Origin of the sequence: Pseudomonas sp. NPDC088322, assembly GCF_044740745.1 — a bacterium.
In the GTDB taxonomy this organism is placed as follows: Bacteria; Pseudomonadota; Gammaproteobacteria; order Pseudomonadales; family Pseudomonadaceae; genus Aquipseudomonas; species Aquipseudomonas shirazensis.
The window spans coordinates 1-55,785 of sequence record NZ_JBIURK010000010.1 but is presented as its reverse complement, the minus strand read 5'-3'; the positions used below and the strand labels follow the sequence as shown (position 1 = coordinate 55,785).

The following is a 55,785-nucleotide window of genomic DNA, read 5'->3' as shown; positions in this document are numbered from 1 at the left end:
GAGCCTGCTGTTGCTGCTATCACTGCGTCTATCCCGGGCCTTTGCGCCATTGCCGAAACTGCCGTTGAGCCTGCGCCGAGTCGCCGCGCTGGGGCTGCTGACCGTGATTGGCCAAGTCGCTCTGGGCGGTTGGGTCAGTGCCAACTATGCCGCCGTCGCCTGCATCGACCTGCCGACTTGCCATGGCCAGTGGTGGCCTGCGGCTGACTTCAGCAATGGCTTTCACCTGACTCAGCATGTCGGCCCCAATTACCTCGGTGGCCAGCTCGACAGTGATGCGCGCACGGCGATTCATATCAGCCATCGGCTGGGTGCACTACTGGTCACGGCCGTACTGTTGCTGCTCAGCCACAAGCTCTACCGCAACGGTTTACGCGCCCTGGCCGGGCTGGTCATGCTGGCGCTGGCGGTGCAGATCAGCCTTGGCATCAGCAATGTCCTGCTGCACCTGCCGCTGGCCGTCGCGGTGGCGCACAACGCCGGTGGTGCTGCGCTGTTGCTGTGCATGGTGTTGGTGAATTACCGCATTCGCGTGGTCGACAAGGTCCGCGTCGGCCATGGCTGGCGCTTGACCCGCGTGGCCGGGGCACATGTACCGATGAGGAGTGACGCATGGCGACGGTTCTGAGCACGCCGCGGCAGCAGGCCAGCTGGCGCGATTATGTCGAGCTGACCAAGCCCAAGGTGGTGCTGCTGATGCTGATCACCGCGCTGGTCGGGATGTTTCTCGCGACCCGTGCGGGCGTGCCGTGGACGGTGTTGCTGTTCGGCAACCTGGGTATCGGCCTGTGCGCTGGCGCTGCGGCTGCGGTCAACCATGTGGTCGACCGGCGGATTGATGGATTGATGGCGCGCACCCATAAGCGGCCTTTGGCCGATGGCAGGATCGCGCCCATGGCAGCGCTGGCCTTTGCCTTGCTTCTGGCGGTGCTCGGCATGAGCGTGCTGCTGGTGTTCACCAACGCCCTGACAGCCTGGCTGACCCTGGCTTCACTGCTCGGTTATGCGGTGCTCTACACCGGTTTTCTCAAGCGTGCGACACCGCAGAATATCGTTATCGGTGGCCTGGCCGGGGCCGCGCCGCCGTTGCTCGGTTGGGTTGCAGTGACCGGGCAGATCACCGCCGAGCCGTTGTTGCTGGTGCTGATCATCTTCGCCTGGACGCCGCCGCACTTCTGGGCGCTGGCCATCCACCGCAAGGAGGAATACGCCAAGGCAGCGATTCCGATGCTGCCGGTGACCCATGGTGAGGCCTACACCAAGCTGCATATCCTGCTGTATACCTGGGTGCTGCTGGCAGCAAGTCTGCTGCCGTTCGCCATCCACATGAGCGGCCTGCTGTATCTGGCCTGTGCGCTGCTGCTGGGGCTGGGTTTTGTCCGCTGGGCCTGGGTGCTGTACCGTGGCACCCGGCCGCACGCGGCGATCAAGACCTTCAAGTACTCTATCGGGTACCTGTTCGCCCTGTTCATCGCCCTGCTCGTTGACCACTATCTGTTGATGCTGAATCTATGACCCGAACCCAGAAAACCGTCTTCATTCTCGTTGCCGTGGTTGCCTTGATCCTCGGCCTGACCGTCAACAAGGTGCTCAACGGCCGCAGCGAGGCCAACCCAGCTGAACTGATCGATGCCGGCATCATCCTGCTGCCGCAGAGCCGCAGCGTGCCGGCGGTGAGCATGACCGACCAGCACGGCCAGCCGGTCGAACTCGATCAGCTCAAGGGCAAATGGTCGTTGCTGTTCTTCGGCTACACCTACTGCCCGGACATCTGCCCGACGACCCTGGCGCAGCTGCGCCAGGTCAAGAGCGAGCTGCCCAAGGAAGCCTTGGAGCGTTTGCAAGTGGTGCTGGTCAGCGTCGATCCGCACCGCGATACCGCCACTCAGCTGAAGCAGTACCTGGGCTACTTCGACAAGGATTTCGTCGGCCTGGCCGGCTCGATCGAGGACACCCAGAAGCTGGCCAATGCCCTGAGCATTCCGTTTATCCCTGCTGACACCAGCAAGCCCGGCTACACCGTCGATCACAGCGGCAACCTGGCTGTGGTCGGGCCCGATGGGCGCCAGCGCGGCTTTATCCGCGCACCGTTCAACAACCAGAAGCTGGCGGCGCAGCTGCCGGGGCTGGTCAAGCGCGACTGAGGCCAGAAAGCACTGCGGGGCAAGCCCGCCGCCTGCAGTGCACAAGCTGCAGGCGGCGGGCTTGCCCCGCAGGTGTTGCGGTCAGCTCGATCAGAACGCCGGCAGTACCGCGCCTTTGTACTTCTCGGTGATGAACGCTTTGACTTCAGGCGAATGCAGCGCTGCAACCAGCTTCTTCATCGCGTCCGAGTCCTTGTTGTCCGGGCGTGCCACCAGGATGTTGACGTAAGGCGAGTCGCTGCCTTCGATCACCAGGGCATCCTTGGACGGATCAAGCTTGGCTTCCAGCGCGTAGTTGGTATTGATCAGGGCCAGATCGACCTGAGTCAGCACACGCGGGATGGTGGCCGCTTCCAGCTCGCGGAACTTGAGGTTCTTGGTGTTGGTGGTGATGTCTTTCACAGTCGACAAGATGTTGCTCTTGTCCTTCAGGCTGATCACACCGGCCTTGTCCAGCAGCAACAACGCGCGGCCGCCGTTGGTAGCATCGTTGGGGATAACCACGGTAGCGCCGGCCGGCAGCTCGTCGAGCTTCTTCAGCTTGCTCGAGTAAGCGCCCAGTGGCTCCAGGTGCACGCCGGCAACGCTGACCAGGTTGGTGCCTTTGGCCTTGTTGAACTCATCCAGATACGGCTGGTGCTGGAAGAAGTTGGCATCCAGGCGCTTCTCGGCAACCTGTACGTTTGGCTGCACGTAGTCGGTGAAGACCTTGACCTTGAGGTCGACGCCTTCTTTAGCCACCACGGGTTTGACGAACTCGAGGATCTCGGCGTGCGGCACCGGGCTTGCAGCGACGGTGATGGTCTCGGCAGCGTGCGCCGAAAAAGCCGCCACAGCGGCAACAACAGCAAGCAGTTTTTTCATCAAACACTCCTTGTGAGGGCCGCGACGGCCCCCGAACGGGTCGGCCTGGCCGACCCCATTGGGGTTACTTACGGGAAAAATGCACGACCAGTTTGTCGCCGACGCTTTGCAGAACTTGAACCAGGATCAGCAACATAACCACGGTGACCACCATTACATCGGTCTGGAAGCGCTGATAACCAAAGCGGATCGCCAGGTCGCCGAGGCCACCAGCTCCGACCACACCGGCCATGGCGGTGTACGACACCAGGGTGATTGCGGTCACGGTAATCGCCGCGAAGATGCCCGGGCGCGCCTCGGGCAGCAGTGCGTTGGTGATGATCTGGCGGGTGGTCGCGCCCATCGACTGGGTCGCTTCGATGATGCCGCGGTCAACTTCACGCAGCGCCGTCTCGACCAGGCGGGCGAAGAACGGCGTGGCGCCGACCACCAGTGGCGGGATGGCCCCGGCGACGCCCAGCGAGGTGCCGGTGATCAGTACGGTGAATGGGATCATCACGATCAGCAGGATGATGAACGGCAGCGAGCGCAGGATGTTCACCACCAGCGACAGCAGCGCGTACAGGCCTTTCTGCTCGAACATCTGCCGCGGCCCGCACAGGAACAGCAGCACGCCCAGCGGCAGGCCCAGCAGCACGGTGAAGAACAGCGAGCCGAACAGCATGATCATGGTGTCGATGGTCGCCAGCCAGATTTCGGCCCAGTCGACATTGGCGAAGAAATTCAAAGCGTCCATCAACGCAGTACCTCCATATGCACATCAGCTGCGCTGAAACGGTCGAACGCGGCTTGCATGTCGCCGCCGGTAACGGCCAGGGTCAATTGCCCGTAAGGCACGTCCTTGATGCGGTCGATACGCCCGGCGAGGATGCTGTAGTCGACCCCGGTTTCCCGGGCGACAGTGCCGAGCAGCGGTGCGTAGGTGGCATCGCCCTGGAAGGTCAGGCGCACGATCCGGCCTGGCACGTGGGCAAAGTCGTCGCGCTGTTCGCCTTCGTCGACTTGCTCGTCCTCTTGGACAAAACGCTTGGTGGTCGGGTGCTGCGGGTGCAGGAACACCTCGGCAACACTGCCTTGCTCGACGATCAGGCCGGCGTCCATCACCGCCACGCGGTCGCAGACCCGACGGATCACGTCCATTTCATGGGTGATCAGGACGATGGTCAGCTTCAATTCGCGGTTGATCTCGGCCAGCAGTTGCAGAACCGAGGCCGTGGTCTGCGGGTCGAGGGCGCTGGTTGCTTCGTCGCACAGCAGAATCTTTGGCCGGGTCGACAACGCGCGGGCAATGCCGACGCGTTGCTTCTGCCCGCCGGAGAGCTGCGCGGGATACTTCTTGGCGTGATCGGACAAACCGACCCGCGCCAGCAGCTCGGTGACGCGCTGGTCGATTTCGCTGCGCGACAGCTCACCGGCCAAGGTCAGCGGCAGCGCCACGTTGTCGGCCACGGTCTTGGAGGCCAGCAGGTTGAAGTGCTGGAAGATCATCCCGACCTGCTGGCGGAAGCGCCGCAGCTGGTTGGCATCGAAGCCGGTAACGTCTTCACCATCGACGATGATCTTGCCACCGCTGGGCGCTTCGAGGCGGTTGATCAGGCGCAGCAAGGTGCTCTTGCCAGCGCCGGAGTGGCCGATCAGGCCGAACACCTGGCCATTTTCAATGGTCAGGCTGGTCGGGTTCAGGGCGGGGATGTCCCTACCGGCGACGCGGTAGGTCTTGTGCACATGTTGAAACTCGATCACTGAGCGAACCTTGTGGGGCGCAATGGAAATAGGGTCTGGCGGTAAGCCGGGGGGCGCATTTTAGCCTTTTCCCCTGGGTCTTCTTAGCATTTATTTCGTATTGGTCCAATCCAACCGGCATAACGCGACAGTCGGCAATGGAATTGAACGCATGCGCACGGCCATCAGTCACTAGCTAACGAGCCCGAATGGGCCGCCCTGAATACCGATGAGGAGAGCCGACATGTCGCGCAAGCACCCGGATACCCCGAAACAGAGTGAGATGGCCGGTACCGACACCCCGGACCGTGCCAACACCAACGCCAAACTGCAGAGTCTGGAAGCCTACCGTAGCGACGCTACCGGCGAGGCGCTGCGGACCAATCAGGGCGTCAAGATCGCTGACAACCAGAACACCCTCAAGGCGGGTGCGCGCGGGCCGTCGTTGCTCGAAGATTTCATCATGCGTGAAAAAATCACCCACTTTGACCATGAGCGCATCCCCGAGCGCATCGTCCATGCCCGTGGCACTGGCGCCCATGGTTACTTCCAGAGCTACGGCAAGCATGCCGAGCTGACCAAGGCCGGTTTCCTCCAGGACCCGGAGAAGATCACTCCGGTGTTCGTGCGCTTCTCCACCGTGCAGGGCCCCCGTGGCTCCGGTGACACGGTGCGCGACGTGCGCGGCTTCGCCGTGAAGTTCTACACCGACGAAGGCAACTTCGACCTGGTCGGCAACAACATGCCGGTGTTCTTCATTCAGGACGCGATCAAGTTCCCCGACTTCGTTCATGCGGTGAAACCTGAGCCACACAATGAAATGCCCACCGGCGGTTCGGCTCATGACACCTTCTGGGACTTCGTCTCGCTGGTGCCGGAGTCGGCGCACATGGTCATCTGGGCGATGTCCGACCGGGCTATCCCGCGCAGCCTGCGGATGATGGAAGGCTTTGGCGTGCATACCTTCCGCCTGATCAACGCCGAAGGCGTGGCCAGTTTCGTCAAGTTTCACTGGAAGCCGAAGCAAGGCGTGCACTCGGTGCTGTGGGACGAGGCGCAGAAGCTGGCCGGCAAGGACACCGATTTCCATCGTCGCGACCTTTCCGAAGCGATTGAAACCGGCGACTACCCTGAGTGGGAACTGGGCGTGCAGATCGTGCCTGAGGCCGACGAGCACAAGTTCGACTTCGACCTGCTCGACCCGACCAAGATCATCCCCGAAGAGCTGGTGCCGGTGACGCCGTTGGGCAAGATGGTGCTCAACCGCAACCCGGACAACTTCTTCGCCGAGGTCGAGCAGATCGCCTTCTGCCCTGGCCATATCGTGCCGGGTATCGACTTCACCAATGATCCGCTGCTGCAGGGCCGCCTGTTCTCCTACACCGACACGCAGATCAGCCGCCTCGGTGGCCCGAATTTCCATGAGATCCCGATCAACCGTCCGGTTGCGCACAACCACAACGGCCAGCGCGATGGCATGCACCGCATGGAAATCAACAAGGGCCGTGCCTCGTACGAGCCGAACAGCATCGATGGCGGCTGGCCGAAGGAAACCCCGGCAGCGGCTGAAGACGGTGGCTTCGACAGCTATCAGGAGCGGATCGATGCACGCAAGGTTCGCGAGCGCAGCGAGTCGTTCGGCGATCACTTCTCGCAGGCGCGCCTGTTCTTCCACAGCATGAGCCCGAACGAGCAGCAGCACATCATCAAGGCCTACAGCTTTGAGCTGGGCAAGGTCGAGCGGGAATACATCCGTGCCCGTCAGGTCAACGAGATCCTCGCCAATATCGACCTGAAGCTGGCGGCGGCAGTAGCGGCCAACCTGGGTCTGCCGGCGCCGAGCAAAGGCACCGTGCAGGTCAAGGGCTCGAGCCTGGCCGAGTCGCCAGCGCTGAGCCAGCTCAATCACCCGGGCAGCGTGGGTATCAAGGGTCGCAAGATTGCCCTGCTGCTGGCTGACGGTGTAGATGCGGCGGACGTCGATCGTCTGGTCAAGGCACTTGAGGCGCACAGCGCCAGGCCAATGCTGCTGGGCCCAACCTCGGCGCCAGTAAAAGCGGCCGATGGTTCCAGCCTGGCGGTGGATGCGTCGATGGAAGGCATGCCGTCGATCATGTTCGATGGTGTGCTGGTGCCGGCCGGCAAGGCCGCAATTGATGCGCTGGGGCAGAGCGGTTTGGCCAAGCACTTCCTGCTGGAAGCGTACAAGCACCTGAAGGCCATCGCCTTTGCCAAAGACGGCAAGGCGCTGGTCGGCAAACTCGGCCTGGCCGAAGACAAGGGCTTGTTGCTGGGCAATGATCAGAAGGCGATCGATGCCTTCGTCAAAGCGGTCGAAGCGCACCGCGTCTGGGAGCGCGAAGCTGCTGCAGAAGCCATTCCGGCTTGATCGATCACCCCGGCAGGCTCGCCTGCCGGGGTTTTATTTCAACGCTGATGCGGTACCAGCACGACCTGAGCGGGCAATGAGCGCTGGATTTCATGGCGCTGGTTGAGCTCATAGCCACTGTCGAGCTTGTGTACGCGCTTGCCCAGCAGCGTTTTCAGCCACGGCGCGTCGTCCTTGCGTGGCACCTGGAACACCACTTCACACTGATAACTGACCACGTCTGCGGCGATGTCATCCAGCTGCCGGCGCAGGGCGCGGCTGTCTGTGGTTTTCAGGGCGATCACGGTGCTCGGTGCGGTGGGGTCGATCACGCGCGCCTTGGGCTTGGCTTCAGCGGCCTTCAAGGCAGCTTCGGCACGGTCCAGCTCGGCTTTGCGCGCATGGGCAACGGCATCCCCGGCGGCCAGCGCCGGCGCTTGCGGCATCAATGCCCGAGCCCGCGCCAGCGCGGTCGCGGCGGCATTCACGTCACCCTTTTGCAGGACGATCTGGCTGCGCTGCAAGTAGGCTTCGGCGAGCTGGCGCTGGTGCTGCTCCACGCGCGGGTCTTGCGGCGCCTGGGCTTGCAGGGCGGTCAGCTGATCTTCAGCGGTGGCCAGTTCGTTGCTGGCGATGTTCTGCTGCAGCTCGGCCCATGGGTCGGCCTGGGCAGGCACGCTCGGCTGTTCGACCGGGGCGCTGGCACACGCGGCCAGGCCCAGCGACAACACGGCAACAAGCAGATAACGGGAGGCGAACGGCTTCATTCCTGCGACTCTCTATTTGCGCAAAAAGCGAGCAAGTCTACACCCAGGTGCGCACGCTCGAAAACAAGTCTTACAGACCCTTTACCCGCGCATTGGTTGCAAGATGCGCCAAAGTGCGACCCGTGTCTCAGCGTTTGGGCAGGGCCAGGCTCAGCAAGAATAGCACTGCCGCGCAGACCACGATCGATGGCCCGGCCGGCGTGTCCTTGAACCAGGACATTGCCAGCCCGCCACATACTGCCACCACACCGAGCAGGCTGGCACCCAGCGCCATCTGCTCGGGCGAGCGCGCATGGCGCTGGGCGGCGGCGGCCGGGATGATCAGCAGCGAGGTGATCAGCAGCACGCCGACGATCTTCATCGCCACCGCAATCACCACGGCGATGAGCAGCATCAGGGTAAGGCGCAGCGCCGCTACCGGCAGGCCTTCGACGGTTGCCAGCTCTTCATGTACGGTCACCGCCAGCAGTGGGCGCCAGAGCGCGGCGAGCAACAGCAGCACGGCTGCACTGCCGCCGATGATCCAGCCCAGGTCCGTTGGGCTGATCGCCAGCAAGTCGCCAAACAGATAGGCCATCAGGTCGATGCGCACGTCGTGCATGAAACTCAGCACCACCAGGCCCAGCGACAAGGTGCTTGGAGCAAGAATCCCCAGCAGCGTATCCGACGCCAGCGGCTGGCGCTGCTGCAGCGTCACCAGCAAGATCGCCAGCAGCAGGCAGCCGACGGTTACCGCCAACGCCGGGCTGACATCCAGCACGAAGCCCAAGGCAACGCCGAGCAAGGCCGCGTGCGACAACGTGTCGCCAAAATAGGCCATCCGCCGCCAGACCACGAACGAGCCCAGCGGACCTGCAACAACTGCCAGGGACAAACCGGCCAGCAGGGCGTAAAGAAGAAAATCAGCCATGCTTGCAGTGCTCTCCGTGAACATGGGCGCCAGGGGTGACAACTGCGCCGTGCAGGTCGTGGCTGTGGTCGTGGTGATGGTGATAGATGGCCAGGCTCGGGGCGTTCTGGCCGAACAGTTCGACAAAGGCCGGGTCGCCGCTGACCTGCTCGGGATGGCCGGAGCAGCACACATGGCGGTTCAGGCAGACCACCTGATCGGTGGTGCTCATGACCAGGTGCAGGTCGTGGGAGACCATCAGCACGCCGCAGCCGTAACGGTCGCGCAGGCGTGTGATCAAGCTGTACAGCTCGGACTGCCCCGCCACATCGACGCCTTGTACCGGTTCATCGAGCACCAGCAATTGCGGCTTGCGCAGCAGGGCTCGGGCCAGCAGCACGCGCTGCATCTCGCCGCCGGAAACAGTCTGTAGCGGGCTGTCGATGACCTGCTCGGCGCCGACTTCCTGCAATGCCGCCAAAGCTGCGCCGCGGTCTACCCCAGGCACCAAACGCAGGAAGCGCAGTACCGACAGTGGCAGCGTCGGGTCGACCTGGATCTTTTGCGGCATATAGCCGATACGCAGCTTGGGCTTGCGCCAGACGCTGCCACGATGCGGCTTGAGCAGGCCGAGCACGGCCCGCACCAGGGTGGTCTTGCCAGCACCGTTGGGGCCGATCAGCGTGACGATCTGGCCTGGCGCAACCGCCAGGTCGATGTTGTCCAGTACGGCTTCGCCAGCAAAGCTGACGCCGACTTGCTCAAGGCGGATCAGGGCGTCGCTCATGCCGCGCCTCGGCAGTTGCCGCACAGGCCGACCACTTCCACAGTCTGGGTTTCAACCTTGAAGCCGACCGCGTTGGCGCTGGCGATGATCGCGCCACTGATGCTGTCCTGCTCAAGCTCGATGGCGATATGGCACTCGCGGCAGATCAGGAACTGGCCCTGATGGGCGTGTTCCGGGTGGCTGCAGCCGATGAAGGCGTTGAGCGAGGCGATGCGGTGCACCAGGCCGTTCTCGAGGAGGAAGTCCAGCGCCCGATAAACGGTCGGCGGCGCCGCGCGGCGGCCATCCTGCTCGCTCAACACGGCAAGAATATCGTAGGCGCCCAGCGGCTTGTGGCTCTGCCACACCAGCTCCAGCACCCGCTTGCGCAGGGCAGTCAAACGCAGGCCCTGACGCACGCAGATGGCGTCGGCTTCAGCCAGCGCACTGTGCACGCAATGGGAGTGGTCGTGGGGACGGTGAGCCAGCAGGGTAATCGACATGGGCGGCGACGGTTCTTAATGGAGACGTTATTATGTTACCTGTTTCTGACACGTCGAGTATTCACCGTGCCCCGTTTCCTTGTGCTTTTTGTCGCTTTGCTCGCCTGCTCGGCCCATGCCGATGTGCGTGTGCTGACCAGTATCAAACCGCTGCAGCAGATCGCTGCGGCCGTTCAGGACGGTGTCGGCAGCCCTGAAGTGCTGCTGCCGCCGGGTGCCTCGCCGCACCACTATGCGCTGCGGCCGTCCGACGTACGGCGCGTGGCCGATGCCGACCTGCTCTACTGGATCGGCCCGGACATGGAGAGCTTCTTGCCGCGGGTGCTCGGCAGCCGCAGCAAGCAGACCGTGGCGGTGCAGTCGCTGAAAGGCATGCACCTGCGTCATTTTGGTGAGGACAGCCATTCCCATGATGAGGCCGGTCATGATGAAGCTGACCATGACGAGCATGATCATGACCACCGCCCGGGTAGCCTGGACGCGCACCTGTGGCTGTCGTCGGTCAATGCACGGGTAATTGCCGGGCAGATGGCGGCCGACCTGAGCAAGCTCGACCCGGCCAATGCGGCGCGGTATCAGAGCAACCTCAAGGCCTTCGATACGCGCCTGGATGCGCTTGATCAGCGGATCAAGACCCGTGTGGCGGGCGTTGCCGACAAGCCCTACTTCGTCTTCCACGAGGCGTTCGATTACTTCGAAGCGGCTTACGGGCTCAAGCACACCGGCGTGTTCAGCGTGGCTTCGGAAGTGCAGCCGGGTGCTCAACACGTGGCGGCAATGCGCAAGCGCTTGCAGGAAGTGGGCAAGACCTGCGTATTCAGCGAGCCGCCGCTGCGCCCACGGCTGGCTGAAACGCTGACCGCAGGGCTGCCGGTGCGGCTGGCCGAGCTGGATGCGCTGGGTGGCAGCGAGCCGGTGGACAGCAAAGGCTACGAGCGCTTGCTGGAAAACCTCGCGAACGGCCTGGCTGGCTGTCTGGAACAGCTCTGACGGCTCTTGAAGGAGCGTCCCGGCAAGGACGCTCCTGCAAGGCTCAGAGCGCGAACGGCAGCTTCAGGTCGATGTGCTGGCGCTGGGCCAGGCGCACTTCGAACTCGCGTGGGTCATGAATGGTGACGTCCATGCCGGCGAACTGCTCGGCGGCAATCAGCCGCGACAGCCAGAAGCGCACACAGGCTACCCGCAGCATCAGCGGCCACAGCTCGGCTTCGGCCGCGGTGAACGGGCGCAGCGCGGCATAGGCGCCGAGCAAGGCCTGCGCGCGCGGCAGGTTGATCCCCGCCGCTTCGTCCAGGCACCAGTCATTCACGGTAATTGCGATGTCATACAGCATCGGCCCTGAGCAGGCGTTGTAGAAGTCGATCAAGCCGGTGAGGTGGGTGCCTTCGAACATCACGTTGTCGCGGAACAGGTCGGCGTGCAGGTTGGCCCGTGGCAGCGCCAGGATCTGCGCCTTGTGCGCGGCAATGTCAGCCAGGGTCGGCTGCAGCAGGGCCTGCTGGTGCTTGCTCAGGTGCGACAACAGCTCGGCGCCCGACTCCAGCATCCAGTCCAGGCCACGGTCAGTCTTGCGCTCAAGGATCTGCTCGCGGGTCGCCAGGTGGATATGCGCCTGCAGTTCGCCAACCTGGGCGCAGTGCTGGTTGTTCGGCGCCATCACATGCTTGCCGTTCAGCCGTGGCTGCAGCAGCGCAGGCTTGCCGCACAGCTCCCGCAAGCCATGGCCATCGCGGTCGCGCAGGGCGTAGGGCACTGGCATGTCGGCCTGGTGCAGCACATCCAGCAGGTCGATGAAAAACGGCATGTCTTCGGCCGGGCCGCGCTCGATCAGGGTCAGGACAAACTCACCCTGCTCCATACTGACGAAGAAGTTGCTGTTCTCGGTACCGGCGGCGATGCCCTGGAAGTCGAGCAGACGGCCCAGCTGATACGGCGCCAGAAAGGTTTCCAGCTCGGGCCGGGACACAGGGGTGAAAACTGACATGATGAAAAGTTGCCCATGCGGGCACTTCCGCCGGGAAGTGCCAGGTTGATGTGACGGTACGCGTCAGATTACCACTCGAAGATCTTCCACGATGGAATCAGCATGTCCGGCTGGTCGGAGCGGATGAAATTGCCATCCGAGCCATCGGCGCGTACCAGAAAATAAGGCTTGCCGCCTTTCGGCGTGACTTTGATCGCATACAGGAAGCCGTTTTGCCGGTATTCCTGGATGGTTTTATCGCCTTCCGTGCGAATGGTCACATCGGGATCAGCCGATGGGGCGTCGTCCGCCGCCTGGGAGACGATCGGCATGGTTGCCAGAAGGCCGAGCAGTAACAGGCGATTGAGTGTCCGCATGATAACCTTGTCCCTTTGTCGTCATTGATCTGGCTATTCTAGCGCCGGACCCGTCGAAAAGGTTGATTCTGCTCATGAGCCTAGCTCCCCTCGTCCTGGTGGACGGTTCGTCCTACCTGTATCGCGCCTTCCACGCGCTGCCGCCGCTGACCACCTCCAAGGGTATGCCCACCGGTGCCGTCAAGGGCGTGCTGAACATGCTCAAGAGCCTGCGCCGGCAATATCCGGACAGCCTGTTCGCGGTGGTCTTCGATGCCAAGGGCGGGACCTTCCGCGACGCCCTGTTCGCCGACTACAAGGCCAACCGGCCGAGCATGCCGGACGACCTGCGGGTGCAGGTCGAGCCATTGCACGCCAGCGTCAAGGCACTCGGCTATCCGCTGCTGTGCGTGGAAGGGGTCGAAGCCGACGACGTCATCGGCACCCTGGCCCGCAGCAGTGCGGCGGCCGGGCGCCCGGTGATCATCTCCACCGGCGACAAGGACATGGCCCAGCTGGTCGACGGCCACATCACTCTGGTCAACACCATGACCGGCAGCGTCATGGACATTGCCGGTGTGCACGAGAAGTTCGGCGTCGGCCCTGAACACATCATCGACTTCCTGGCGCTGATGGGCGACAAGGTCGACAACATCCCCGGCGTGCCCGGCGTTGGCGAAAAAACTGCCGTCGGCCTGCTGACCGGCATCGGCGGTGGCTTGAAGGACGTCTACGCCAACCTCGACAAGGTCCCGGCGCTGCCGATTCGCGGCGCCAAGAGCCTGCCTGCCAAGCTCGAGGAGCACCGCGATGCGGCCTTCATGTCGTATGAGCTGGCTACCATCAAAATTGATGTGCCGCTGGATATCGAAGTCGATGCGCTGGTCTGCGCCGAGCCGGATCGCGACGCGCTGCTGGCGCTGTATGCCGAAATGGAATTCAAGAGCTGGATCGCCGATGTGCAGCGTGATGCGGCAAAGGTTGGCGAGGAGCTGGCGCCGGCGCCGGTAGAAGAAGCGCCGCAGGCCAAGGTCGAGCCGCAGTACGAGACCATCCTCGACCAAGCCCGCTTCGATGCCTGGCTGGAAAAACTGCGCCAGGCGCCGCTGTTTGCCTTCGACACCGAGACCACCGGGCTGGACGCGCAAAAGGCGCAGCTGGTTGGCGTGTCGTTCGCGGTCGAACCGCATGTGGCCGCCTATGTGCCGCTGACCCATGACTACGAAGGCGCACCGGCCCAGCTCGACCGTGACCAGGTATTGCTGGCGCTGAAGCCGCTGCTGGAAGACCCGCACAAAGGCAAGATTGGCCAGAACGCCAAGTACGACATCAATATTCTGGCCAACTGCGCAATTGGCGGTGATGAGGCCAATGGCATCGATATGCGGGGTGTCGCCTACGACACCATGCTCGAATCCTACGTGCTCAACTCCAACGCTACCCGCCATGACATGGACAGCCTGGCGCAGAAGTACCTCGACCACACCACCATCACCTTCGAGCAGATCGCCGGCAAAGGCGCCAAGCAGCTGACCTTCAACCAGATCCCACTGGACAAGGCCGGCCCTTACGCCGCCGAAGACGCCGACATTACCCTGCGCCTGCACCAGGCACTGCAGGCGCATCTGGCGAAGACCCCCAGCGTGCAGCCGGTGCTGATGGACATCGAGATGCCGCTGGTGCCGGTACTGGCGCGGATCGAGCGCCAGGGCGCGCTGGTCGATGCCAATCTGCTGGCCATCCAGAGCGGCGAGCTTGGCTTGAAAATGGCCGAGCTGGAGCGCGAGGCGTATGCCCTGGCCGGGGAAGAGTTCAACCTTGGCTCGCCCAAGCAACTCGGGGTGATCCTCTACGACAAGCTGGGCATGCCGATCCTGAGCAAGACCAGCAAAGGCCAGGCATCTACCGCCGAGGCAGTGCTGGCCGAGTTGGCCGAGCAGGACTATCCGCTGCCCAAGGTGCTGATGCAGTACCGCTCGCTGAGCAAGCTCAAAAGCACCTACACCGACAAGTTGCCGCACCAGATCAACCCGCGCACCGGCCGGATTCACACCTCGTATCAGCAGGCTGTGGCAGCCACTGGGCGCCTGTCGTCGAGTGATCCGAACCTGCAGAACATTCCGATCCGCACCGCCGAAGGCCGGCGTATTCGGCAGGCGTTCATCGCCAGCCCTGGCTACAAATTGCTCGCGGCCGACTACTCGCAGATCGAATTACGGATCATGGCCCACCTGGCCAAGGATGAGGGCCTGTTGCATGCCTTCCGCAACGACCTGGACGTGCACCGGGCGACTGCTGCAGAGGTATTTGGCGTTGATCTGGCTGCCGTCACCACCGACCAGCGCCGTAGCGCCAAGGCGATCAACTTCGGCCTGATCTATGGCATGAGCGCCTTTGGTCTGGCCAAGCAGCTTGGCGTCGACCGTAAACAGTCGCAGGACTATATTGACCGCTACTTCACCCGCTACCCAGGCGTGCTCGCCTACATGGAGCGCACCCGCGCCCAGGCTGCCGAGCAGGGCTATGTCGAAACCTTCTTCGGTCGTCGTCTGTACCTGCCGGATATCAACGCGAAGAATCAGGCCCTGCGCAAAGGCGCTGAGCGCACCGCGATCAACGCCCCGATGCAAGGCACTGCCGCCGACATCATCAAGCGCGCCATGGTCGCTGTGGATAACTGGCTGAGCAGCAGCGGGCTGGATGCGCGGGTGATCCTCCAGGTACACGATGAACTGGTGCTGGAAGTGCGTGAAGACCTGGTCGAGCAGATCAAGGCCGAGATCCGCCCGCACATGAGCGACGCGGCTCAGCTGGACGTGCCGTTGCTGGTCGAAGTCGGCGTTGGGGCGAACTGGGACGAGGCGCACTAAGACGTCTGGCACGGGGTCTGCGGCTATCCGTGGACCCACGTTGCTTAGGCGTTTTTGCAGGCTAGGCAGCCCCTGTTAGCGCAAATAATTGCAAGCGCTGAGGAACTAAACCAGTGAAGCGGGACTCAGATCTACTGAATGGCTGGTGAAGCCGTTCGATGCTCCTATGTTGTGTTAAGTGTTGGCAGAATATCTGGACCCCGCCCTAACGGTCCGGACTTGAACCCCGAACTTCCCCCTCCCCATACGAAGTCCGGGGTTTTTTTTGCCTGCGATTTGGCTGCAGCGGCAATTTGCCGCTTACAGCACCCTCGCGTCAGCGCTTACTCGACAGGCTTGTCTTCCAGTTCCATCCAGCCGGCCAGGACCACGTAGGCTTCTTCCAGGCCCTGGCGCTTGGGCGCCGAGAACAACTGGATGGACGCGGTATCGCCCCAGCCCTTGCGGATTTCTGCCTGGATTTTCAGCAGGGTGTTCTTCGCTGCGCCGTAGGTGAGCTTGTCGGCCTTGGTCAGCAGAATGTGCATGGGCATGCCGCTGGCCTTGGCCCAGTCCAGCATCATCTTGTCGAAATCGGTCATCGGATGGCGCACGTCCATCATCAAAATGATCCCGCGCAGGCACTCACGGCCGCCCAGATAGGCTTCCAGGTGGCGCTGCCAGTGCTGCTTGAGCGGGATCGGCACCTTGGCATACCCGTAGCCCGGCAAGTCGACCAAACGCCGTTCATCGTCCAGACTGAAGAAGTTCAACAGCTGCGTGCGGCCTGGGGTTTTCGAAGTCCGCGCCAGGCTGGCATGGGTCAGGGTGTTGAGGGCGCTGGATTTACCGGCGTTGGAACGGCCGGCGAAAGCCACCTCGTAACCCTGGTCTTCCGGGCATTGATCGACCTTGGCGGCGCTAAGGGCGAAGGTGGCTTTCTGGCAGAGGCCGAGGATGGGGTTCTTGACTTGCATGGGATATCCGATGTGGGTGTTGCCTGAGCCAGGCTCGGCAAGCAGTGTCGTTTCCGTTTGGATCGCGGAAGTATATAATGCCCCAGTTTTTGTGTGTGCATTCTCCCAGCGAAGGAGGCGCACATGGGGTGTCGAACAATAGCTCGCGCATTAGAACGCAGCGCGGCCCCCAACCCTGAAAGGTCGTTACGCAAGGCGCAATGGCTAATGGCTGTTGGTATGTTCCTACCGTTTTTCAGTGCACAGGCTACACAGGATCCCGAGGCGTTGTACAACCGCAGCTGTGCTGCCTGTCACGCCGGACAACTGCCACAGGCCCCGATGAAGGGTGACGTGGCGGCCTGGGAGCCAAGGCTGGCGCAGGGTATGGAGGTACTGGTGGCGCATGTTAACAAGGGTTTCAAGGCTATGCCGCCGCGTGGATTGTGCATGGACTGCAGTACCGAGGACTACCGTTTGGTCATCCTTTGGATGAGCGGCAGTCCCGATACATAACATTTCACCCTTAGCCGTGTTGGATTAGCTGATGAACAAACTATTCGTGAGTCTGCTGTTGACCATGGGGGTTGCAGGTGCGGCAAGTGCTGCGGACCCTATCAAAGGCGACGCCGCCGCCGGTCAGGCGAAAACCGCCGTCTGTGGTGCCTGCCACAACCCCGACGGCAACAGCCTGGCGCCTAATTTCCCGAAACTCGCTGGCCAGGGCGAACGCTATCTGGAAAAGCAACTGCACGACATCAAGACCGGCAAGCGCGTGGTGCTGGAAATGACCGGCATGCTCGAACCGTTCAATGACCAGGATCTGGCCGACATCGCCAGTTACTTCGCCAGCCAGAAAGGCAGCGTCGGCGCAGCCGATCCGAAGCTGGTCGAGCGCGGGCGTGCCTTGTTCAATGGTGGCGACCTGAGCAAGGGCATGCCTGCCTGTACCGGCTGCCATTCGCCCGATGGCGCAGGCATTGCCTTGGCAGGCTTCCCACATCTGAGTGGCCAACACGCTCAATACATCAGCAAGCAGCTGACCGACTTCCGTGAAGGCAATCGCACCAACGATGGTGATGCGATGACCATGCGCAGCATCGCCAGCAAGCTGAGCAACAAGGATGTTGAGGCGTTGGCGAGCTATATTCAGGGGCTGCACTGAGGGGGTTAACCTTCAGTTAATGATTGATTGGTAAATGATGAAGGGTGGCTGGGTTGGTGCCAGTCGGTCGAGGCTCGGCTGACGCATTGCGCCCCGGCTGCCCTTTTTTTCGTCTGTTGCCGTTACACTATCGAACTCGCACCCTTCCCGGCCGGTCTTAGTTGAGGTCGCGTCGAGGTGACCACTGAATGCTCAGGAGTAATGCATGCGTAAACTGATTCTCAGCGCTGCGCTGGTCGCCGCCAGCGTTTTCGGTATCACCGCCGTTCAGGCAGCCGATACGGCTACCGCGGGTAAAGAATATATCGAGCTGAGCAACCCGGTTGCAGTCTCCCAGCCAGGCAAGATCGAAGTCGTCGAGCTGTTCTGGTATGGCTGCCCGCACTGCTACCACTTCGAACCGGTGATCAATCCGTGGGCTGAAAAGCTGCCTGCCGATGTCAATTTCAAACGCATTCCCGCCATGTTCGGCGGCCCATGGGATGCTCACGGCCAGATGTTCCTGACCCTCGAAGCCATGGGCGTCGAGCACAAGGTTCACGCCGCAGTGTTCGATGCGATCCAGAATCAGCGCAAGCAGTTGACCAAGCCTGAAGACATGGCTGAGTTCCTCGCCACTCAGGGCGTCGATAAAGACAAGTTCCTTGCCACCTTCAACTCCTTCGCCATCAAAGGCCAGGTCAAACAGGCCAAAGAACTGGCGAAGAAGTACGAAATCACTGGTGTTCCAAGCATGATCGTCAACGGCAAATACCGCTTTGACCTCGGCACCGCCGGCGGCCCGGAAGGCGTACTCAACGTCGCCGATCAGCTGATCGCCAAGGAGCGCGCCGCTAAGTAAGCGGCGAACCCATGGCTCGCGTGCGAACCACCCGAGGCGTTGGCCTGCATCAACCGCAGGTCAACGAGCATCACCTGCAGGCACCCGGCCTCCCGGAAGATGGTCGCCTGCGCCTGCTCAGTTTCAATATCCAGGTTGGTATCAGTACCGAGCGCTACCGCCATTACCTGACCCGCAGTTGGCAGCACCTGCTGCCGCACACCGGTCGGGCCGGCAATCTGCAGAAGATCGGTGCGCTGATCAGCGACTTCGATCTGGTGGCCTTGCAGGAAGTCGATGGTGGCAGCATGCGCTCGGGCTACATCAACCAGGTCGAGCACCTGGCACAGTTGGGCGCGTTCCCATACTGGTATCAGCAGCTCAATCGCAATCTGGGGCGTTTTGCCCAGCACAGCAATGGCGTCCTCAGCCGGCTCAAACCGACTCATCTGGAAGATCACCCGCTGCCCGGCCCCGCCGGTCGCGGTGCAATCCTGGTGCGCTTCGGCGAGGGTGAAGATGCGCTGATCGTGGTCATGATGCATCTGGCGCTCGGTGCCAAGACCCGTGCGATGCAGCTCAGCTACATCCGCGAGCTGATTGGCGGCTATCGTCACCAGGTGTTGATGGGAGACATGAACACCCACGCCAACGATCTGTTGGAAACCTCGCCACTGCGCGACCTTGGGCTGATTGCGCCGCAGGTCGAAGCGACCTTCCCGAGTTGGCGCCCGCAGCGCTGCCTTGATCATATTCTGCTCAGCCCGAGCCTGACGCTGGAGCGTGTCGAGGTATTGGCCCAGCCAATTTCCGATCACCTCCCAGTTGCGGTCGAGATTCGATTGCCTGACGCATTGACTGTGGATACCCTGCCCGTCTTGAGCTAATTGCCATCACCGCGCAGTGGATCCGGGCATGACAGACGACGCAGAGCGTTGGAAAGAAAAATACCTTAAAAGCATCGAACAGCAGGAAAAGCTCGAGCGTCGCTGGGACGCGCGGCTCGACCTGCTGCGTCGTGGCCTGGTGCGCAGCACCCTGGCGGCTGAGGGTAGCGACAAGGCGGTGGACCAGTGCATGAAGGAAATGCGCGAGGTCATCCGCAGCGACAACATGGACGCTGGCCTTGCCAACCTGATCCCGCGCCTGGAAAAAACCGTGCTTGACTCCGAGCAGCGGCGCGAAACCCGCATGAATCAGGTCAGCGACGCGCTGACAGCACTGGTTACCCAGTTGCAGAGTTTGCCGCTGCCTGGCGAAGTCGCCCGGCCGCTGAAAAAACTGGCGAAAAAACTCGACGGCGGCGTTGGCCAGTCTCGCGAACTGCCGCCATTGCTAGGCGAACTCAGTGGCCTGCAGGGCAAAGCGCTGAGTTCGCTGCAAAACCAGGACGATGAGCATCGCCCGGGTTTTCTGCAACGATTGTTCGGCAAAAGCGACAGCGAGTCGCGCGCGGATACGCCGGAGCCGAGCAGCCCCGCGCCGAACGTGCCCGTTGCTGAAGCGCAGGCTCTGCCAGTCCTCGCCAGTGAGCCCCAGCCGCCCGTCGTGCCGGCCGAAGTACAGGCTCCAGCAGCTCCTGAGCCGGTCATCCCCGTCCGCGCAGCCGATGTCCTCCCTACAGTCGTTGGGCAAGGTGTTCAGCCAGCACTCACTGAGCCCGTGCAGGTACAACCTGTAGAGCCCGAGTCGTCAGGGCCTGCGCTGGTAGGGCCACTGACATCGGTGGCCGAGAGTGACGAACAGCCCGGCGAACCGCAGCAGCAAGCATTGGCTGAGGTCGAGCCCGACGAACTGGGGCCGAGCGAGGCGCCAGAGGTGGATGCTGAGCCAGTCGACGACGACGGCCCCTACGCTTTGCCCGACGCCGTCGAGCCGCCCTACAGCCAGGTTGCCCTGCATATCGAACAGACCTTGATCGGGTTGCTCGACGACCTCAGCCTGCCCGAACGGCACAAGGCGCAGGCGCTGGAAATGCGCGAGCGGGTTGCACGTGGCTTGAACTGGTACGAGTTGATCCCGGTGCTGGATGACTTGGCCGTATTGATGCTGGCCATTACCGACAGCGGTCAGCACGAGTTCGAAGCGTACCTTCAGCAGCTGAACGAGCGCCTGGAGACCTTCCAGAGCCACTTGCACGAAGCCAGTGCCGGGCATGCCGACAACACCAGTGCTGCCCGCGAACTCGACAGCCAACTGCGGGAGCAGGTTGATGGCCTGCAAAGCAGCGTTCAGGGCGCAGCTGACCTCAACAGCCTCAAACATGTCCTCGACAATCGCCTAGAAGGCCTGCTGGTCACCATCGACGACCATCAGCAGGAACGTGACCGCCGCGAACAGGAGTTGGCTGGGCGCCTGCACGGCTTGGCCGAGCGTGTGGCGAACATGGAGCAGGAGGCGCTGGGCTACCGCGAGCACCTTGAAGAGCAACGCCAGAAGGCCCTGATCGACCCGTTGACCGGGCTGCCCAACCGCGCCGCCTGGTCCGAGCAGGTCGAGCGCGAAGTACTCGACTGGCAGGAAAATGGCGGTCACCTGCTGATGGCGATCCTCGATCTCGACCATTTCAAGCGGATCAACGATGGCTACGGCCACCTGGCCGGGGACAAGGTCTTGAAGATCGTCGCCGACCAGTTGCGCAAGCGCATGCGCGGGCGCGACTTCATTGCCCGGTTTGGCGGCGAGGAATTTGTCGTGTTGCTGCCGCAGACCTCGCCGGCAGCCGGCTTGCAGGTGGCTGAAACCCTGCGCGCGGCCATCGAAGCCTGCCCGTTCCACTTCAAGGGCGAGCGGGTAGTGATCACTACCTCCATTGGTATCAGCGCCTTTCGCACGGGCGAGCGCGGCGACCAGGTGCTCAAGCGTGCCGACACCGCGTTGTACCAGGCCAAGGATCTGGGGCGCAATCGGGTGGAGCAGGGCTAAGCGGTTTCCTACAAACAGTGGGCAGGGAGCACGTTATACTGTAGCAACTTCGTAGCTGCTGATATGTGTTCCCTGCCGATGAAAACTCTCTTTACCGCCCTGCTCATTCTGGCCCTGGCCGGCTGTAGCTCGGGGCTGCGCATTGATCGCAGCCACACCTCTGTGAACCAGGATGAGCGCATCCAGTTTGTCGTGCTGCATTACACCAACGCTTCACTGGAGCGCTCGCTCGCGCTGCTTACCAAAGGTGAAGTCAGCAGCCACTACCTGATTGGCGACGGCCCGGCCACGGTGTATCAGTTGGTCGACGAAAGCCGCCGCGCCTGGCATGCCGGCGACAGTCAGTGGGATGGGCGTACCTGGCTCAACTCGACCTCGATCGGTATCGAAATCGTCAATCCCGGTTTCGATGACACGCCCAACGGCCGCGTCTGGTATCCCTACAGTGAGGCGCAGGTACAGTCGCTGATTGCCCTGCTCCAAGACATCGTCAAACGCAATAACATCAAACCTCGCTACATCATTGGCCACAGTGACATCGCACCGCTGCGCAAGCTCGACCCGGGCCCGCTGTTCCCATGGAAGCGCCTGGCGGATGCAGGCCTCGGCATCTGGCCTGATGCCAACGCAGTCGCGCGTCAGCAGGGCTTCTTTGCGGTCAATCCGCCCAGCATCAACTGGTATCAGCAGCAGCTGGCGCGGTTTGGCTACGCGATCGAGCAGACCGGCGAGCTGGATGTAGCTACCCGGCACGTGCTGGCGGCGTTCCAGATGCGTTTCCGCCCGCAGCGCTTTGACGGGCAACCTGACGCGCAAACCGCGGCCATGCTGCAAGTACTCAATCAGATGCGCTGAGGCTGCTGCACCGACTGCCTGAGTGTGTTGGCCGAGCTATGCGTGGGTGGCAGTCGTGAGTAATACGCCAGACGGCCATGCTGATTAGCCGATCCGTTGCTATACCTTTGGTAATCAACTGGATGAGTGCGATGCCGACCTTTCTCGATGGGTTGCGCCAAATTTTCCACCGTCCCTGGCTGCTGGCCGCATTCGCGGCCCTGGCCAGCGCCGTCCTGTTGATTGCCGGCAGCGTTGGCGTTGCCCTGCAACAGATGAAAGAAAGCGAAAGCGCGCAGATGAACGCCCAGGGCGAGCGGTTTCTCGAGCGTCTGGAGCAGGTATTTGGGCAACTGCGCGAGGGCGTCGATCAGCTGCAGGCGCTGCCCTTGCGCGGCTGCGACGGGCGCATGCTGGCGGCGTTGCAGCAGGTCAGCCTGAGCTCGCGCTTCATCTACGAAACCGCTTACCTGGACGGCAACGAGCTCTGCTCCAGCCGTGGCAAGGAAAGCGCCATGCAGCCGCTGCGCCCACCGGATATCCGCGGGCCCACCTACAGCTACTGGCTCAACACCACTACTGAACCTGATGAAAACCTGGCCGCGTTGATGCTTGGCCGGGGCAAGTTTCTGGTGTCGACCTCGCGCGGGCATCTGACCGATGTGGTCGATCTGCCACCGGGAGGCAGCCTGTTGGTAGTGCTCGATCATGGCAGCCGGGCTATCCCCGTGCTGGGCCCGGCCCAGCCGTGGCCACCGCTGGCCGAATGGCCGCCGCCTTCGGGCCAGTCATTGTTCGAGCAGAGCGACCGGCTGATCTACAGCATGCCGACCAAGTCGCCGGACTATCAACTGGTGCTGATCGCCCCGCGTGTGGGCCTGCCCCTGAAGATGAACGGCCTGCTCTGGCTGTTGTTTCCGGGCAGTTTGTTGTTGGCTTGCTGCATCGGCTGGCTGGTGCTGCAGCTGATTCGGCAGCGCCGTTCGATGAGCTCCGAGCTGCAGAACGCACTACGCCGGGGTGAACTGCAGGTGCTTTATCAGCCTATCTTCGAGCTGGACAGCCGGCGCTGCGTTGGTGCCGAAGCGTTGGTGCGCTGGCGCCGCCCGGATGGCAGCCTGACCAGCCCCGATCTGTTCATTCCGTTGGCCGAGAACACCGGGCAGATCCGCGAAATCACCGACTTTGTGTTGCAGCGAGTGCTGGAGCAACTGGGCCAGTTGCTGCGCGCCAACCGCCAGCTGTACATCTCGGTCAACCTTGCCGCGTGCGATGTGATGGTGCCGCGGATCGGGCCGGTGGCCGCGCGTTTACTGGCCTTGCACCGGGTCCCGGCCAGCCAGATCGCCTTTGAGGTCACCGAGCGCGGGCTGATCGACGTGGTGGTGGCGCGCGACAACCTGCAAGCCTTGCGCGCGGTTGGCCATCAGGTGCTGATCGATGACTTTGGCACCGGCTATTGCAGCCTCGCCTACCTGCAGACCTTGCCGGTGGATTGCTTGAAGATAGACAAGGCGTTCATCGACGCGCTTGGCCATGATGCCGCCAGCAGTGGCGTGGCACCGCACATCATCCGCATGGCCCACGACCTGCACCTGCGGGTGATCGCCGAGGGCATCGAGTGCGAGGATCAGGCGCTGCTGCTCAATAGCGAAGGGGTCAACTATGGCCAGGGTTGGCTGTTTGCCCATCCACTCAGCGCCCGCCAGTTCGCCGAGCTGATTACTCGTGGGCGGCGAGTCCGCTCACGGCGCATCGATGATGAGCCGTGAGCGGGTTCAGACTGGCAGGGCCATGTAGAACTGGGTGCCCTCGCCTGGCCTTGAAATGACTCCCATGCGCCCACCGTGCAGCTGGACGATTTCCTTGCACAGGGCCAGCCCGAGGCCTGCCCCGCCCTTTTTGCGCCCAACCTGAACGAAGGGTTCGAAGATCCGCCCTTGCTGGCCGTAGGCAATACCCTCACCGTTGTCTTCGACGCTGATGATCACCCGCTCGCCGTGGCGCCGCGCATGCAGGCGAATCCGGCCACCATCAGGCGTATGGCGCACGGCATTGTGCAGGAGGTTGTCCAGCACCCGATCAAGCTGGGCAACGTCGGCCTGGATACGTGGCAATGGCTGTTCGAGCTCGATCACCAGCTCGACCTGCTTGTCCGCTGTCAGCTCGGCGATGCGCGCCTGCGCCCGCTCAAGCATCTCTTCGACACCGCAGTGGGCCAGCTCGAGCTTCTGCAAACCACTCTGATAGCGGGAGAAGTTGAGCAGATCATTGATCAACTGGGTCAGGCGCTGCATTTCTTCGCCGATGGTGTCGAGCAGGTCGTTTTCGCGGGCCTGTGGCGGGAACGAGATCCGCTCGCGCAGTAGGCCAAAGGCCATGTGCATGCCGGTGACCGGGGTACGCAACTCATGCGAGGCGCGCAGCACGAACTCGCTGCGCACGCGCTCGAACGCACGTTGCTCGGTGACGTCATGCAGCACCATCACCGCACCCAGAATCGGCCCTTGCGGATGGCTGACCGGGGTCAGGCTGTACGACAGCAGGCGCGTTTCGTCTTCGACTTCAATGCTCAAGTCTTCCGGTGGCCGGTCCAGGCTGCCGCCGCGCAATACCTGGCGCAGCTGCTGTTCAAGCTCGGGACGTTGCAGCGCCTCGACCAGGCTGGTGCCATGGCGGCTGGTTTCCCAACCCAGCTGCCGCTGGGCAACCGGGTTGAGATGCTCGAGGTGGCCTTGCTGGTCAATGATCAGCAACCCGTCGTCGATGCTGTCGAGCACAGCTTGCAGGCGCTGCTGACCAGCGAGGACTTCGTCGATATTGGTCGCCTGATGCTTGCGCAGGGCGTCTGCCATCAGCCCGAAGCGGCGGGTCAGCTGGTTCAGTTCGGTAGCCTGGGACAGCGGCAGGGTGACATTGAAGTTGCCTTGGCCGACTTCATCTGCGGCTTTGGCCAGGGCTTCGATCGGCAGGCCGAAGCGGCGCGCGATGTTGTGCGCAGTGACAAAGCCGAGGATCAGCACAGTCAAGCCCATCAGCCCGAGCAGGCCACTGATCAGCAGCGCGCGGTCACGGCTGGCCTCTTCACTGCGGGATATCTGCTCCAGTGACTGCTTGTAGGAGTCGATCAGGTCGGTGCGGACCTGATTGAAAGCAGCGCCGAGGGGCTTGTCGGTGGCCATGCTGCGGGCAGGATTGGGGGTTTGCCGGTAGGCCTGGAGGAAGGCCTGGTAATTGCTGCTGGCCTTGCTGAAACCGGTTTTCTCGCCGCCTTCCTGCAAGCCCTGGCTGAGCAAGGTCTGGAACTGGGTCTGCAGGTTGTTGAGGCTGTCGGCGTCGCTGTCCTCGTCCAGAATCAGAATCAACTGTTCGCCGAGGTTCTGCCGCAGCTTGAGGCCCAACTCCAGCGTATGGGTGGTGTCACGCACCAGCGCTTGCTGAGTCGAGGCCATCTGCAAAACGCTGACCAGGCCCAGCAGCAGGCCCAGCAGCGCCACCGTGACCAGCGCTGAAATGCTTAAAAAGAGCCTCGCACGCAGCTTCATGGGCCACTTCACAGGTTGAATTGCTTGCGTTTGCGGTACAGCGTCGAGGCGTCGATCCCAAGCGTCTTGGCAGCCTGATCAAGGGTATCGCTGGAGGCCAGCACCGCGCCGATATGGGCCCGTTCCAGCTCGTCCAGGCTCAGCGCAGCACCAATTCGCGGTGCATTGCTGGTGGTTTGCTCGGCCATGCCGAGGTGGCTGACTTCAACCCGCTCCTGCGGGCAGATGATGCTGGCGCGCTCGATCACGTTACGCAGCTCGCGAATGTTGCCTGGCCAACGGTAGTTGAGCAGGGCCGCGCGGGCCTCGTCGCTGAACCCACGTGCCGGCCGCGCATATTCCTTGACGAAGCGGGCGAGGAAACGGTCAGCCAGGGTCAGGATATCGTCGCTGCGCTCGCGCAGTGGCGGCAGGTGCAGGGTGATGACATTGAGGCGGTACAGCAGGTCCTCACGGAAGCGCCCTTCGCGGACCATGTCATCCAGATTGAGGTTGGTTGCGGCCAGAATGCGCACATCGGCACGGCGGGTAACCGGATCGCCGACGCGCTCATATTCCTTATCCTGAATAAAACGCAGCAGTTTGGGCTGCAGAGCCAGCGGGAAGTCGCCGATCTCGTCGAGGAACAGGGTCCCGCCATCCGCCTGGTTGACCCGCCCCAAGGTGCTTTCGCTGGCACCGGTGAAGGCGCCGCGGGTATGCCCGAACAGCTCGCTTTCCATCAGCTCGGCATTCAACGATGGGCAGTTGATGGTCACGCAGGCCTTGCGCGCACGCTTGCTCCAGCCGTGAATGGCCCGGGCCAGTTCGCCTTTACCAGTGCCGGATTCGCCGAGGATAAGGATGTTGGCGTCGGTGGTCGCCACCTGCCGCGCGGTTTCCAGCACGGCCATCATTGCCGGGCTGTGCGAATCGAGGCCGTCCTTGGGCTTGCGTACTTCGCCTTCGAGGGCTTCCAGACGCGCCGACAGCTGGCGTACTTCAAGCTGCTTGGCAGTGGCCAGGCGCAGTTGGTCCGGGCTGCACGGCTTGACCAAGTAGTCAGCAGCGCCAGCCTGGATCGCATCTACTGCGGTATCGACCGCCGAATGGGCAGTGACGATCACTACGCGCATCCACGGTGCCTGCACGCGCATCTGCGCCAGCACATCGAGCCCGTTGTCTTCGCCCAAGCGAAGATCGAGGAAACACAAATCGAATACCTGACGCTGCAGCAGCGCCTCGGCCTGGGCCGCACTGTTGGCCGTGGCCACGCTGTAGCCTTCGTCTTCAAGGCAGTAGCGGAAGGTTCGCAGGATAGCGGACTCATCATCTACCAGCAGAATGCGGCCTTGATTGTCCTGGGTAGACTCCATTTTCCTACGCTCCATTAGGATTTATCTGAGTTAGTGTCGGAAAGATCGGGCAAGTTGCATGGTCAATTCTGAAGGATTCCGTCCTTTGCATGCTAGCCGTTGGTCGCGTATTCGGTTAACCAATTGAATATAAAGGTTTTTATCAGTGATTTTTGCCTGGCACGGTGGTTGCGAAGATATTTGGATTTGTTTCAAAAGGAGCACTCAGCATGGCATTTTCCCCACGAAGCGCCGTTTTGGCGCTGTCCATCGCCGCTTTCGCCTCTCCGGTGTTTGCTGATCCGTTGCAAGACGCCCGCCTGCAAGGCGCGCTGCAAACCGCACTGTCGCTCAACCGTCTGCTCAATCCGTTTCGTATCGAGGTAGCGGTGCAGGAGCAGCAGGCGCGCCTCACCGGTGAGGTCGAAAGCGCCGTGGAGCGGCAGCTGGCCGAGGACGTAGCGCTGGCTACCCGCGGCATCGAGCAGGTGGATAACCAGTTGCAGGTCAACCCCGGTCTGGTCGAGCAGTCCTTGGACCTGCGCGCTTACGCCCAGCGGCTGGAGGATGCGACCCTGACGGCTATCGTCCGTGCGCGTTTGTCCTGGGCGCAGGTAACCAGCAAGGCGCCAATTGAAGTAGACAGTCGCGATGGTGTGGTCACCTTGCGTGGTCGCGTCGACCGGGTCGAAGCCAAGGAAGTGGCAGGCGTGCTGGCACGCACCACCGACGGTATCCACCTGGTCAACAACCTGATCAGCCTCGACACAGCGGCGATGGCCAAGGCGCGGGAAACGCCCGTGGCCGCAGTGCAGGGCGAGCAACCCTCGGACAGCTGGATCATCGACAAGATTCAGAGCAGCTACGGCTACAGCCGTAACCTGGATGGCCTCAACCTGAAGGTCAGCAGTGAGCAAGGCATGGTTCGCTTGGCGGGTGAGGTGGTCAGCCGGGAGCAGAAAACCATCGCTGTCGAGGTCGCGCGGCAAATCCTTGGTGTGCGCGGGGTTGACGCTGATTTGCTCAAGGTAGCGACCAAGGTCGAGGGCTGAGTCGTGCAATACGCACGACGCTAACGGCCCCATCGTGCAGGATACGTCCTACAGACACTGCCTACATGTTTTTAAGTACTTGAAATATATACGTTTTTTAACATTGGCAAGACTGGCATGCAGGCTGCAATTACTTGTTCATAGCGTTTAACAAGAACATTGCAGGAGACATCGACATGAGTCGCCAACCAGTCAACCAGTCGCAGACCACCGCAGTGCCAGTACGTCAGTTTCTGTTCGTGGCACTTGCCCTGTTGGTAACCCTGGCCGCCGGCCAGTTTTACTACAGCCTGCAGACTGCACGACTGGCCGATCAGGTGGCAGCGCAGACAGCGCTGTTGAGCCAGATTCAGGCGACCCGTGCCAACAACCTGGTACGTGCGGCAGATCCACAGCCGTCGCCAAAGGCCTCGTCCCCCGCCACTGTGCAAAACGTAGTACCGCAGGATCGCTGGGTGTTCTGAGGCGCCTGCATACAATTTCAAGGGAAAAAGGAGATTCATCATGCTTAGTTGGGCTATCACATTCCTGATCATCGCCATTGTCGCTGCCGTGCTGGGCTTCGGTGGTATCGCTGGCGCCGCTACCGGTATTGCCAAGATCCTGTTCATCGTTTTCCTGGTGCTGTTCATTGCTTCGTTCTTCTTCGGGCGCGGCAGGCGCTAAGCCATGAAGCGGATGATCAGCAAAGCCCTGGCTACTGCCCTGCTGTTGGGCAGTAGCGCGGCGGCGATGGCGGCCAATGATGGCCAGGTCCACGCCAACCAATTGTTGGCGACAGACCCCGAGTATGTTGAAACCTGGCAGGACACCCTGAAAGGGGAGGAGCGATTGCCCGAGTGGGTGATCAACCTCAGCGGCAGTTCGCAGGAGCAGATGTCGGCGGTGACAGAGGATGGCGACAAGTATCTTGTCGGTCCGCTGTGCGAATCGGCTGACAACTGCACCTACAAGCGCCTGATCGTGGCGTTTAGCTGGGACAAGGACGATGCCTACGGGATGCTCGTGGAAGTACCCGAAGGATTGCCCAAGGACAAGTCGCCAACCCGCCACGCGCAATACCGCTGGCTGGGCAAGCCGGATGACGGCATGAAGGCGATGTTGCAGGAGCAACTCAAGCGTGATCCGAAGTGGTACTGACTAAAGTTCACGCAACTGTAATGCAATAGAAGCCGAACCTTTCTAAGGTTCAGGCTTCTATGATGCGCCGACTCGAAGAGGGTTGGCACATGACCATGGGGCCGGGCTGTTCTGACTGTTGCAGGGTCGGAGTGGCCTAGGGGTACAGGGAGTGCCTCCATCGATTGGGCCGGGTCAGGAAAAGATGGCATCGGAAGTCTCAGGTCTGGCAGTGCCGAATGCACCGTGCCAGGCCTGGCTTCCGAAGCGTCTATGGATGTGCTCCGAGCGGCTGTCGCCAAATTGTGCTGAAGACACATTTTGTCGTGACCGTACATCGAATTATTTTCCTTCGTAACCTCTCCCCTCCTACACCCTGTTCATCCCATTCGGATTGTCGAACAGAAGTTGTGCATGACCATGCCATATCTGCCAAATTGGCCGTTTCATGGCGCTTTGGTCTTGTTCGGAAAGCCGAACGTTATAAATCAATGACTTGCAGCTGCGTCGTTTTGCCTCGGGCTATTATGCCGATCCGGCATAGGGTAGTCGTTTCCGGCATTAGACTGGCCCCGCCTGCGTAGCAATAGTTGCCGCCTTTTTCGCTAGCCAGAGCGCCGAACCGCTCGCTTGCGCTGACCTTCGATGGAGTCGTCGTACGGAACAATCTCGCTGCCAAGCATGCTTCTAATGGCTCTGGTACGCGCGTTTCCGCTCGATGCCCCTGACCACTAGAAGAAAAGGTAACGACATGAAGAAGGCAAAACTAAGCCTCGCCTGGCAAATCCTCATAGGGCTTGTACTGGGCGTTGCAATCGGCGCGCTGCTGAACCATTTCAGTGCAGAAAAGGCATGGTGGATCACCAATGTCCTGCAGCCTGCCGGTGATATCTTCATTCGCCTGATCAAGATGATCGTCGTCCCGATCGTGATTTCGTCGCTGATCGTGGGCATCGCCGGGGTTGGCGACGCGAAGAAGCTGGGCAGCATCGGCCTGAAGACCATTCTCTACTTCGAGGTGGTGACGACCATTGCCATCGTCGTCGGCCTCGGCCTGGCCAACCTGTTCCACCCTGGTGTCGGCATCGACATGAGCACTCTGGGTACGGTGGACATCTCCAAGTACCAGGCCACTGCGGCCGAGGTGCAGCATGAGCATGCGTTCATCGAGACCCTGCTCAACCTGATCCCTTCGAACATCTTTGCAGCGGTTGCCCGCGGCGAAATGCTGCCGATCATCTTCTTCTCGGTGATGTTCGGTCTGGGCCTGTCGAGCCTGCAGGCTGACCTGCGTGATCCGCTGGTACGCACCTTCCAGGCCGTATCGGAAACCATGTTCAAGGTCACCCACATGATCATGAACTACGCCCCGATCGGCGTGTTCGCCCTGATCGCCGTGACCGTCGCCAACTTCGGCTTCTCGTCGCTGCTGCCGCTGGCCAAGCTGGTGGTGCTGGTGTACTTCGCCATCGCCTTCTTCGCCTTCATGGTGCTGGGCCTGGTCGCGCGGATGTTCGGCTTCTCGATCATCAAGATCATGCGCATCATGAAAGACGAGATGATCCTCGCCTACTCCACCTCCAGCTCCGAGACCGTGCTGCCACGTGTGATCGAGAAGATGGAGAAGTACGGCGCGCCGAAGTCGATCTGCAGCTTCGTGGTTCCGACCGGCTACTCGTTCAACCTCGACGGCTCGACCCTGTACCAGAGCATCGCGGCAATCTTCATTGCCCAGCTGTATGGCATCGACCTGTCGTGGAGCCAGCAGCTGCTGCTGGTACTGACCTTGATGGTCACTTCCAAAGGTATCGCCGGTGTGCCGGGCGTGTCGTTCGTGGTCCTGCTGGCGACCCTGGGCAGTGTTGGCATCCCGCTGGAAGGCCTGGCATTCATCGCCGGTGTCGACCGCATCATGGACATGGCGCGGACCGCCCTGAACGTGATTGGCAACGCCCTGGCCGCGCTGGTCATCGCTCGTTGGGAAGGTATGTACGACTCGGCCAAGGGTGAGGCGTATTACAACTCGCTGCCGCATATGGCCGGTAACAAGGCTGCTGGCGCTGTGGGCGAGGCTGCCAAGCAGTAAGATTTGCGGTGGTTGGGGCCGCAAAGCGGCCCCTGCCCCAGACAACGCAGACCCACAAGAGCCCCGCATGCCGGGGTTTTTTGTTGCCTGCAGAAAGTACCCAGCCGCTTGCGTTATCATGCGTGGCATTTTTCGGGGGAACACGCGGATGCTAAACGGCCTTTGGCTCAGCTTTTTCCTGGTCGCGGCCATCTCCGCCATGGCGCAGTGGCTGGTCGGCGGCAACGCCGGGATCTTCGCCGCGATGGTCGAGAGCATCTTTGCCATGGCCAAGCTGTCGGTCGAAGTCATGGTCCTGTTGTTCGGTACCCTGACCCTGTGGCTGGGCTTTCTCAAGATTGCCGAACAGGCCGGCATCGTCGAGTGGCTGGCGAAGATGCTCGGCCCGCTGTTCGCCCGGCTGATGCCGGAGGTGCCCCGCGGCCACCCTGCGCTGGGCTTGATCACCATGAACTTCGCCGCCAATGGCCTGGGCCTGGACAACGCGGCGACGCCGATCGGCCTGAAGGCGATGCGCGCACTGCAGGAGCTCAACCCGAGCAGCACCACGGCGAGCAATGCGCAGATCCTGTTTCTGGTGCTCAACGCCTCGTCGCTGACCCTGCTGCCGGTGACCATCTTCATGTTCCGCGCCCAGCAAGGCGCACCTGACCCGACCATGGTGTTCCTGCCGATCCTGCTGGCCACCAGCGTCTCGACCCTGGTCGGGCTGCTGTCGGTCGCGGTGATGCAGCGGCTGCGCTTGTGGGATCCGGTGGTGCTCGCCTATCTAATCCCTGGCGCGCTGCTGCTGGGCGGCTTCATGGCGTTTCTGGGCACGCTGTCGGCGACTGCGCTGGCAGGCCTGTCGTCGATCCTGGGCAACCTGACCCTGTTCGGCATCATCATGTCGTTCCTGGTGGTTGGCGCCCTGCGCCGGGTCAAGGTGTACGAAACCTTCATCGAAGGCGCCAAGGAAGGCTTTGACGTCGCCAAGAGCCTGCTGCCGTATCTGGTCGCCATGCTCTGCGCGGTGGGCGTGCTGCGCGCTTCAGGGGCGCTGGAGTTGGCATTGGACGGGATTCGCCACCTGGTCGAGTGGGTGGGCCTGGACACGCGCTTCGTCGATGGCCTGCCCACTGCGCTGGTCAAGCCGTTCTCTGGCAGCGCCGCGCGGGCCATGATGATCGAAACCATGCAAAGCCAGGGCGTCGACAGCTTCCCGGCGTTGGTTGCGGCAACCATCCAGGGCAGCACCGAGACCACCTTCTATGTGCTGGCGGTGTACTTCGGCGCGGTCGGCATCCAGCGCGTGCGCCATGCAGTGGGCTGCGCGCTGCTGGCCGAGCTGTCCGGGGTGATCGCGGCGATCTGCGTCTGCTACTGGTTCTTCGCCTGAGCCTGAGCGACCTGAGCCAGTGTCCAGTCGACCAGCTGGCTCATCAGTTGGTCGCTGGCGGCACCAAAGCCGGTGACCACCGCAGGCACCTGAGTAGCACTTAGCGGCTGGCGCACTTCAAAGCGCCGGCTGGCGACGATGCGCTGGCTGCGGCCCTGCACCAGGCGCGCATCGTAGCTGATCACCACCTCTACCCTGCCCTCGCGGTATTCGCTGTTGAACGCCAGCAACTCGCCGGCCAGCTCGTAATCGGCTTGCAGATTGCTGTCGTCAGCGCTCAGGCGCTGTACCCGGCCATCACGCTGGAAGCCATCGAGCAGCCGATTGCGTACCAGCAACGGCACCGGGTCGCTCCAGCGGGCGCCTTTGTAGCCACTGATCACGTCGCCCTGGGCGATCACCGCAATGCGTTGCCCGGCGAGCGCCTCGCTGGCCAGTGGCTTGTTCACCCGCAGTGACCAGGTCAGCGGCGCGTTGCTGCTGGTGGGCTGCTTGACCGGCAGGCGGTAGATATCCACCGGCGGGCTTTGCGGCAGGATCGAGCAGGCGCTGGCCAGGCTCAGCGTGGCCAGCAGGGCGATCAGGCGCAGCGGGGTCATGGCTGGAACTCCTTGTCATTGTCGCGGCCCAGCAGATAGCCGCTTGGGTCGGCTTCGAGGCGGCGCGAGATGCCCTTGAGGGCGTTGAGGGTTTCGCGCAGTTCGCGGATCGCCGGGGTCAGCTGGTTCAAGCCCTGGGCGCCATCGTCGATGGCCTCGCGGTTATTCTTGAGCAGGTCATTGATGGTTGCGGTGCTCTCGGCCAGGGCGTTCATGGCCTGCTCGGCGCTGCCGAAGGCTTGCTTGCCCTGGGTGCCGAGCAAGCCGTTGGCGTTGCGCATCAGCGCCTGGGTCTCGGCCAGGGTGGCGTTGGCCTGTTTGCCGACTGCAGCCAGCTGGGCGATGGCGTCGCTGATACTGCCTTTTTGGCTGGCGAAAGCGCCGGTGGTCTGCTCAAGGTTGGCCAAGGTGTTGCTGAGGCGGCTGACGTTGTCGTCGGAGAGCAACTGATTGGCGTTGTGCAACAACAGGTTGATGTTGCCGACGACGTCGCTGCTGTCGTTGAGCAGGCGCGAGATCGGCGATGGCGAGGCAACGATCACCGGCAATTGGCCGTCCTTGCCTTTCAGTTCTGGGCTTTGTGGGGTGCCGCCGCTGAGCTGGATGAAGGCGTTGCCGGTAACCCCGGCCAGGGTCAGCTTGGCCTGGGTGTCCTGCTTTACCGGCGTGTCGGCGCTGAGGCGGATGCGTGCCAGCACCCGACGTGGGTCTTGCGGGTCCAGGCGCAGGGTGGTGACGTCACCGACCTTGATGCCGTTGTACTGCACCGGGCTGCCGCGCGACAGACCGGAGACCGCCTCGTTGAATACCACCTGATAGTCCTTGAAGGTCGAGTCGACGCTGGACTTGGTCAGCCACAAGCCGAACAACAAGGCGCCAGCCACGACCAGAACGGTGACCAGACCGATCAACACATGATGAGCTCGGGTTTCCATGCTTCAGCGCTCCTGCCCGACACGGCTGGCAGCTTGAGCCGCTGCGCGCCCGCGTGGGCCGTGAAAGTAATCGTGGATCCAGGGATCGTCGGTAAGCTCGACCTCGGCCAAGGGGCCGGCTACCAGCACCTTTTTCTGCGACAGCACGGCGATGCGGTCGGTAATGGTGTACAGCGTATCCAGGTCATGGGTGATCAGGAACACGCTCAAACCCAACGCATCACGCAGGGTCAGGATCAACTGGTCGAAGGCCGCCGCACCGATCGGGTCGAGCCCGGCGGTGGGTTCATCCAGAAACAGGATGTCCGGGTCCAGCGCCAATGCCCGCGCCAGCGCCGCGCGCTTGATCATCCCGCCTGACAGCGATGCGGGATACTTGTCGGCGGCGGAAATCGGCAGCCCTGCCAGGGCCAGCTTGACCCCGGCCAGATGCTCGGCATCAGTGCGCGACAGACCGGCGTGTTCGATCAGTGGCAGGGCAACGTTTTCGGTAATGGTCAGCGACGAGAACAACGCGCCCTTCTGGAACAGTACGCCAAAGCGCCGCTCGACCTGCGAGCGCTGTTCGTTGTCGAGGGTGGCCAGGTCCTGGCCGAACACCTTGACCTGACCCTCGTCGGGCTGGCGCAGGCCAACGATGCTGCGCAGCAGCACCGACTTGCCGCTGCCCGAGCCGCCGACTACCGCGAGGATCTCGCCTTTGTACAGATCGAGGTCGAGATTCTCGTGCACGCTCTGGGTGCCAAAGCGGTTGCACAGCCCGCGCGCCTGGATTACTGCCTGGGTTGCTGCACTCACCAGCCCATCTCCATGAAGAACAGCGCTGCGACGGCATCCAGCACGATCACCACGAAGATCGACTGGACCACCGCCGAGGTGGTGTGGGCGCCTACCGACTCGGCACTGCCGCTGACCTTGAAGCCTTCCAGGCAACCGATCGCGGCAATCAGAAAAGCAAAGAACGGCGCCTTGGCTAGGCCTACCAGCAGGTGCTGCACACCGATATCGGTCTGCAGCAGGGAAAGGAACATGGCTGGCGAGATATCCAGCGACAGCGCACAGACCACGCCGCCTCCGACGATGCCGCAGATCATCGCCACAAAGGTCAGCAGCGGCAGCGTGATCAGCAATGCCAGTACTCGCGGCACTACCAGTAGTTCGATCGGGTTGAGGCCGAGGGTGCGGATGGCGTCGATCTCTTCGTTGGCCTTCATCGAGCCGATCTGCGCAGTAAAGGCGCTGGCAGTGCGCCCGGCCATGAGAATGGCAGTCAGCAGCACGCCAAACTCACGCAGAAACGAGAACGCCACCAGGTCGACGGTGAAGATGGTCGCACCAAATGCGGCGAGCACCGTGGCGCCGAGAAAGGCCACCACTGCGCCGACCAGAAAGGTCAGCAAAGCGATGATCGGCGCGGCATTGAGGCCAGTCTGCTCGATATGGGCAACGACCGGTGTGAGCCGCCAGCGGTGTGGCTGCAGCGCACGCAACAGCAGGGTCTGGATGATCAGGCCAATGAAGCCGAGCAGTTGCAGGGTGTCGCCCCACAGCTTGTTGACCGAGCAGCCGATGCGCTCGAGCAGCATCAGCAGCACCGGCCGTTCGGCTTGCTTGAGCGGGATGCAGTAGTCCTGCACCGAGTGGTAGACCGTCTTCAGCAGGGCCCGGTTGGCCGCGCCGAGGTCATCGGTGCAGCGCGACAGCCGCTCGCTGCCGAGCAGTTCGGCCAGCAGCGAGGCGCCGGCAGTGTCGAGGCGGCCGAGCTGGCTGAGGTCGGCGCGGGTGTCACTGCTGTATTGACTGCGCAGGCGCTCGCTGTCGCGCTTGAGCTGGGCGTAGTGGGCCAGGGTCCAGTCACCGCTGATACGCAGGCACGGCGGTTGGCTGCTGGTGTCCAGAGTGGCGCTCGGTGTAGTCATGGGCTCCATGCTTCTGACAGTGCGCGAGGAAGGCACCGATCATAGCGTAGTGCGGGCGCTGCCGGGCAATGGCGATCTGCTCAGCTGGCTGGGGCCGCAGCAGCGTCGACCACTTTGAAGCGCAGCACGCCGATAACCTGGCCGTCCTCGGTCAGCACGCGGACTTGCCAGCGGCCCACCGGGTTGGGCGGGAAGTTCTGCTTGTGGGTCCAGGCGCGGTAGCCTTCCTTGCGCCCGCCATGAATATCCAGGGCGATCCGGTCGACCTCTTTACCGTTCAACTGCCAGACGTGATAGATCCGCTCGTTGAGCCCGCGCGGTGCGTTGATCGCGGTGTATGCATACAGCCCCGCGCCGCGAATCTGGTTGACCGGGATCTCATCCAGCGAATCACCCGGCTGGCGGTTGATCACTTCGGTGCTCACCGCCACTTCGGTCAGCCACAGCGTGGCGGGCGGCACCCAGGAGCGCAGCAGCCAGCCGCCGGCACCCACCGACAGCGTCACCAGTACCAGCGCGACGCCGCGGCGCCAGTTGGTGATCGGGAAGCTGCTGGCCAGGCTTGGGAACGACAGCGCCATGGCCGCGATCAGCGCCAGCTTGAAGCTCTGCGCGGTGGTCAGGTGAAGGATGATCGGCAGCGCCGTCAGCAGCGCGGCAAACAGGGTCAAGGTATGCAAGGCCATGAACAGCCAACGCCGCGGCGCCAGCCAGCGGTAGTAAAGCGGGTCGACGATCGAGATCACCCCAGCGGCGCCGAGCAGGCCGGTAAAGATCAACTGGCCGCTGTTCCAGGTGGTGGTGATGAAAAAGAATGGCAGGACGAAGAACAGGCTCTCCTGGTGGATCATCTGCGTGGCGTAGCGCAGTAGCGGCTGCGGGATCTCCCGCTTGAAGGTGCGGGCGAACAAACCAGTCAGGGTGTTCTCCAGCATCAGCCATATCCAGCTGACCAACAGCAGGATCGCCACCCAACTCGCCAGCCCGGCCTGGCGGTCGACCAGGATGAAGCTGCCGATCCCGGACAGGAAGCCGCCCAGCGCGATAACGCCTGGGTAGCGTTTGAGCAGTTCGATGATGCGCTGGACGATATGCGGGATGGGCGGCATGAACGGGCTACAGAAAGAGTATGGGGGCCACCATCGCGGCGGCCCCGCGATGGCTCTGCACAGGATACCGCTGAATCAGCGCTGGCGTGTAGCGCCGCTGGGCTTGGTCGGTGTGTGACGGCGACGGCGCAGCAGGCCCAGGGCGAGAATCACACCGAGCAGCAAAGCCACCAGGCCGTACAGTTCGTCATAGCCAAGCAGCGGCTGCTCGATGCGCACGTACCCCGGCTCCTTGAGCAACTCCTGCAAGGCGGCGTCGGCCTGTTTCAGGCTGACCTGGCGTAATGCGCGGATCGGGTCGCTGAAGCGGCCGTCGGTGTAGTTGTTCAAAGCGCCCCAGTAATAGTCGGCCAAGGCGCTGTTGCCCTGGCTGTTCCAGCTCTCGCGGGCGATGGCGGCTTCCTTGATGCGGGCAAAGGTATCCGCGTCGAGGCCGTTTTTGCGCAGGTGCTCGAACAGCTCCTGCAACACCTTGATCGCTGCGTTGAGGTCTTCGCGCTCGAGGTCGGCGTTGAGGCTGAGCATGCCGCTGTCGCCGAAGCTTTCACGCTGCACCGAAGGCCCGTAGGACAGGCCGTGGCGCAGGCGTAGCTGGTCGTAGACTGCCCACTCCAGGTAACGCGAAACCAGGTCGAGGGTCTGCTCGTGGCCGCTGTCCAGCACCGGCTCGATGAACAGCCAGTGCAGTTTGACGCTGTCGCCCAGCCAGCCGCGGGTCAGATCGCGGCGCTGCTCGGCCTGTTGGCTGATGCTGTCGAGGTTACGCCGCTCGCCGGGCTCGGTCGCCGGCAGCTCGCCGTAGCTGCGTTCGAGATAGGCCGGCAGCAAGCGGTCAAGGCCGCCGACCACGATCAGGGTCATGTTGTTGGCTGCGTACCAGTGGTCGCGCAGAGCCTGCACTTGCTCAAGAGTCATGTCGTCGAGGTTGGAGCGCGCCGGGCATTTCAGCCCCAGCTCGACTGCCAATTGGTCACTGGCGCGATGGCCGATGTCCTGGCGGTCGAGCCAACGTTGCAGGTGGCCGTAGTGGCCGCCGTCTTCACGCTCGATGATCTGCTTGGCAGTGGCCAGGGCCTTGGCATCGATTTTGGTATCGCGAACGGCCGCCAGCAGCAGGTCGAGCACTTTGCGCTGGTTGCGCGCCGGGGCCTCGATCACGAAGGTGGTGTCGGCGCTGCTGGTGTAGGCATTCCATTCGCCGCCCAGTGCCTGCATGCGTTCTTCCAGGCCGCCCTCGCCGGTTTCATCGATGCCGCTGAACAGCAGGTGCTCGAGCAGGTGCGGCAGCTCACGCTGGTCGCACTCGAAGTCATCGAGGCCGACCCCGACAATCAGGCGGATCGCGACATGGTCGCGCTCGTAGCCGGATTTGAGGATGACCTGCAGGCCGTTGGGCAACAGGTAGCCTTCGACCTTGGAGCGGTCGAGGGCCAGGGTCGGCAGGCTGCAGATCAGCAGGCAAATCAACATCAGGCTACGCATAGGCGAGCAGGGGTCTCCAGGTGGTGCAGGTCAGGGCTGGCGGGCTTCGTCTGGCACGCTGTCGAGCATCAGCCCGCCGGTGTCCGAGCCGCCCAGTACCACATAGGCACTGCTGCAGAACAAAGAGTTCAACCGCTTCATGTCGGCGATCAGCTCCAGATGCAGTGAACTGGTCTCGATACTCTGCACCACTTTGCGTTGCAAACGGCTTACATGGGCGTGGGCCAGGCGCCGTTCCTGGGCGCGGAAGCGGCGTTTCTCACGGAGCAGCAACTGCGCGCTTTCCGGGTCGGCGCTGAGAAACACCGACAGGCCCAGGCGCAGGTTGGCCAGCAGTTGTTCCTGCAGGCCGGTCAGCTCTTCCAGGCCGACCTGGGAGAACTCGCGGCGCTGTGAGGTCTTTTGCTGCTGGACCTTGCGCAGCATGCGCTCGACCAGGTCGCTGGCCATCTTCAGGTTGACCGAGATCTCGATGATCTCGGCCCAGCGCCGGTTGTCCTGGGCGCTGAGGTCCTCGCGGTCCATCTGCGCCAGGTACAGCTTGATCGCGCTGTACAGGGCGTCGACGTCTTCGGTGTAGGCGCGGACCTGCTGCGGCAATGCGGTCTGAGTGCCGCGCAAGGCGGCGAGCATGGCCTCGAGCAGGCTCTCGACGATGTCGCCCAGGCGCAGGGTTTCGCGGGCGGCGTTGGCCAGCGCCAGGCTTGGCGTTTGCAGCGCGGACGGGTCGAGATGGCGCGGGCGGATCTGGCCGTTGCTGCTTTCGCGCTCCGGCAGGAGGAAGTTGCACAGCCGCGCCATCGGCGTCACGGTCGGCAGCATGAGCACGCAGCGCAGCGTGTTGTAGAGCAGGTGGAAGCCGATCACCAGTTCCTGCGGGCTGAGCTTGAGGGTGTCCATCCAGTCGACCAGCGGGTGCAGCACCGGGATCATCAGCAGCAGGCCGATCAGTTTGTACAGCAGGCTACCCAGTGCCACCCGGCGGCCTGCCGAGTTCTGCATGCTGGTGGTCAGAAAGGCCAGCAAGCCACTGCCGATGTTGGCGCCGATCACCAGGCCGATGGCCACCGGCAGGCTGATCAGGTCCGAGCCGGCCAGGGTTGCGGTGAGCAGAACAGCCGCCAGGCTCGAGTAGGAAATCATCGCGAACAGGGCGCCGACCAGGGCGTCGAGAAGGATATCCCCGGTCAGCGAGGCGAACAGCACCTTGACCCCTTGTGCCTGGGTGATCGGCGTGGCCGCCTGCACGATCAGTTGCAGGGCCAGGATGATCAGGCCAAGGCCAATCGCTACCCTGCCCATCTGGCCGAGGCGAGTCTGCTTGCGCGAGAGGAAGAAGATCACCCCAATGAACAGCAGCAGGGGCGACAGCCACGACAGGTCGAAGGTCAGCACCCTGGCCATCAGCGCGGTGCCGACGTCGGCCCCGAGCATGATTGCCAGCGCCGGGGTCATCGCCATCAGGCCTTGGCCGACGAACGAGGTCACCAGCATGGCAGTGGCGTTGCTGCTCTGGACCATGGCCGTGACGACGATGCCGGCGAGAAACGCCAGCGGGCGTTTGCTCATGTTCTGGCTGATCACCCGGCGCAGGTTTGAGCCATACACCCGCAGGATCCCGGTACGCACGATGTGCGTGCCCCACACCAGCAGCGCGACCGCCGAGAGCAGATTGAGCAGAGTCAGCATAGGCAAGGCCCCCGTTGCAATTGCCCCAAGACGGGGCCAAAAAATGAAGCCGTGAGCCTGGCCCGGGGCTGGGTGGTTTTCCCAGTGCTCACTCAAGCTTTAGTCGTTTTGTGCGTCTGCTGCCAGCTTGGCATGGCTGAAACCTATTTGAAACATTTCACTGGTGCAGGAGCGCCGGGGCGCCGCCCACAAAAAAGGCCCCGAAGGGCCTTTATCTGCAACTGCCAGGCTTACTGACCAGGCACGTCCTTACGCAGCTTCACCGCATCAGGCTCGGCGCCTTCCTTGCGTGCACGGGCAGTACGCATACGGATGTTGATGGCTTCTACCGCCAGCGAGAACGCCATGGCGAAGTAGACATAGCCCTTCGGCACATGCACATCGAAAGATTCGGCGATCAGCACGGTACCGACGACGATCAGGAACGAAAGCGCGAGCATCTTCAGCGACGGGTGCTTGTCGATGAAGTTACTGATAGCACCAGCGCAGAGCATCATCACCAGCACCGCCACGACGATCGCGGCGATCATCACCGGTACGTGCGAGACCATGCCGACTGCAGTGATCACCGAGTCCAGCGAGAACACGATGTCGATGATGGCGATCTGGATGATGGTGTAGAGGAACTTGCCCCCGGCGCCTTTCGGGCCGTCGCTGCTCTCGTCTTCACCTTCCAGGCCGTGATAGATCTCTTGCGAGCTCTTCCACAGCAGGAACAGGCCACCGAAGAACAGAATCAGGTCGCGCCCGGAGATGCCCTGGCCGAACACTTCGAACAGGTCGGCGGTAAGGCGCATTACCCAGGTGATCGACAGCAACAGCAGGATCCGCGTGACCATGGCCAGGGCCAGGCCGAAGATCCGGGTACGCGGCTGCATGTGCTTGGGCATGCGGCTGACCAGAATCGAGATCATGATGATGTTGTCGATACCGAGGACGATCTCAAGTGCCGTCAGGGTCAAAAAGGCGACCCAGATTTCTGGGCTGGTCAGCCATTCCATATGTATTCCTTCAAACGTAAAAAGGCGCTGCGCCCGATAGGGACGCAGCGCGATGGGGCTTATGAATTAGAGACTGCTGAACAGCGGGAAAGTCCCCAGCAGCAGTGCGCCGAGCATTATGCACATGCACACCAGCACTGCCCACTTGAGCGTGAAGCGCTGATGATCGCCGAACTCGATGCCGGCCAGCGCGACCAGCAGGTAGGTCGAGGGTACCAGCGGGCTGAGCAGATGCACCGGCTGGCCGACGATCGACGCGCGGGCCATTTCCACCGGGGTGATGCCGTAGTGGCTGGCCGCTTCGGCCAGCACCGGCAGCACACCGTAGTAGAAGGCATCGTTGGACATGAAGAAGGTGAACGGCATGCTGACAAGGGCGGTGATCACAGCCAGGTACGGGCCGAGTGCGTCCGGGATGACTGCCAGCAGGCTTTTCGACATGGCGTCGACCATGCCGGTGCCGGACAGGATGCCGGTGAAGATACCCGCGGCGAAAATCAGCCCGGTCACTGCCAGCACGCTGCCGGCGTGGGCCGCAATGCGGTCCTTCTGCTGTTGCAGGCATGGGTAGTTGACGATCATGGCGATGCTGAAGGCAACCATGAACAGCACCGGCAGTGGCAGCAGGCCAGCGATCAGCGCGACCATCAGGGCCAAGGTGAGGGCACCGTTGAACCAGATCAGCTTCGGCCGGCGTGCTTCAGGGAACTGCGACACACTGATAGCGCTGTGGTCGATGTCGTCGGTCGGCAGGTGCAGTTCACCCAGGCGAGCCCGCTCACGCTTGCCGTACATGTAGGCGATGACCAGGATCGCCACCACGCCGAAGGCCATGGCCGGGATCATCGGTACGAAGATGTCGGACGGGTCTACATGCAGGGCACTAGCAGCGCGAGCGGTCGGCCCGCCCCATGGCGTCATGTTCATGACCCCGCCCGCGAGGATGATCAGGCCGGCCATGATCCGCGGGCTCATGCCCAGGCGGCTGTACAGCGGCAGCATGGCGGCGCAGCAGATCATGTAGGTGGTTGCACCGTCGCCGTCGAGCGAGACCACCAGGGCCAGCACTGCGGTGCCGACCGAGACTTTCAGCGGGTCACCCTTGACCGCCTTGAGGATCAGCCGCACAGCCGGGTCGAACAGACCGGAGTCGATCATCAGGGCGAAGTAGAGAATGGCGAACATCAGCATCACGCCGGTTGGCGCGAGCTTGGTGATGCCTTGCAGCATCATCGGGCCGATTTCGGAGGAGAAGCCACCGAACAGGGCGAACAGGATCGGTACCAGGATCAGCGCGATCAAGGCCGAGAGGCGCTTGGTCATGATCAGGTACATGAAGGTGATGACCATGGCAAAGCCGAGGAAGGTCAGCATGGCAGTACTCCAGGCGTGGCGCGACGAATGAAAAAAAATGCTTCGGGCGGATCAGCGCGTGGGGCGCTGTGCTTGGAATAGCTGGAGGGGTACTGCGAAGAGGCGGACACAGGAAGACATCAGAATCACCATTGTTGTTGTTGATTGGGCCGGGTGCGGACTGGTCCGGGTACCCTGGCTGACCGGTCTTGTGCCGGTAGTGGGGGCTATCCTATGAGCGCAAGCTTTCAGCCAGCTTTCGCTGGCGCCAAGGTGACGAGAGGTAATCATGTCTGAGTTTGTCGAGGGCGGCTGCCATTGCGGCGCCATCAGGTATCGCCTGGCGGGCGATCTGAACGATGTTGCGCATTGCCATTGCTCGATCTGCAGGCGCGTCAGCGGTGGCCTGGTGGTGACCTGGATCACCCTGCCCAGGCGCGACTTTCGCTGGCTCAAGGGGCGGCCGCGGCTGTATGTGGCGCCTGCCAGTTGCAGTCGGTTTTTTTGTGGCGACTGTGGCGCGCATGTGGCCCTGAGCACTGAGCACAGCCCGCAGAGTATCGATGTGACCGTGGCAACCCTGGATCAGCCAGAGCGAGTCCAGGCCAATCGGCATATCTGGACCAGCAGCCGGGTAGCCTGGCTGCATCTGGATGAACAGTTGCCGGAAGAAGCCGAAGAAGCGCTGTAAGCCGCCGTTGCTGGTAACGGCGGCTTCTGTTCAGGGCAGTTGCAAGCCGCCAGCTGCTTTGTGCAGGGCGCGCAGGTGCTCACCGATCTGCTTGACGTTGGCTTCCACCGCTTTGATCTCCTTGCCGCGCGCCGGATCGAGCAAGGCGCGAACTTCGGTATCGAGGTCGGTGCTCAGGCGCAACAACTGCGCCTGCCGCTCACGACTAACCTGCTCCAGCTGTTTGCGCTCGTCGGGTTGCGGCAAGCCGTAGCCATCGGTGCCCAGCAGCTCTGCCGGGCGGCTGAGGAAGCCGCTATTGGCCAGCATCTGCTGCAAGGTGGCGTTGGCCTTGTCGACCGTGCCGTCCTTCAGCGCGGTGGAATTCAGGTAGCGCTGCTTGACCTCGTCCTGGGCCAGCAGCAACTGCCGGCGCAGCGCCGCTTGTTCGAGCAGCAGCAATGCCGCGCTGGTGCGCAGATCGGCCCGCTGGAACCATGGCTGGCGCTGTTCGGCATCTTGCGCCAGCCAGTCTTCAACTTCGACCTGCTTGACCGGCAACTGCTTTCTGAGCACGTCGAACATGGCCTGGTAGCGGTCGCGGTAGGAGTCGAAGCGATAGCCCAGGCGCAGTGCCTCGCGGCGGTCCTCAAGCACGCTGGTATCGGCCAGGCCGCGGCCTTTGAGCACCTCGAGCAAGCCGTTAGGCATGATGTTGTCGAGGTCTTTCAGGCGCGGGTTGGCGCTGCCGCTGCGCAGCAATTTGAGTCCTTCGACTGCGCAGTTGTTGGACAGGAACCAGTAGTTGCCGTCATAGCTCCAGTGCATCTCTGCCGCCTGACGCACGACGTTTTCGACTTCAGCGCGGCTGAGTTTGAGCGGCACCGAGGCAAGGCTGCGCAGTTCGGTCTTGGTGTACTCGTCGATCACCTGGTTCAGCGGCAGAACGAACAGCCGTGACGGATAAGCGCCGACCAGGCCAGACCAGCTGGACAGCTGCACATCGTTGACGAAGGCGCGGTACGACAGCACCAGGCTCTGGTCCAGATCCAGCCGGCAATCCGGGCCACGTGGCCGGCCCGGTGCGCAGATCACCAGGCGCAGCATGCTGTGGCCCCAGCGGCTGACCAGGTTCTGGTTGGCCTCGGCCAGCAGGTAGTCGATTTCGTAGACCCGCTCGGGGTCGATTTCACCCAGCGGCTGGCGGGCGAAGTCATTGCCGGCATTGATGAATGGCAGGGTTTTCGCGCATTCGTTCTGTTGCGGCGCCCAGGCAAAGTGCTCACGCAGATACTGATTGAGGGCCGGCCGGCGGCAGCCGTAGCTTGGGTCGAGGAGGAAGTACTCCATGTTGACCGCCACGTATTCCTTCGGGCTGCTCAGCTCATAACTGTCGGGGCTGCGCACCAATTGGTTGTTGTGCTGTTCGCGCTCGCCGCGGCGGCCGACATACTGCGGCCAGCCGGCCAGGTCGAGCAGGCGTGGGTCATCGCTGAGGGTGAAGCGTCGTTCGCCTTCGCCGCGGCATTCCTCTGGCAGGCCGATCTTGCCCAGCGTGTCCTGTTGGCGCTTGCAGCGGTTGATCAGCAGGCGATCGGCGCTGGGCCACAGGCGGGCGCGGTCATAGATATGGGTGAGTTCGTGGAGGACGGTGGCCAGCAGCTCCTGGCGTACCGTGCCGTGCGGCCGGCCGGTGGCCTGGGTGGCCGCGCTGCCATCGGCAAGCGCGGGCAGCAAGCGCCGGTTCAGGTCAAGCGTGGACACCAGCGAGGCCTGGCCATAAGCGTCGGCGGGCATGTGCTCGCTCCAGCTGACCTGCACGCGCCGATCCAGCTGCTGCTTGAACCGCGGCGGCAGCTTTGCCAGCGCTTCATCAAGCAGCGCCTGGGTGGCTTGCTGTTGTTGCTGGTCAAGCCCGTCAGCCTGCAGATCGAGCTGCAGGTCGGCCAGGGCGGGCGCGCCCAGCAGCGTCAGGACGCTGCCCAGCAGCCAGGCACGCATACGCTTCACAGCGCGAGAATAGCTTCGGCGAGCACCTGATCGCTGGCGTCGCGTGCTTCAGGCACACGCTGGCGAATGGTATTGAGTGCCGCTTCAAGCTGTGCACCGCGAATATCACCGCGGCTGGCAACGAAGCTGGCGGCGTCGTCGTGGGCATCCTGAACGATCTTCGAGTCGCGGATCGAAGTGGTGGTATCAGAAGTGAAATCGATCGAACGGCCAAAGGCGCGGACGATGATATTGCTGGTAGCCACCAGAGTCTGTGCATGGGCCAGGTCGGCCAGGAGCAGCATGCCGAGGGAAGCGGCGATCAGCGATTTACGCATGGAGCATCTCCAAACTAATACAGGGAGTCGAATTGAATCATTGGACGAGAATTGCTTCTGCCAGTTCAAGGTCGTCAGCAGATTGATAGCCAGCATGATGGCGCAAGGTGCGCAGTGCCGCCTGCAGGCGTACACCACGGATCAGACCGTCGGTGGCAACAAAGGCTGCGGCATCATCACGGGCCTGCACCATCAGCTTGCGATCGAACGGTGCGCTGGTCACCTTGCTGGTGACGTAGCCAGTGACAACCAGGCTCTGGGTCGAGACATCCATGGCATGGGCGCTGCCCATCCCGGCGAGGGCAATCAGCAATGGCGAAAGATAACGCATGGGTTTGGCAGGCTTGAACTCGGAGGGCGAAGGCTAACCCGAATACACGGCGCAGAGCCAGTGCACCCGGGTGTGCCGCAGGGCGGTGTTACAGGGCGAGGATCGCCTGCGCCAGTTGGGCATCACTGGCCTGCAGGGTTGGCGCCTGCTGGCGGATGTGACGGAAAGCGCTTTCCAGCTTGGCGCCACGAATCACACCTTCGCTGCCCACAAAGCTGGCGGCATCGTCGCGCGCAGCCTTGACGATCTTGTCGTCACGGAATGACGAGGTCACGTCGGAGGTGGCATCGGTAGTGGCAGCAACGGCGCCGACTACGGCATCGGTGGTGACGATGAAGCTGGTGGCATTGGCTGTGCCAGTCAGGGTCAGCAACAGGGCGGCGCCCAGCAAGTGGTTACGGGACATGGCGATGACTCCTGCAGATAAGGGCGGTGTGCTTGTGGTTATCGGACGCTCACTCGGCCTGTAACGGTACTTTATTTCACCGGCCGTTAGCGCAAGCGTATCACGCGTTGCTGTTTCTGGATGTGACGCAGCATAGGTGCAAACTGTACTGGTATAAACCGCAATTCATTAAATTGTACTGGTTGCGGAGATATGGAGTCATGTATCAGCCGTAAAAACAAAAAACCCGTCACAGTTGCCTATGACGGGTTTCAGGAATTCTCGGTGCCGGCCTGGGCCGGCAAGCCGGAGCTTAGCGCCAGAACGGCTTGCTCAGCTCTTCGTAACGCTGCGACTCGCTGATACCGGCGTCAGCCAGAAGGCGACCATCCAGGCGAGCAAGTTGACGGCGGCTGGCGATGCGACGCTGCCACAGGAGCAGAGTGGACAAAGCGCGCAGAGGCAGCGAGGTGTTGGATTGGCTGTTGCTTTCAAAAACCAGACCGGAACTGAGGGTGCGTTCCATGATATGTCTTCCTTCCGCTTGTGGCGGCATTAGGTAGTGATTTAACTGATGCCAATGATCCTCCTCTTGTGTCCATAACAGTAGGTACAGTTCACTTGTATTGGGCGGGTTCAGTTAACTGCATAACACGACTGTTGCACTGTTAATTGGCGAAACTGTACTGGTGCGCATCATTATGGTGCATTTATGGCTGTTGGGTCTGCCTGACTTGCCGATTGGGTCAGTATTTACCGGTACAGTAGTACAGTTTAATTAAGTTAAAGCATTCAAACTGTTTTGTTGCGTTTGCTTGCCAAGCACTCAGGCAGCACAAAGCCGCGTCGAGCACCTTCTGCCTGAGGCAAAAAGTACACGACGCGGCTTCGTAGGAGGTCAAACCAGCCTACTCATTTGCAGTCAGCCGACCAGCATGCGCCCGGTTTCTTCCAGGTTTTCATGCCAGCTCAGCGCTTCGCGCAAAATGTGCGGCGTGTGTCCGCCGCGCTGGCAGGCGCGCTCGAAGTAATAGTTCAGCGCCGCCCGGTAATCGGGATGGACACAGTTGTCGATGATCACCCGAGCCCGCTCGCGCGGGGCCAGGCCACGCAAGTCGGCCAAGCCCTGCTCGGTGACGAGGATGTCGACGTCGTGCTCGGTATGGTCGACGTGGCTGACCATCGGCACTACGCTGGAGATCGCGCCCGCTTTGGCGATCGACTTGGTGACAAAGATCGCCAGGTGCGCGTTGCGGGCGAAGTCACCCGAGCCACCAATGCCGTTCATCATCCGCGTGCCGCAGACATGGGTCGAGTTGACGTTGCCATAAATGTCGAATTCGAGCGCTGTGTTGATGCCGATGATGCCCAGACGCCGCACCACTTCAGGGTGGTTGGAGATCTCCTGCGGGCGCAGGACCAGTTTGTCCTTGTAGCGCTCGAGGTTGCCGAACACATCGGCGTTGCGTCGGCTCGACAGGGTGATCGAGCTGCCTGACGCGAAGCTCAGTTTGCCGGCGTCGATCAGGTCGAAGGTCGAATCCTGGAGTACTTCGGAGTACATGGTCAGTTCTTCGAACGGCGAGTCGATCAGGCCGCACATTACCGCGTTGGCGATGTTGCCGATGCCAGCCTGCAGCGGGCCAAGCTTGTTGGTCATGCGCCCTGCTTCGACTTCACTCTTGAGGAAGTTGATCAGGTGGTTGGCGATGCCCTGGGTCTCGTCATCCGGAGCCAGCACAGTAGACGGCGAGTCGGGCTGATTGCTGATGACGATGCCGACGATCTTGGCCGGGTCGATGGCAATCGCCGGGCTGCCGATACGGTCGTCGACCTTGGTCAGCGGGATTGGCGTGCGGGTCGGCCGGTAGCTTGGGATATAGATGTCATGCAAACCCTCGAGGTTGGGGTTGTGCGACAGGTTGATCTCGACGATCACCCGTTTGGCGAAAATGGCGAAGCTGGCCGAGTTGCCCACCGAGGTGGTCGGCACGATGTGGCCCTGTTCGGTGATCGCGACCGCTTCGATGACGGCAATGTCCGGCAGCGGCAGCTGTTTGTTACGCAGTTGCTCGACGGTTTCCGACAGGTGCTGGTCGATGAACATCACCATGCCTTGGTTGATCGCCTTGCGCAGTGTGCTGTCGACCTGAAACGGCATGCGCCGGGCGAGTACGCCGGCTTCGGTCAGCTGCTTGTCGAGGTCGTTGCCCAGGCTGGCGCCGGTCATCAGCGTGATTTTCAGCGGCGAGGTCTTCGCGCGCTCGGCAAGTGCGTGCGGCACGGCCTTGGCTTCGCCGGCGCGGGTAAAGCCGCTCATGCCGACGGTCATGCCGTCCTCGATCAGGGCAGCGGCATCGGCCGCACTCATTACCTTGCTGTGCAGGGAGGACAAGCGGATACGATCACGGTACATGGATTGTTATCTCAGGCTACTCAAGCTAGATGCGCAGTCTAGTGATTTCGCCCTGCTCCGTCCCACGACCATGGTCGTATGAGCGGCCTCGGCGCCGCGCCGTTGATCTGGATCAGGCAAATGCAAAAACCCCCGGTCATACAGCTCCGGGGGTTTTTGACTATCTATATAGCAGCGGCTTAGTCGACGGCTTTGACCATGTCTTCGATGACCTTCTTGGCATCGCCGAACACCATCATGGTCTTGTCCAGATAGAACAGCTCGTTGTCCAGACCGGCATAACCGCTGGCCATCGAGCGTTTATTGACGATGACGGTCTTGGCTTTGTATGCCTCAAGGATCGGCATGCCGGCGATGGGCGACTTGGGATCGTTCTTCGCCGCCGGGTTGACCACGTCGTTGGCGCCCAGCACCAGCACCACATCGGCCTGGCCGAACTCGGCGTTGATGTCTTCCATCTCGAACACCTGGTCGTAAGGCACTTCGGCTTCGGCCAGGAGCACGTTCATGTGCCCAGGCATGCGCCCTGCCACCGGGTGGATCGCATATTTGACGGTCACGCCGTTGTGGATAAGTTTCTCGGTCAACTCCTTGAGCGCATGCTGCGCGCGCGCCACCGCCAGGCCGTAGCCCGGTACGATGATCACGGTGTCGGCATTGCTCAGCAGGAACGTCGCATCATCAGCGGAACCGGATTTGACCGGGCGTTGCTCCTGACTGCCGGCTGCTGCGCCGCTGTCGGTTGCGCCGCCAAAGCCGCCAAGGATTACGTTGAAGAACGAACGGTTCATCGCCTTGCACATGATGTACGAGAGAATCGCACCGCTCGAACCGACCAGCGAACCGGCGATGATCAGCATCGAGTTGTTCAGCGAGAAGCCGATACCGGCCGCGGCCCAGCCTGAGTAGCTGTTGAGCATCGATACCACCACCGGCATGTCGGCACCGCCGATAGGGATGATGATCAGCACGCCCATGATGAACGCCAGAATCAGCATCAGGGTGAACGCGCTGTAGTGGCCGGTGAAGGTGAACAGCAGGCCGAGGGCAATAGTAGTAAGGCCCAGGATCAGGTTGAGTTTGTGCTGGCCGGCGAACTGTACCGGTGCACCCTGAAACAGGCGGAACTTGTACTTGCCCGAAAGCTTGCCGAAGGCGATTACCGAGCCGGAGAACGTCACCGCACCGATGGCAGCGCCGAGGAACAGCTCCAGGCGGTTGCCGGTCGGGATCGGATCAGTGATCGCAGCAACGATGCCCATCGATTGCGGTTCAAGCACGGCGGTGATAGCGATGAACACCGCCGCCAGGCCGATCATGCTGTGCATGAAGGCGACCAGCTCAGGCATCTTGGTCATCTCGACGCGCTTGGCCATGATCGAGCCGGCAGTGCCGCCGATCAGCAGACCCAGCAGCACATAGCCGATACCGGCAGTGGCCAGCTCGGCGCCGAGCTTGTAGATGAGGCCCACCGTGGTGAGCATGGCGATGCCCATGCCGATCATGCCGAACAGGTTGCCGCGGCGTGATGTGGTCGGGTGTGACAAGCCCTTCAATGCCTGAATGAAGCAGACCGAAGCGACGAGGTAGAGAAGCGTTACCAGATTCATGCTCATGCTTACTTCTGCGCCTCGTTCTTGGTTTTCTTCTTGAACATCTCGAGCATGCGCCGGGTGACCAGGAAGCCACCAAAGACGTTGACCGCGGCCAGGGCCACGGCCAGGGTGCCCATGATCTTGCCTGCTGGGGTCACGGTCAGGGCGGCAGCGAGCATGGCGCCGACAATGACGATCGCCGAGATCGCGTTGGTCACCGCCATCAGCGGTGTGTGCAGTGCCGGGGTCACGTTCCAGACCACGTGGTAACCGATGTAGATGGCCAGCACGAAGATGATCAGGTTGTAGATGCCGTGGGAAATCAACATGTCTTCCATAGCTGTGCTCCTTAACCGTTGTTGCGGATGACAGTGCCGTCGCGGCACATCAGGCACGCAGCAACAATGTCATCTTCGAGGTTGATCACCAGCGCACCGTCCTTGTCGAACAGCAGCTTCATGAAGTCCAGCAGGTTGCGTGCGTACAGCGCCGAAGCATCGGCCGCGACCTGGGCAGGCAGGTTGGTCGGGCCGACGATGGTCACGCCATGCTCCAGCACGACCTGGTCGGCCACGGTCAGCGGGCAGTTGCCGCCTTGCGCTGCAGCCAGGTCGATAACCACCGAGCCGGGCTTCATCTGCGCCACGGTCTCGGCGCTGAGCAGGGTGGGAGCCTTGCGGCCCGGGATCAATGCGGTCGTGATGACGATGTCGGCCTGCTTGGCGCGTTCGTGCACGGCTTGCGCCTGACGCTGCATCCAGCTGGCCGGCATTGGTCGCGCATAGCCGCCGACGCCTTGAGCGCATTCGCGCTCTTCATCGGTTTCGAACGGCACATCGAGAAACTTGGCGCCGAGCGATTCGATCTGCTCCTTGACTGCCGGACGCACATCCGACGCCTCGATCACCGCGCCCAGACGCTTGGCAGTAGCGATCGCCTGCAGGCCGGCTACACCGGCGCCGAGGATCAGCACGCGGGCGGCTTTCACCGTACCCGCCGCCGTCATCAGCATCGGCATGAAACGCGGGTAATGATGGGCTGCCAACAGCACCGCCTTGTAACCGGCAATGTTGGCCTGCGACGACAGTACGTCGAGGCTCTGCGCCCGCGAAGTACGCGGCGCCGCTTCGAGGGCGAAGGCGGTAATCCCGCATTCGGCCATCTTGCCGATCAGTTCGCTGTTGAAGGGGTTGAGCATGCCTACCAGCAGGCTGCCGCGATTGATCAGGGCCAGCTCCTGATCAGACGGCGCAACGACCTTGAGCACCAGTTGCGCGCCAAAGGCATCGGCAGCGCTGCCAAGGGTGGCGCCTGCGGCTTCATAGGCACTGTCCGGAATGCTGGCGTTAAGCCCGGCCCCCCGTTGGACGGTGACCTGATGGCCTTGGCCAACCAGCTTCTTGAGGGTATCGGGGGTCGCAGCGACCCGCGTTTCGCCCGTCTGCGTCTCGAGAGGAACACCAATGTGCACGACTTTTCTCCTGCGGACCTTCTTATCGTTATTTAAGCCAGCAGGCGCACGGTCAACACCGCAACGCCAGCGACGCAGCCATAAGGCTCGAACCCGCCGAATCCCGGGCGGGCGAAGCATTTTGCAGAGGAACACAGCGGCCATCAACCGATTCTGGAGTGATACCGATGCATAACTACAAGTCACCCTGTGACCGTATGTCGCAAGTAACCGGCCGGGGGCGCTCTAGTACGGGCTTTTGGAAGATTAGACGATAAAACGAATTATTTTTTAGTGATTTCGCAGCTAGCATGCTCGAGGTCGTAAAAGACGCTGAAAGCCCCGTCTTTACTGGGTTTATAGTGATTTAGGCAGCCAGCATTACAGTTTTCATATATGCGACATAACAGTATATCTGTAGGTGTTTAAAATATTTGACTACAGGGTCAATTTGTCTGCTTTGTGCCGTGCGTCTCTACGTAAATACGGGCTTGCTCTGCCAGCCAATCTCGGAACGCGCGCAGTGAAGCTGAAGCGACCTTGCGCTCGGGAATCATCAGATAGTAGGCCTTGGTGCTGGACAGCGCATGCCTGTTAGCGACCACCAGCCTGCCCTGCTGCAGCTCTTGTTGAATCAGGAATGGGGGAATCAGGGCGATGCCCATGTCATGCATGGCCGCCTGAGCCAGCATCGAAAACAGCTCATAGCGCGGACCGGTCATGTCGCGCTCGATGTTCAGTTCCAGGCTGCTGAACCATTGCCGCCAGGCGTAGGGTCTGGTGGTCTGCTGCAGTAAAGGCAGCTCGGCGATCTGCTTAGCGCTCAGTTCCAGCTGGCCCTGCAGCAGTGAGGGGCTGCAGACCGGTAATGGGTTCTCGCTCATCAGTCGGTGCGACTCGGTGCCTGACCAGTCGCCATCGCCGAAATAGATCGCTGCGTCGAATGCGGTGTCGGCGAACAGGAATGGCCGGGTGCGGTTGGTCAGGTTGACGGTCACCTCGGGATGACGCTGTTGAAAGTCCTTCAACCTCGGCAGCAACCATTGGGTGCCGAAGGTCGGGACCACCGCCAGCTCGATCACATTGGCGCCCTGCTGGCGCATCACCGACAAGGTGTCGCGCTCGACAGCATCCAACTGAGTGCTGACCTGACGGCTGTAAGACAAGCCGGCCTCGGTCAATTGCACCCCGCGCCTGGAGCGGCGAAACAGCTCGACGTTGAGAAACGCCTCCAGCGCAGCGATCTGGCGACACACGGCGCCTTGGGTCAGGGCCAGCTCAAGGGCGGCTTTGGTGTAGCTCTCGTGGCGAGCTGCTGCCTCGAAGCAGATCAGGGCAGTCGTGCTGGGGATCTTGCGCCGCATGTACGTCAACCTCACTTATATGTGCAGCAATTACGAATGCTGAGGATATACGGAGTGACGAAATGTCACTAGTAGGTGCGTAATAGTCGTTTGTCGTGGCTGATGATCGGGCCTAGGATCATTCCATGACCCTACTGCCCTGCCCCCTATTCGAGGATTACGTTCATGGCCGGTAAAGCTAGCTTCAACTGGATCGACCCGTTGCTGCTCGATCAGCAGCTCACTGAAGAGGAGCGCATGGTCCGCGACAGCGCTTATCAGTTCGCCCAGGACAAGCTGGCGCCGCGCGTGGTCGAGGCGTTCCGCCATGAGCAGACCGACCCGAAGATTTTCCGTGAAATGGGTGAAGTCGGCCTGCTCGGCGCGACCATCCCAGAGCAGTACGGTGGCAGCGGCTTGAACTACGTGTGCTATGGCTTGATTGCCCGCGAGGTGGAGCGCATCGACTCCGGCTACAGGTCGATGATGAGCGTGCAGTCGTCGCTGGTGATGGTGCCGATCAACGAATTTGGCAGCGAAGCGCAAAAGCAGAAATACCTGCCCAAGTTGTCCAGTGGCGAATGGATCGGCTGCTTTGGCCTGACCGAGCCTAACCATGGTTCTGATCCGGGGGCGATGATCACCCGTGCGCGCAAGGTCGAGGGCGGTTACAGCCTGAGCGGCAGCAAGATGTGGATCACCAATAGTCCGATCGCTGATGTATTCGTGGTCTGGGCCAAGGATGACGCCGGTGATATCCGTGGCTTTATTCTGGAAAAGGGCTGGAAAGGCCTGAGTGCACCGGCGATTCACGGCAAGGTTGGCCTGCGCGCCTCGATTACCGGCGAGATCGTCATGGACAGCGTGTTTGTCCCTGAAGAAAACATCTTCCCAGAGGTGCGCGGCCTGAAGGGCCCGTTCACCTGCCTCAACTCGGCCCGCTACGGCATCTCCTGGGGCGCGTTGGGCGCAGCCGAAAGCTGCTGGCACACCGCACGTCAGTACACCCTCGACCGCCAGCAATTTGGCCGCCCGCTGGCAGCCAACCAGTTGATCCAGAAAAAGCTGGCTGATATGCAGACTGAAATTACCCTGGGCCTGCAAGGCTGCCTGCGCCTTGGGCGGATGAAGGACGAAGGCACCGCAGCCGTCGAGATCACCTCGATCATGAAGCGTAACTCTTGCGGCAAGGCCTTGGAGGTCGCGCGACTGGCCAGGGACATGCTCGGTGGCAATGGCATTTCCGATGAGTTCGGCGTGGCGCGTCACCTGGTCAACCTTGAGGTGGTCAACACCTATGAAGGCACCCATGACATCCATGCGCTGATTCTTGGCCGCGCCCAGACCGGTATCCAGGCGTTCTATTAATAGAGGAGCCGGGCCATGGGTGCGCTTTCCCATCTGCGGGTGCTGGACCTTTCACGTGTACTGGCCGGGCCATGGTCCGGGCAGATCCTCGCTGACCTTGGCGCCGACGTGATCAAGGTCGAGCGGCCAGGTGCGGGTGACGATACTCGCGCCTGGGGGCCGCCTTTCCTCAAGGACGCCTATGGCGAGAACACCAGCGAGGCTGCTTATTACCTGTCGGCGAACCGTAACAAGCGTTCGGTGACCATCGACTTCACTCAGCCGGAGGGCCAGCGCCTGGTGCGTGAGCTGGCGGCCCGGTCGGATATCGTCATCGAGAACTTCAAGGTCGGTGGGCTGGCGGCCTATGGCCTAGACTACGCAAGCTTGAAGGCGGTCAACCCCAGGCTTATCTATTGCTCGATCACAGGCTTTGGCCAAACCGGGCCTTATGCCAAGCGTGCTGGCTACGATTTCATGATTCAGGGGCTGGGCGGGCTGATGAGCCTGACCGGCCGGCCCGAAGGGGAAGCGGGTGCGGGGCCGGTCAAGGTTGGCGTAGCGCTGACGGATATTCTTACCGGGTTGTATTCCACCGTAGCGATTCTGGCCGCCCTCGCCCATCGCGATCAGGCTGGCGTCGGCCAGCATATAGATATGGCCCTGCTGGATGTGCAGGTTGCCTGCCTGGCCAATCAGGCGATGAATTACCTCACCACCGGCAATGCACCGCGGCGCCTGGGTAATGCGCACCCTAATATAGTGCCGTATCAGGACTTCCCTACTGCCGATGGCGATTTCATTCTCACCGTGGGTAATGACGGGCAGTTCCGCAAGTTTGCCGAGGTAGCTGGTCAGCCGCAGTGGGCGGACGATCCACGCTTTGCCACCAACAAGCAGCGCGTTGCCAATCGCGCTGAGCTGATTCCGCTGATCCGTCAGGCGACGGTGTTCAAGACGACGGCCGAGTGGGTTGCGCAATTGGAGTTGGCCGGCGTGCCGTGTGGGCCGATCAATGACCTGGCGCAGATGTTCCAGGACCCGCAGGTGCTGGCCCGAGGGCTGGCGCTGAGTATCCCACATCCACTCGCAGGTAGCGTGCCGCAGGTGGCTAGCCCGATTCGGCTGTCCGAGACGCCGGTGGAGTATCGCCAGGCGCCGCCTCTATTAGGGGAACACACCGAGGCTGTGCTGAGCGAGCTGCTTGGGTTGGATGAACAGGCAGTGCGGCAGCTGCGCGCGGCGGGCGTCCTTTAAGACTGAGCATGCTTCTGTGGGTGGCGTGCGCTGTTCATCACCTCTGTTACAAGAATATTGCAACGTGTTGAATTAGTGCTTGACGCATTCCTGTGAGCCCTTATAATGCGCCCCACTTCCAGCGTAGTTGGAGCGGAAAACTCCTTGAGTTTCAAAGAGTTAGAAGTTTCAG

53 protein-coding genes (1 of these 53 only partly in view) are annotated in these 55,785 nt (G+C 62.0%); 22 read left to right on the top strand and 31 right to left on the bottom strand.

From position 1 onward, the window contains the following. The 3 genes in view from ACIOAU_RS23110 to ACIOAU_RS23100 are tightly spaced (each overlapping or abutting the next) and all read left to right on the top strand, a layout consistent with a single transcriptional unit that may run on beyond the window. Positions 1–628 carry the 3' portion of a heme A synthase gene (locus tag ACIOAU_RS23110; protein WP_101322720.1) on the top strand. It extends 440 nt beyond the left edge of the window, so the window shows 628 of its 1,068 coding nt (coding positions 441–1,068); its start codon lies off the left edge, out of view; its stop codon occupies positions 626–628. After that, positions 613–1,515 (top strand): heme o synthase, encoded by a 903-nt coding sequence (gene cyoE / locus ACIOAU_RS23105; protein ID WP_150572334.1) that lies wholly within the window; start codon positions 613–615, stop codon positions 1,513–1,515. Before ACIOAU_RS23110 ends, cyoE begins: the two co-directional genes overlap by 16 nt. Then, positions 1,512–2,144, top strand: a complete 633-nt coding sequence (locus ACIOAU_RS23100) for an SCO family protein (protein ID WP_150570257.1) — start codon at positions 1,512–1,514, stop codon at positions 2,142–2,144. The genes cyoE and ACIOAU_RS23100 overlap by 4 nt, the downstream gene beginning before the upstream one ends. A 90-nt stretch (positions 2,145–2,234) precedes the next feature. Here ACIOAU_RS23100 and ACIOAU_RS23095 read toward each other — a convergent pair whose 3' ends face one another. From ACIOAU_RS23095 to ACIOAU_RS23085, 3 genes are all read right to left on the bottom strand, one after another. Then, positions 2,235–3,008: a MetQ/NlpA family ABC transporter substrate-binding protein gene (locus tag ACIOAU_RS23095; protein ID WP_401184809.1), complete on the bottom strand. Its 774-nt coding sequence runs from the start codon at positions 3,006–3,008 to the stop codon at positions 2,235–2,237. A gap of 64 nt (positions 3,009–3,072) precedes the next feature. Continuing rightward, positions 3,073–3,744, bottom strand: a complete 672-nt coding sequence (locus ACIOAU_RS23090) for a methionine ABC transporter permease (protein WP_101322716.1) — start codon at positions 3,742–3,744, stop codon at positions 3,073–3,075. After that, complete coding sequence (locus tag ACIOAU_RS23085; RefSeq protein ID WP_101322715.1) at positions 3,744–4,751, bottom strand: methionine ABC transporter ATP-binding protein; 1,008 nt, start codon at positions 4,749–4,751, stop codon at positions 3,744–3,746. Before ACIOAU_RS23085 ends, ACIOAU_RS23090 begins: the two co-directional genes overlap by 1 nt. A 223-nt stretch (positions 4,752–4,974) precedes the next feature. Here ACIOAU_RS23085 and katE point away from each other — a divergent pair, with 223 nt between their 5' ends. Next, on the top strand, positions 4,975–7,119 hold the full coding sequence (gene katE, locus ACIOAU_RS23080) for a catalase HPII (RefSeq protein ID WP_101322714.1): 2,145 nt from the start codon (positions 4,975–4,977) through the stop codon (positions 7,117–7,119). A 38-nt stretch (positions 7,120–7,157) separates the two neighbouring features. On the opposite strand, the gene ACIOAU_RS23075 is transcribed toward katE, so the two are convergent. From ACIOAU_RS23075 to zur, 4 genes are all read right to left on the bottom strand, one after another. Beyond that, entirely contained in the window at positions 7,158–7,865 is a 708-nt protein-coding gene (locus ACIOAU_RS23075) for a PA5502 family lipoprotein (protein ID WP_103435438.1), read from the bottom strand. Positions 7,866–7,992: 127 nt separating this feature from the next. Next, positions 7,993–8,775 carry a zinc ABC transporter permease subunit ZnuB gene (znuB, locus tag ACIOAU_RS23070; protein ID WP_101322712.1) on the bottom strand — a complete coding sequence of 261 codons (783 nt, stop codon included), beginning with the start codon at positions 8,773–8,775 and terminating at the stop codon, positions 7,993–7,995. Continuing rightward, on the bottom strand, positions 8,768–9,541 hold the full coding sequence (znuC, locus tag ACIOAU_RS23065) for a zinc ABC transporter ATP-binding protein ZnuC (RefSeq protein ID WP_101322711.1): 774 nt from the start codon (positions 9,539–9,541) through the stop codon (positions 8,768–8,770). Before znuC ends, znuB begins: the two co-directional genes overlap by 8 nt. Next, positions 9,538–10,023 carry a zinc uptake transcriptional repressor Zur gene (gene zur, locus ACIOAU_RS23060; RefSeq protein WP_312388346.1) on the bottom strand — a complete coding sequence of 162 codons (486 nt, stop codon included), beginning with the start codon at positions 10,021–10,023 and terminating at the stop codon, positions 9,538–9,540. Before zur ends, znuC begins: the two co-directional genes overlap by 4 nt. An 18-nt stretch (positions 10,024–10,041) precedes the next feature. On the opposite strand from zur, the gene znuA reads away from it, so the two are divergent. Further along, on the top strand, positions 10,042–11,013 hold the full coding sequence (gene znuA, locus ACIOAU_RS23055) for a zinc ABC transporter substrate-binding protein ZnuA (RefSeq protein WP_401184805.1): 972 nt from the start codon (positions 10,042–10,044) through the stop codon (positions 11,011–11,013). 43 nt (positions 11,014–11,056) lie between these two features. Here the strand turns inward: znuA and ACIOAU_RS23050 are convergent, their stop codons facing one another. Both ACIOAU_RS23050 and ACIOAU_RS23045 read right to left on the bottom strand, forming a co-directional pair. Further along, entirely contained in the window at positions 11,057–12,007 is a 951-nt protein-coding gene (locus tag ACIOAU_RS23050) for a homoserine kinase (protein ID WP_401184803.1), read from the bottom strand. A gap of 68 nt (positions 12,008–12,075) precedes the next feature. After that, a complete protein-coding gene (locus tag ACIOAU_RS23045) occupies positions 12,076–12,363 on the bottom strand; it encodes a DUF2782 domain-containing protein (protein WP_101322707.1) in 288 nt (95 codons plus the stop codon). A gap of 74 nt (positions 12,364–12,437) precedes the next feature. Between ACIOAU_RS23045 and polA the strand changes: the two genes are divergently transcribed. After that, positions 12,438–15,212, top strand: coding sequence for a DNA polymerase I (gene polA, locus ACIOAU_RS23040; protein WP_101322706.1), 2,775 nt, complete (start codon positions 12,438–12,440; stop codon positions 15,210–15,212). 323 nt (positions 15,213–15,535) lie between these two features. On the opposite strand, the gene yihA is transcribed toward polA, so the two are convergent. Continuing rightward, positions 15,536–16,168, bottom strand: coding sequence for a ribosome biogenesis GTP-binding protein YihA/YsxC (gene yihA, locus ACIOAU_RS23035; protein ID WP_101322705.1), 633 nt, complete (start codon positions 16,166–16,168; stop codon positions 15,536–15,538). Between the two features lie 207 nt (positions 16,169–16,375). On the opposite strand from yihA, the gene ACIOAU_RS23030 reads away from it, so the two are divergent. The 7 genes from ACIOAU_RS23030 to ACIOAU_RS23000 all read left to right on the top strand — a co-directional run bounded on the left by ACIOAU_RS23030 (position 16,376) and on the right by ACIOAU_RS23000 (position 23,663). Then, positions 16,376–16,663 (top strand): cytochrome c5 family protein, encoded by a 288-nt coding sequence (locus ACIOAU_RS23030; RefSeq protein WP_224785572.1) that lies wholly within the window; start codon positions 16,376–16,378, stop codon positions 16,661–16,663. Positions 16,664–16,694: 31 nt separating this feature from the next. Further along, on the top strand, positions 16,695–17,312 hold the full coding sequence (locus ACIOAU_RS23025; RefSeq protein WP_101322703.1) for a cytochrome c: 618 nt from the start codon (positions 16,695–16,697) through the stop codon (positions 17,310–17,312). Positions 17,313–17,517: 205 nt separating this feature from the next. Beyond that, complete coding sequence (gene dsbA, locus ACIOAU_RS23020; RefSeq protein WP_101322702.1) at positions 17,518–18,153, top strand: thiol:disulfide interchange protein DsbA; 636 nt, start codon at positions 17,518–17,520, stop codon at positions 18,151–18,153. 11 nt (positions 18,154–18,164) lie between these two features. Beyond that, complete coding sequence (locus ACIOAU_RS23015; RefSeq protein ID WP_101322701.1) at positions 18,165–19,019, top strand: endonuclease/exonuclease/phosphatase family protein; 855 nt, start codon at positions 18,165–18,167, stop codon at positions 19,017–19,019. Positions 19,020–19,047: 28 nt separating this feature from the next. After that, positions 19,048–21,057: a diguanylate cyclase gene (locus tag ACIOAU_RS23010; RefSeq protein WP_401184799.1), complete on the top strand. Its 2,010-nt coding sequence runs from the start codon at positions 19,048–19,050 to the stop codon at positions 21,055–21,057. A gap of 63 nt (positions 21,058–21,120) precedes the next feature. Continuing rightward, on the top strand, positions 21,121–21,912 hold the full coding sequence (locus ACIOAU_RS23005) for an N-acetylmuramoyl-L-alanine amidase (protein WP_401184797.1): 792 nt from the start codon (positions 21,121–21,123) through the stop codon (positions 21,910–21,912). Positions 21,913–22,043: 131 nt separating this feature from the next. Next, positions 22,044–23,663: an EAL domain-containing protein gene (locus ACIOAU_RS23000; protein ID WP_371918891.1), complete on the top strand. Its 1,620-nt coding sequence runs from the start codon at positions 22,044–22,046 to the stop codon at positions 23,661–23,663. A 6-nt stretch (positions 23,664–23,669) separates the two neighbouring features. Here ACIOAU_RS23000 and ACIOAU_RS22995 read toward each other — a convergent pair whose 3' ends face one another. Together ACIOAU_RS22995 and algB are read right to left on the bottom strand one after the other, a co-directional pair. After that, positions 23,670–25,436 (bottom strand): KinB sensor domain-containing domain, encoded by a 1,767-nt coding sequence (locus ACIOAU_RS22995; RefSeq protein ID WP_150570249.1) that lies wholly within the window; start codon positions 25,434–25,436, stop codon positions 23,670–23,672. An 8-nt stretch (positions 25,437–25,444) separates the two neighbouring features. Continuing rightward, a complete protein-coding gene (gene algB, locus ACIOAU_RS22990; protein ID WP_101322697.1) occupies positions 25,445–26,791 on the bottom strand; it encodes a sigma-54-dependent response regulator transcription factor AlgB in 1,347 nt (448 codons plus the stop codon). Positions 26,792–27,000: 209 nt separating this feature from the next. Between algB and ACIOAU_RS22985 the strand changes: the two genes are divergently transcribed. The 6 genes from ACIOAU_RS22985 to ACIOAU_RS22960 all read left to right on the top strand — a co-directional run bounded on the left by ACIOAU_RS22985 (position 27,001) and on the right by ACIOAU_RS22960 (position 32,405). Then, a complete protein-coding gene (locus tag ACIOAU_RS22985) occupies positions 27,001–27,822 on the top strand; it encodes a BON domain-containing protein (RefSeq protein ID WP_150570248.1) in 822 nt (273 codons plus the stop codon). Between the two features lie 176 nt (positions 27,823–27,998). Continuing rightward, entirely contained in the window at positions 27,999–28,286 is a 288-nt protein-coding gene (locus ACIOAU_RS22980) for a hypothetical protein (RefSeq protein WP_101322695.1), read from the top strand. Positions 28,287–28,326: 40 nt separating this feature from the next. Next, entirely contained in the window at positions 28,327–28,488 is a 162-nt protein-coding gene (locus tag ACIOAU_RS22975; RefSeq protein WP_101322694.1) for a DUF1328 domain-containing protein, read from the top strand. Positions 28,489–28,491: 3 nt separating this feature from the next. After that, positions 28,492–28,962 (top strand): inhibitor of vertebrate lysozyme family protein, encoded by a 471-nt coding sequence (locus tag ACIOAU_RS22970; protein WP_101322693.1) that lies wholly within the window; start codon positions 28,492–28,494, stop codon positions 28,960–28,962. 730 nt (positions 28,963–29,692) lie between these two features. Beyond that, the gene (gene gltP, locus ACIOAU_RS22965; RefSeq protein ID WP_101322692.1) at positions 29,693–31,027 is read left to right on the top strand and encodes a glutamate/aspartate:proton symporter GltP; all 1,335 of its coding nucleotides are present in this window, start codon (positions 29,693–29,695) and stop codon (positions 31,025–31,027) included. A 148-nt stretch (positions 31,028–31,175) separates the two neighbouring features. Then, positions 31,176–32,405, top strand: coding sequence for a nucleoside recognition domain-containing protein (locus ACIOAU_RS22960; RefSeq protein ID WP_101322691.1), 1,230 nt, complete (start codon positions 31,176–31,178; stop codon positions 32,403–32,405). On the opposite strand, the gene ACIOAU_RS22955 is transcribed toward ACIOAU_RS22960, so the two are convergent. The 9 genes from ACIOAU_RS22955 to ACIOAU_RS22915 form a co-directional block, all read right to left on the bottom strand. Next, the gene (locus ACIOAU_RS22955; RefSeq protein WP_220632812.1) at positions 32,387–33,004 is read right to left on the bottom strand and encodes an ABC-type transport auxiliary lipoprotein family protein; all 618 of its coding nucleotides are present in this window, start codon (positions 33,002–33,004) and stop codon (positions 32,387–32,389) included. The genes ACIOAU_RS22960 and ACIOAU_RS22955 overlap by 19 nt on opposite strands. After that, a complete protein-coding gene (locus tag ACIOAU_RS22950) occupies positions 33,001–33,939 on the bottom strand; it encodes an MlaD family protein (RefSeq protein ID WP_188036900.1) in 939 nt (312 codons plus the stop codon). The genes ACIOAU_RS22955 and ACIOAU_RS22950 overlap by 4 nt, the downstream gene beginning before the upstream one ends. Positions 33,940–33,942: 3 nt before the next feature. After that, positions 33,943–34,737 carry an ABC transporter ATP-binding protein gene (locus ACIOAU_RS22945; RefSeq protein ID WP_259075223.1) on the bottom strand — a complete coding sequence of 265 codons (795 nt, stop codon included), beginning with the start codon at positions 34,735–34,737 and terminating at the stop codon, positions 33,943–33,945. After that, positions 34,734–35,867 carry an ABC transporter permease gene (locus ACIOAU_RS22940; RefSeq protein ID WP_101322687.1) on the bottom strand — a complete coding sequence of 378 codons (1,134 nt, stop codon included), beginning with the start codon at positions 35,865–35,867 and terminating at the stop codon, positions 34,734–34,736. The genes ACIOAU_RS22945 and ACIOAU_RS22940 overlap by 4 nt, the downstream gene beginning before the upstream one ends. Before the next feature lie 71 nt (positions 35,868–35,938). Continuing rightward, the gene (locus ACIOAU_RS22935) at positions 35,939–36,967 is read right to left on the bottom strand and encodes a DUF5924 family protein (protein ID WP_101322686.1); all 1,029 of its coding nucleotides are present in this window, start codon (positions 36,965–36,967) and stop codon (positions 35,939–35,941) included. A 75-nt stretch (positions 36,968–37,042) separates the two neighbouring features. Then, positions 37,043–38,449: a pitrilysin family protein gene (locus ACIOAU_RS22930; protein WP_150570245.1), complete on the bottom strand. Its 1,407-nt coding sequence runs from the start codon at positions 38,447–38,449 to the stop codon at positions 37,043–37,045. A gap of 30 nt (positions 38,450–38,479) precedes the next feature. Beyond that, on the bottom strand, positions 38,480–40,138 hold the full coding sequence (locus ACIOAU_RS22925; protein WP_150570244.1) for a Na/Pi cotransporter family protein: 1,659 nt from the start codon (positions 40,136–40,138) through the stop codon (positions 38,480–38,482). Between the two features lie 230 nt (positions 40,139–40,368). After that, the gene (locus ACIOAU_RS22920; protein ID WP_101322683.1) at positions 40,369–41,139 is read right to left on the bottom strand and encodes a TerC family protein; all 771 of its coding nucleotides are present in this window, start codon (positions 41,137–41,139) and stop codon (positions 40,369–40,371) included. 66 nt (positions 41,140–41,205) lie between these two features. Further along, positions 41,206–42,513 (bottom strand): CitMHS family transporter, encoded by a 1,308-nt coding sequence (locus ACIOAU_RS22915; RefSeq protein ID WP_101322682.1) that lies wholly within the window; start codon positions 42,511–42,513, stop codon positions 41,206–41,208. A gap of 268 nt (positions 42,514–42,781) precedes the next feature. Between ACIOAU_RS22915 and ACIOAU_RS22910 the strand changes: the two genes are divergently transcribed. Then, the gene (locus tag ACIOAU_RS22910; RefSeq protein WP_150570243.1) at positions 42,782–43,183 is read left to right on the top strand and encodes a GFA family protein; all 402 of its coding nucleotides are present in this window, start codon (positions 42,782–42,784) and stop codon (positions 43,181–43,183) included. 30 nt (positions 43,184–43,213) lie between these two features. Here the strand turns inward: ACIOAU_RS22910 and ACIOAU_RS22905 are convergent, their stop codons facing one another. From ACIOAU_RS22905 to ACIOAU_RS22860, 10 genes are all read right to left on the bottom strand, one after another. Then, the gene (locus ACIOAU_RS22905) at positions 43,214–45,172 is read right to left on the bottom strand and encodes a DUF4105 domain-containing protein (protein ID WP_220632810.1); all 1,959 of its coding nucleotides are present in this window, start codon (positions 45,170–45,172) and stop codon (positions 43,214–43,216) included. After that, positions 45,169–45,489, bottom strand: a complete 321-nt coding sequence (locus ACIOAU_RS22900) for a DUF2388 domain-containing protein (RefSeq protein ID WP_101322678.1) — start codon at positions 45,487–45,489, stop codon at positions 45,169–45,171. Before ACIOAU_RS22900 ends, ACIOAU_RS22905 begins: the two co-directional genes overlap by 4 nt. Positions 45,490–45,526: 37 nt before the next feature. Then, positions 45,527–45,820 carry a DUF2388 domain-containing protein gene (locus ACIOAU_RS22895; RefSeq protein WP_101322677.1) on the bottom strand — a complete coding sequence of 98 codons (294 nt, stop codon included), beginning with the start codon at positions 45,818–45,820 and terminating at the stop codon, positions 45,527–45,529. A gap of 88 nt (positions 45,821–45,908) precedes the next feature. Then, positions 45,909–46,226 (bottom strand): DUF2388 domain-containing protein, encoded by a 318-nt coding sequence (locus tag ACIOAU_RS22890; RefSeq protein ID WP_101322676.1) that lies wholly within the window; start codon positions 46,224–46,226, stop codon positions 45,909–45,911. Positions 46,227–46,518: 292 nt separating this feature from the next. Continuing rightward, positions 46,519–46,731 carry a DUF1127 domain-containing protein gene (locus tag ACIOAU_RS22885; RefSeq protein WP_101322675.1) on the bottom strand — a complete coding sequence of 71 codons (213 nt, stop codon included), beginning with the start codon at positions 46,729–46,731 and terminating at the stop codon, positions 46,519–46,521. Between the two features lie 396 nt (positions 46,732–47,127). Beyond that, positions 47,128–48,621 (bottom strand): acetyl-CoA hydrolase/transferase family protein, encoded by a 1,494-nt coding sequence (locus ACIOAU_RS22880; protein WP_401184788.1) that lies wholly within the window; start codon positions 48,619–48,621, stop codon positions 47,128–47,130. Positions 48,622–48,800: 179 nt separating this feature from the next. Beyond that, complete coding sequence (locus ACIOAU_RS22875; RefSeq protein ID WP_101322673.1) at positions 48,801–50,237, bottom strand: NAD(P)(+) transhydrogenase (Re/Si-specific) subunit beta; 1,437 nt, start codon at positions 50,235–50,237, stop codon at positions 48,801–48,803. Between the two features lie 2 nt (positions 50,238–50,239). Then, the gene (locus tag ACIOAU_RS22870) at positions 50,240–50,554 is read right to left on the bottom strand and encodes an NAD(P) transhydrogenase subunit alpha (protein ID WP_101322672.1); all 315 of its coding nucleotides are present in this window, start codon (positions 50,552–50,554) and stop codon (positions 50,240–50,242) included. An 11-nt stretch (positions 50,555–50,565) separates the two neighbouring features. Further along, positions 50,566–51,687 carry a Re/Si-specific NAD(P)(+) transhydrogenase subunit alpha gene (locus ACIOAU_RS22865; RefSeq protein WP_150570240.1) on the bottom strand — a complete coding sequence of 374 codons (1,122 nt, stop codon included), beginning with the start codon at positions 51,685–51,687 and terminating at the stop codon, positions 50,566–50,568. 425 nt (positions 51,688–52,112) lie between these two features. After that, the gene (locus tag ACIOAU_RS22860) at positions 52,113–53,030 is read right to left on the bottom strand and encodes a LysR family transcriptional regulator (RefSeq protein WP_220632809.1); all 918 of its coding nucleotides are present in this window, start codon (positions 53,028–53,030) and stop codon (positions 52,113–52,115) included. 165 nt (positions 53,031–53,195) lie between these two features. Here ACIOAU_RS22860 and ACIOAU_RS22855 point away from each other — a divergent pair, with 165 nt between their 5' ends. Both ACIOAU_RS22855 and ACIOAU_RS22850 read left to right on the top strand, forming a co-directional pair. After that, on the top strand, positions 53,196–54,377 hold the full coding sequence (locus ACIOAU_RS22855; RefSeq protein WP_101322669.1) for an acyl-CoA dehydrogenase: 1,182 nt from the start codon (positions 53,196–53,198) through the stop codon (positions 54,375–54,377). A gap of 15 nt (positions 54,378–54,392) precedes the next feature. After that, positions 54,393–55,613 (top strand): CaiB/BaiF CoA-transferase family protein, encoded by a 1,221-nt coding sequence (locus tag ACIOAU_RS22850; RefSeq protein WP_150573236.1) that lies wholly within the window; start codon positions 54,393–54,395, stop codon positions 55,611–55,613. The last annotated feature ends 172 nt before the right edge of the window (positions 55,614–55,785 follow it).

Excerpts from the sequence above, each read along its gene's own strand:
- ACIOAU_RS22855 (WP_101322669.1), top strand. The coding sequence starts at position 53,196 with ATGGCCGGTAAAGCTAGCTTCAACTGGATCGACCCGTTGCTGCTCGAT.
- ACIOAU_RS22940 (WP_101322687.1), bottom strand. The coding sequence starts at position 35,867 with ATGGAGCCCATGACTACACCGAGCGCCACTCTGGACACCAGCAGCCAA.
- znuC (WP_101322711.1), bottom strand. The coding sequence starts at position 9,541 with ATGAGCGACGCCCTGATCCGCCTTGAGCAAGTCGGCGTCAGCTTTGCT.
- ACIOAU_RS22890 (WP_101322676.1), bottom strand. The coding sequence starts at position 46,226 with ATGTCCCGTAACCACTTGCTGGGCGCCGCCCTGTTGCTGACCCTGACT.
- ACIOAU_RS23000 (WP_371918891.1), top strand. The coding sequence starts at position 22,044 with ATGCCGACCTTTCTCGATGGGTTGCGCCAAATTTTCCACCGTCCCTGG.
- znuA (WP_401184805.1), top strand. The coding sequence starts at position 10,042 with ATGGAGACGTTATTATGTTACCTGTTTCTGACACGTCGAGTATTCACC.
- yihA (WP_101322705.1), bottom strand. The coding sequence starts at position 16,168 with ATGCAAGTCAAGAACCCCATCCTCGGCCTCTGCCAGAAAGCCACCTTC.
- ACIOAU_RS22935 (WP_101322686.1), bottom strand. The coding sequence starts at position 36,967 with ATGCCGCCCATCCCGCATATCGTCCAGCGCATCATCGAACTGCTCAAA.
- ACIOAU_RS22925 (WP_150570244.1), bottom strand. The coding sequence starts at position 40,138 with ATGCTGACTCTGCTCAATCTGCTCTCGGCGGTCGCGCTGCTGGTGTGG.
- ACIOAU_RS23005 (WP_401184797.1), top strand. The coding sequence starts at position 21,121 with ATGTGTTCCCTGCCGATGAAAACTCTCTTTACCGCCCTGCTCATTCTG.
- ACIOAU_RS22900 (WP_101322678.1), bottom strand. The coding sequence starts at position 45,489 with ATGCGTAAATCGCTGATCGCCGCTTCCCTCGGCATGCTGCTCCTGGCC.
- ACIOAU_RS22885 (WP_101322675.1), bottom strand. The coding sequence starts at position 46,731 with ATGGAACGCACCCTCAGTTCCGGTCTGGTTTTTGAAAGCAACAGCCAA.
- ACIOAU_RS22920 (WP_101322683.1), bottom strand. The coding sequence starts at position 41,139 with ATGGAATGGCTGACCAGCCCAGAAATCTGGGTCGCCTTTTTGACCCTG.
- katE (WP_101322714.1), top strand. The coding sequence starts at position 4,975 with ATGTCGCGCAAGCACCCGGATACCCCGAAACAGAGTGAGATGGCCGGT.
- ACIOAU_RS23030 (WP_224785572.1), top strand. The coding sequence starts at position 16,376 with ATGGCTGTTGGTATGTTCCTACCGTTTTTCAGTGCACAGGCTACACAG.
- znuB (WP_101322712.1), bottom strand. The coding sequence starts at position 8,775 with ATGGCTGATTTTCTTCTTTACGCCCTGCTGGCCGGTTTGTCCCTGGCA.
- ACIOAU_RS23050 (WP_401184803.1), bottom strand. The coding sequence starts at position 12,007 with ATGTCAGTTTTCACCCCTGTGTCCCGGCCCGAGCTGGAAACCTTTCTG.
- ACIOAU_RS22915 (WP_101322682.1), bottom strand. The coding sequence starts at position 42,513 with ATGCTGACCTTCCTCGGCTTTGCCATGGTCATCACCTTCATGTACCTG.
- ACIOAU_RS23075 (WP_103435438.1), bottom strand. The coding sequence starts at position 7,865 with ATGAAGCCGTTCGCCTCCCGTTATCTGCTTGTTGCCGTGTTGTCGCTG.
- ACIOAU_RS22910 (WP_150570243.1), top strand. The coding sequence starts at position 42,782 with ATGTCTGAGTTTGTCGAGGGCGGCTGCCATTGCGGCGCCATCAGGTAT.
- ACIOAU_RS23015 (WP_101322701.1), top strand. The coding sequence starts at position 18,165 with ATGGCTCGCGTGCGAACCACCCGAGGCGTTGGCCTGCATCAACCGCAG.
- zur (WP_312388346.1), bottom strand. The coding sequence starts at position 10,023 with ATGTCGATTACCCTGCTGGCTCACCGTCCCCACGACCACTCCCATTGC.
- ACIOAU_RS23010 (WP_401184799.1), top strand. The coding sequence starts at position 19,048 with ATGACAGACGACGCAGAGCGTTGGAAAGAAAAATACCTTAAAAGCATC.
- ACIOAU_RS22860 (WP_220632809.1), bottom strand. The coding sequence starts at position 53,030 with ATGCGGCGCAAGATCCCCAGCACGACTGCCCTGATCTGCTTCGAGGCA.
- ACIOAU_RS23100 (WP_150570257.1), top strand. The coding sequence starts at position 1,512 with ATGACCCGAACCCAGAAAACCGTCTTCATTCTCGTTGCCGTGGTTGCC.
- ACIOAU_RS22960 (WP_101322691.1), top strand. The coding sequence starts at position 31,176 with ATGCTAAACGGCCTTTGGCTCAGCTTTTTCCTGGTCGCGGCCATCTCC.
- dsbA (WP_101322702.1), top strand. The coding sequence starts at position 17,518 with ATGCGTAAACTGATTCTCAGCGCTGCGCTGGTCGCCGCCAGCGTTTTC.
- ACIOAU_RS22870 (WP_101322672.1), bottom strand. The coding sequence starts at position 50,554 with ATGGAAGACATGTTGATTTCCCACGGCATCTACAACCTGATCATCTTC.
- ACIOAU_RS22895 (WP_101322677.1), bottom strand. The coding sequence starts at position 45,820 with ATGCGTTATCTTTCGCCATTGCTGATTGCCCTCGCCGGGATGGGCAGC.
- ACIOAU_RS23045 (WP_101322707.1), bottom strand. The coding sequence starts at position 12,363 with ATGCGGACACTCAATCGCCTGTTACTGCTCGGCCTTCTGGCAACCATG.
- ACIOAU_RS22970 (WP_101322693.1), top strand. The coding sequence starts at position 28,492 with ATGAAGCGGATGATCAGCAAAGCCCTGGCTACTGCCCTGCTGTTGGGC.
- ACIOAU_RS22850 (WP_150573236.1), top strand. The coding sequence starts at position 54,393 with ATGGGTGCGCTTTCCCATCTGCGGGTGCTGGACCTTTCACGTGTACTG.
- ACIOAU_RS22875 (WP_101322673.1), bottom strand. The coding sequence starts at position 50,237 with ATGAGCATGAATCTGGTAACGCTTCTCTACCTCGTCGCTTCGGTCTGC.
- ACIOAU_RS23090 (WP_101322716.1), bottom strand. The coding sequence starts at position 3,744 with ATGGACGCTTTGAATTTCTTCGCCAATGTCGACTGGGCCGAAATCTGG.
- algB (WP_101322697.1), bottom strand. The coding sequence starts at position 26,791 with ATGGAGTCTACCCAGGACAATCAAGGCCGCATTCTGCTGGTAGATGAT.
- ACIOAU_RS22880 (WP_401184788.1), bottom strand. The coding sequence starts at position 48,621 with ATGTACCGTGATCGTATCCGCTTGTCCTCCCTGCACAGCAAGGTAATG.
- ACIOAU_RS22930 (WP_150570245.1), bottom strand. The coding sequence starts at position 38,449 with ATGCGTAGCCTGATGTTGATTTGCCTGCTGATCTGCAGCCTGCCGACC.
- ACIOAU_RS22955 (WP_220632812.1), bottom strand. The coding sequence starts at position 33,004 with ATGACCCCGCTGCGCCTGATCGCCCTGCTGGCCACGCTGAGCCTGGCC.
- gltP (WP_101322692.1), top strand. The coding sequence starts at position 29,693 with ATGAAGAAGGCAAAACTAAGCCTCGCCTGGCAAATCCTCATAGGGCTT.
- ACIOAU_RS22995 (WP_150570249.1), bottom strand. The coding sequence starts at position 25,436 with ATGAAGCTGCGTGCGAGGCTCTTTTTAAGCATTTCAGCGCTGGTCACG.
- cyoE (WP_150572334.1), top strand. The coding sequence starts at position 613 with ATGGCGACGGTTCTGAGCACGCCGCGGCAGCAGGCCAGCTGGCGCGAT.
- ACIOAU_RS23095 (WP_401184809.1), bottom strand. The coding sequence starts at position 3,008 with ATGAAAAAACTGCTTGCTGTTGTTGCCGCTGTGGCGGCTTTTTCGGCG.
- ACIOAU_RS23025 (WP_101322703.1), top strand. The coding sequence starts at position 16,695 with ATGAACAAACTATTCGTGAGTCTGCTGTTGACCATGGGGGTTGCAGGT.
- ACIOAU_RS22980 (WP_101322695.1), top strand. The coding sequence starts at position 27,999 with ATGAGTCGCCAACCAGTCAACCAGTCGCAGACCACCGCAGTGCCAGTA.
- ACIOAU_RS22950 (WP_188036900.1), bottom strand. The coding sequence starts at position 33,939 with ATGGAAACCCGAGCTCATCATGTGTTGATCGGTCTGGTCACCGTTCTG.
- ACIOAU_RS22975 (WP_101322694.1), top strand. The coding sequence starts at position 28,327 with ATGCTTAGTTGGGCTATCACATTCCTGATCATCGCCATTGTCGCTGCC.
- ACIOAU_RS22985 (WP_150570248.1), top strand. The coding sequence starts at position 27,001 with ATGGCATTTTCCCCACGAAGCGCCGTTTTGGCGCTGTCCATCGCCGCT.
- polA (WP_101322706.1), top strand. The coding sequence starts at position 12,438 with ATGAGCCTAGCTCCCCTCGTCCTGGTGGACGGTTCGTCCTACCTGTAT.